General features: G+C 38.7%; 58 protein-coding genes, 5 tRNA genes and 1 pseudogene (1 of these 64 running past the window's edge). 25 read left to right on the forward strand and 39 right to left on the reverse strand.

Annotated elements, in window-relative coordinates; genetic code table 11:
* A pseudogene (locus tag R3X28_RS18480) lies at positions 1-929 on the reverse strand (hypothetical protein); the annotation flags it as partial.
* Positions 930-1,371: 442 nt separating this feature from the next.
* On the opposite strand from R3X28_RS18480, the gene R3X28_RS18485 reads away from it, so the two are divergent.
* The gene (locus R3X28_RS18485; RefSeq protein ID WP_317666334.1) at positions 1,372-2,961 is read left to right on the forward strand and encodes a peptide chain release factor 3; all 1,590 of its coding nucleotides are present in this window, start codon (positions 1,372-1,374) and stop codon (positions 2,959-2,961) included.
* Positions 2,962-3,023: 62 nt separating this feature from the next.
* On the opposite strand, the gene R3X28_RS18490 is transcribed toward R3X28_RS18485, so the two are convergent.
* The 25 genes from R3X28_RS18490 to R3X28_RS18610 all read right to left on the reverse strand — a co-directional run bounded on the left by R3X28_RS18490 (position 3,024) and on the right by R3X28_RS18610 (position 25,243).
* A complete protein-coding gene (locus R3X28_RS18490) occupies positions 3,024-3,335 on the reverse strand; it encodes a DUF3467 domain-containing protein (protein ID WP_154367960.1) in 312 nt (103 codons plus the stop codon).
* 9 nt (positions 3,336-3,344) lie between these two features.
* Positions 3,345-7,643, reverse strand: coding sequence for a DNA-directed RNA polymerase subunit beta' (rpoC, locus tag R3X28_RS18495; protein ID WP_317666335.1), 4,299 nt, complete (start codon positions 7,641-7,643; stop codon positions 3,345-3,347).
* 57 nt (positions 7,644-7,700) lie between these two features.
* Positions 7,701-11,510, reverse strand: a complete 3,810-nt coding sequence (gene rpoB / locus R3X28_RS18500) for a DNA-directed RNA polymerase subunit beta (RefSeq protein WP_154367956.1) — start codon at positions 11,508-11,510, stop codon at positions 7,701-7,703.
* Positions 11,511-11,640: 130 nt separating this feature from the next.
* A complete protein-coding gene (rplL, locus tag R3X28_RS18505) occupies positions 11,641-12,021 on the reverse strand; it encodes a 50S ribosomal protein L7/L12 (RefSeq protein ID WP_154367954.1) in 381 nt (126 codons plus the stop codon).
* Positions 12,022-12,071: 50 nt separating this feature from the next.
* A complete protein-coding gene (gene rplJ, locus R3X28_RS18510; protein WP_154367952.1) occupies positions 12,072-12,590 on the reverse strand; it encodes a 50S ribosomal protein L10 in 519 nt (172 codons plus the stop codon).
* Positions 12,591-12,616: 26 nt separating this feature from the next.
* Positions 12,617-13,306 carry a 50S ribosomal protein L1 gene (gene rplA / locus R3X28_RS18515; protein ID WP_154367949.1) on the reverse strand — a complete coding sequence of 230 codons (690 nt, stop codon included), beginning with the start codon at positions 13,304-13,306 and terminating at the stop codon, positions 12,617-12,619.
* A gap of 19 nt (positions 13,307-13,325) precedes the next feature.
* Positions 13,326-13,763: a 50S ribosomal protein L11 gene (rplK, locus tag R3X28_RS18520; protein WP_154367947.1), complete on the reverse strand. Its 438-nt coding sequence runs from the start codon at positions 13,761-13,763 to the stop codon at positions 13,326-13,328.
* Between the two features lie 68 nt (positions 13,764-13,831).
* Complete coding sequence (nusG, locus tag R3X28_RS18525; protein WP_154367945.1) at positions 13,832-14,383, reverse strand: transcription termination/antitermination protein NusG; 552 nt, start codon at positions 14,381-14,383, stop codon at positions 13,832-13,834.
* A gap of 9 nt (positions 14,384-14,392) precedes the next feature.
* The gene (secE, locus tag R3X28_RS18530; protein ID WP_154367943.1) at positions 14,393-14,581 is read right to left on the reverse strand and encodes a preprotein translocase subunit SecE; all 189 of its coding nucleotides are present in this window, start codon (positions 14,579-14,581) and stop codon (positions 14,393-14,395) included.
* A 69-nt stretch (positions 14,582-14,650) separates the two neighbouring features.
* Positions 14,651-14,723, reverse strand: a tRNA-Trp gene (locus R3X28_RS18535).
* 71 nt (positions 14,724-14,794) lie between these two features.
* Positions 14,795-15,982 carry an elongation factor Tu gene (gene tuf, locus R3X28_RS18540; protein WP_154367941.1) on the reverse strand — a complete coding sequence of 396 codons (1,188 nt, stop codon included), beginning with the start codon at positions 15,980-15,982 and terminating at the stop codon, positions 14,795-14,797.
* 57 nt (positions 15,983-16,039) lie between these two features.
* Positions 16,040-16,111: transfer RNA gene (locus R3X28_RS18545), tRNA-Thr, on the reverse strand.
* A 300-nt stretch (positions 16,112-16,411) separates the two neighbouring features.
* Positions 16,412-16,484: transfer RNA gene (locus R3X28_RS18550), tRNA-Gly, on the reverse strand.
* 130 nt (positions 16,485-16,614) lie between these two features.
* Positions 16,615-16,696 (reverse strand) — tRNA-Tyr (locus tag R3X28_RS18555).
* A 25-nt stretch (positions 16,697-16,721) separates the two neighbouring features.
* A tRNA-Thr gene (locus tag R3X28_RS18560) sits at positions 16,722-16,795 on the reverse strand.
* A 101-nt stretch (positions 16,796-16,896) separates the two neighbouring features.
* Positions 16,897-17,199 carry a ribosome hibernation-promoting factor, HPF/YfiA family gene (gene hpf / locus R3X28_RS18565; RefSeq protein ID WP_154367937.1) on the reverse strand — a complete coding sequence of 101 codons (303 nt, stop codon included), beginning with the start codon at positions 17,197-17,199 and terminating at the stop codon, positions 16,897-16,899.
* A 28-nt stretch (positions 17,200-17,227) separates the two neighbouring features.
* Positions 17,228-18,130, reverse strand: coding sequence for a tyrosine-type recombinase/integrase (locus tag R3X28_RS18570; protein ID WP_317666347.1), 903 nt, complete (start codon positions 18,128-18,130; stop codon positions 17,228-17,230).
* A gap of 101 nt (positions 18,131-18,231) precedes the next feature.
* Positions 18,232-18,426: a 30S ribosomal protein S21 gene (gene rpsU, locus R3X28_RS18575; RefSeq protein ID WP_109654682.1), complete on the reverse strand. Its 195-nt coding sequence runs from the start codon at positions 18,424-18,426 to the stop codon at positions 18,232-18,234.
* 134 nt (positions 18,427-18,560) lie between these two features.
* Positions 18,561-19,730, reverse strand: coding sequence for an acyl-CoA dehydrogenase family protein (locus R3X28_RS18580; RefSeq protein ID WP_317666349.1), 1,170 nt, complete (start codon positions 19,728-19,730; stop codon positions 18,561-18,563).
* 11 nt (positions 19,731-19,741) lie between these two features.
* Positions 19,742-20,530, reverse strand: a complete 789-nt coding sequence (locus R3X28_RS18585) for a ComEA family DNA-binding protein (RefSeq protein ID WP_317666351.1) — start codon at positions 20,528-20,530, stop codon at positions 19,742-19,744.
* 112 nt (positions 20,531-20,642) lie between these two features.
* A complete protein-coding gene (locus R3X28_RS18590; RefSeq protein WP_154367929.1) occupies positions 20,643-22,256 on the reverse strand; it encodes an alanine/glycine:cation symporter family protein in 1,614 nt (537 codons plus the stop codon).
* Between the two features lie 89 nt (positions 22,257-22,345).
* The gene (locus tag R3X28_RS18595) at positions 22,346-23,350 is read right to left on the reverse strand and encodes a potassium channel family protein (protein WP_154367927.1); all 1,005 of its coding nucleotides are present in this window, start codon (positions 23,348-23,350) and stop codon (positions 22,346-22,348) included.
* A 1-nt stretch (position 23,351) separates the two neighbouring features.
* A complete protein-coding gene (locus tag R3X28_RS18600; protein WP_154367925.1) occupies positions 23,352-23,579 on the reverse strand; it encodes a PspC domain-containing protein in 228 nt (75 codons plus the stop codon).
* 9 nt (positions 23,580-23,588) lie between these two features.
* Positions 23,589-24,872: a DUF2851 family protein gene (locus tag R3X28_RS18605; RefSeq protein ID WP_317666353.1), complete on the reverse strand. Its 1,284-nt coding sequence runs from the start codon at positions 24,870-24,872 to the stop codon at positions 23,589-23,591.
* Between the two features lie 59 nt (positions 24,873-24,931).
* Positions 24,932-25,243 carry a rhodanese-like domain-containing protein gene (locus R3X28_RS18610; protein ID WP_154367923.1) on the reverse strand — a complete coding sequence of 104 codons (312 nt, stop codon included), beginning with the start codon at positions 25,241-25,243 and terminating at the stop codon, positions 24,932-24,934.
* A 174-nt stretch (positions 25,244-25,417) separates the two neighbouring features.
* On the opposite strand from R3X28_RS18610, the gene R3X28_RS18615 reads away from it, so the two are divergent.
* From R3X28_RS18615 to R3X28_RS18665, 11 genes are all read left to right on the forward strand, one after another.
* Positions 25,418-25,864: a MarR family transcriptional regulator gene (locus R3X28_RS18615; RefSeq protein WP_317666355.1), complete on the forward strand. Its 447-nt coding sequence runs from the start codon at positions 25,418-25,420 to the stop codon at positions 25,862-25,864.
* A 34-nt stretch (positions 25,865-25,898) separates the two neighbouring features.
* The gene (locus R3X28_RS18620) at positions 25,899-26,477 is read left to right on the forward strand and encodes a YceI family protein (RefSeq protein ID WP_317666356.1); all 579 of its coding nucleotides are present in this window, start codon (positions 25,899-25,901) and stop codon (positions 26,475-26,477) included.
* A 237-nt stretch (positions 26,478-26,714) separates the two neighbouring features.
* Entirely contained in the window at positions 26,715-28,112 is a 1,398-nt protein-coding gene (locus R3X28_RS18625; RefSeq protein WP_282057063.1) for an anthranilate synthase component I family protein, read from the forward strand.
* A 22-nt stretch (positions 28,113-28,134) separates the two neighbouring features.
* Positions 28,135-28,704: an aminodeoxychorismate/anthranilate synthase component II gene (locus tag R3X28_RS18630; protein WP_317666357.1), complete on the forward strand. Its 570-nt coding sequence runs from the start codon at positions 28,135-28,137 to the stop codon at positions 28,702-28,704.
* Between the two features lie 27 nt (positions 28,705-28,731).
* Positions 28,732-29,727: an anthranilate phosphoribosyltransferase gene (gene trpD, locus R3X28_RS18635; protein ID WP_317666359.1), complete on the forward strand. Its 996-nt coding sequence runs from the start codon at positions 28,732-28,734 to the stop codon at positions 29,725-29,727.
* 8 nt (positions 29,728-29,735) lie between these two features.
* Positions 29,736-30,518: an indole-3-glycerol phosphate synthase TrpC gene (gene trpC / locus R3X28_RS18640; RefSeq protein ID WP_317666361.1), complete on the forward strand. Its 783-nt coding sequence runs from the start codon at positions 29,736-29,738 to the stop codon at positions 30,516-30,518.
* A gap of 13 nt (positions 30,519-30,531) precedes the next feature.
* Positions 30,532-31,194, forward strand: a complete 663-nt coding sequence (locus R3X28_RS18645) for a phosphoribosylanthranilate isomerase (protein WP_282057059.1) — start codon at positions 30,532-30,534, stop codon at positions 31,192-31,194.
* Entirely contained in the window at positions 31,191-32,372 is a 1,182-nt protein-coding gene (trpB, locus tag R3X28_RS18650; RefSeq protein ID WP_154367908.1) for a tryptophan synthase subunit beta, read from the forward strand. Before R3X28_RS18645 ends, trpB begins: the two co-directional genes overlap by 4 nt.
* Before the next feature lie 10 nt (positions 32,373-32,382).
* Positions 32,383-33,144 carry a tryptophan synthase subunit alpha gene (gene trpA / locus R3X28_RS18655; RefSeq protein WP_317666363.1) on the forward strand — a complete coding sequence of 254 codons (762 nt, stop codon included), beginning with the start codon at positions 32,383-32,385 and terminating at the stop codon, positions 33,142-33,144.
* Between the two features lie 2 nt (positions 33,145-33,146).
* Entirely contained in the window at positions 33,147-33,371 is a 225-nt protein-coding gene (locus R3X28_RS18660) for a hypothetical protein (RefSeq protein ID WP_246200189.1), read from the forward strand.
* A gap of 36 nt (positions 33,372-33,407) precedes the next feature.
* The gene (locus R3X28_RS18665) at positions 33,408-34,904 is read left to right on the forward strand and encodes a M20/M25/M40 family metallo-hydrolase (RefSeq protein WP_317666365.1); all 1,497 of its coding nucleotides are present in this window, start codon (positions 33,408-33,410) and stop codon (positions 34,902-34,904) included.
* Positions 34,905-34,963: 59 nt separating this feature from the next.
* Here the strand turns inward: R3X28_RS18665 and R3X28_RS18670 are convergent, their stop codons facing one another.
* The 3 genes from R3X28_RS18670 to R3X28_RS18680 all read right to left on the reverse strand — a co-directional run bounded on the left by R3X28_RS18670 (position 34,964) and on the right by R3X28_RS18680 (position 39,152).
* Positions 34,964-35,536, reverse strand: coding sequence for a tetratricopeptide repeat protein (locus R3X28_RS18670; protein ID WP_317666367.1), 573 nt, complete (start codon positions 35,534-35,536; stop codon positions 34,964-34,966).
* 217 nt (positions 35,537-35,753) lie between these two features.
* Entirely contained in the window at positions 35,754-38,297 is a 2,544-nt protein-coding gene (locus tag R3X28_RS18675) for a phosphoenolpyruvate carboxylase (RefSeq protein ID WP_317666369.1), read from the reverse strand.
* 186 nt (positions 38,298-38,483) lie between these two features.
* Positions 38,484-39,152, reverse strand: a complete 669-nt coding sequence (locus R3X28_RS18680; protein WP_317666371.1) for a uracil-DNA glycosylase family protein — start codon at positions 39,150-39,152, stop codon at positions 38,484-38,486.
* Positions 39,153-39,281: 129 nt separating this feature from the next.
* Between R3X28_RS18680 and R3X28_RS18685 the strand changes: the two genes are divergently transcribed.
* Positions 39,282-39,410, forward strand: coding sequence for a 30S ribosomal protein THX (locus R3X28_RS18685; protein ID WP_154367897.1), 129 nt, complete (start codon positions 39,282-39,284; stop codon positions 39,408-39,410).
* Positions 39,411-39,413: 3 nt separating this feature from the next.
* Here R3X28_RS18685 and R3X28_RS18690 read toward each other — a convergent pair whose 3' ends face one another.
* From R3X28_RS18690 to R3X28_RS18705, 4 genes are all read right to left on the reverse strand, one after another.
* Positions 39,414-39,779 carry a hypothetical protein gene (locus R3X28_RS18690; RefSeq protein WP_282057045.1) on the reverse strand — a complete coding sequence of 122 codons (366 nt, stop codon included), beginning with the start codon at positions 39,777-39,779 and terminating at the stop codon, positions 39,414-39,416.
* Positions 39,780-39,830: 51 nt separating this feature from the next.
* The gene (gene yaaA / locus R3X28_RS18695; RefSeq protein WP_317666375.1) at positions 39,831-40,592 is read right to left on the reverse strand and encodes a peroxide stress protein YaaA; all 762 of its coding nucleotides are present in this window, start codon (positions 40,590-40,592) and stop codon (positions 39,831-39,833) included.
* A 95-nt stretch (positions 40,593-40,687) separates the two neighbouring features.
* Positions 40,688-41,713: an RluA family pseudouridine synthase gene (locus R3X28_RS18700; protein ID WP_317666377.1), complete on the reverse strand. Its 1,026-nt coding sequence runs from the start codon at positions 41,711-41,713 to the stop codon at positions 40,688-40,690.
* A gap of 3 nt (positions 41,714-41,716) precedes the next feature.
* Positions 41,717-42,304, reverse strand: a complete 588-nt coding sequence (locus R3X28_RS18705; RefSeq protein ID WP_317666379.1) for a PASTA domain-containing protein — start codon at positions 42,302-42,304, stop codon at positions 41,717-41,719.
* A gap of 188 nt (positions 42,305-42,492) precedes the next feature.
* On the opposite strand from R3X28_RS18705, the gene R3X28_RS18710 reads away from it, so the two are divergent.
* From R3X28_RS18710 to R3X28_RS18725, 4 genes are all read left to right on the forward strand, one after another.
* Complete coding sequence (locus R3X28_RS18710; protein ID WP_317666381.1) at positions 42,493-43,476, forward strand: D-alanine--D-alanine ligase; 984 nt, start codon at positions 42,493-42,495, stop codon at positions 43,474-43,476.
* A gap of 9 nt (positions 43,477-43,485) precedes the next feature.
* Positions 43,486-43,941, forward strand: coding sequence for a pantetheine-phosphate adenylyltransferase (coaD, locus tag R3X28_RS18715; protein ID WP_282057041.1), 456 nt, complete (start codon positions 43,486-43,488; stop codon positions 43,939-43,941).
* 169 nt (positions 43,942-44,110) lie between these two features.
* Positions 44,111-47,149 (forward strand): PAS domain S-box protein, encoded by a 3,039-nt coding sequence (locus R3X28_RS18720; RefSeq protein ID WP_317666383.1) that lies wholly within the window; start codon positions 44,111-44,113, stop codon positions 47,147-47,149.
* Positions 47,136-47,543 carry a response regulator gene (locus R3X28_RS18725; protein WP_154367883.1) on the forward strand — a complete coding sequence of 136 codons (408 nt, stop codon included), beginning with the start codon at positions 47,136-47,138 and terminating at the stop codon, positions 47,541-47,543. Before R3X28_RS18720 ends, R3X28_RS18725 begins: the two co-directional genes overlap by 14 nt.
* A 12-nt stretch (positions 47,544-47,555) precedes the next feature.
* Here R3X28_RS18725 and R3X28_RS18730 read toward each other — a convergent pair whose 3' ends face one another.
* Positions 47,556-48,143, reverse strand: coding sequence for an NUDIX hydrolase (locus R3X28_RS18730; protein ID WP_154367881.1), 588 nt, complete (start codon positions 48,141-48,143; stop codon positions 47,556-47,558).
* Between the two features lie 7 nt (positions 48,144-48,150).
* On the opposite strand from R3X28_RS18730, the gene pyrE reads away from it, so the two are divergent.
* Positions 48,151-48,795 carry an orotate phosphoribosyltransferase gene (gene pyrE, locus R3X28_RS18735; protein WP_154367879.1) on the forward strand — a complete coding sequence of 215 codons (645 nt, stop codon included), beginning with the start codon at positions 48,151-48,153 and terminating at the stop codon, positions 48,793-48,795.
* 10 nt (positions 48,796-48,805) lie between these two features.
* A complete protein-coding gene (locus R3X28_RS18740; protein ID WP_154367877.1) occupies positions 48,806-49,198 on the forward strand; it encodes an SRPBCC family protein in 393 nt (130 codons plus the stop codon).
* Positions 49,199-49,202: 4 nt separating this feature from the next.
* Here the strand turns inward: R3X28_RS18740 and R3X28_RS18745 are convergent, their stop codons facing one another.
* A complete protein-coding gene (locus tag R3X28_RS18745; RefSeq protein WP_154367875.1) occupies positions 49,203-49,934 on the reverse strand; it encodes a biotin--[acetyl-CoA-carboxylase] ligase in 732 nt (243 codons plus the stop codon).
* 95 nt (positions 49,935-50,029) lie between these two features.
* Between R3X28_RS18745 and rsfS the strand changes: the two genes are divergently transcribed.
* The 6 genes from rsfS to R3X28_RS18775 are packed head-to-tail and all read left to right on the forward strand — an operon-like array spanning position 50,030 to position 54,829.
* Entirely contained in the window at positions 50,030-50,407 is a 378-nt protein-coding gene (rsfS, locus tag R3X28_RS18750; RefSeq protein WP_154367873.1) for a ribosome silencing factor, read from the forward strand.
* Positions 50,408-50,416: 9 nt separating this feature from the next.
* Positions 50,417-52,441 carry an ATP-dependent zinc metalloprotease FtsH gene (ftsH, locus tag R3X28_RS18755; protein WP_154367871.1) on the forward strand — a complete coding sequence of 675 codons (2,025 nt, stop codon included), beginning with the start codon at positions 50,417-50,419 and terminating at the stop codon, positions 52,439-52,441.
* 60 nt (positions 52,442-52,501) lie between these two features.
* Positions 52,502-53,113: an LUD domain-containing protein gene (locus R3X28_RS18760; RefSeq protein ID WP_317666388.1), complete on the forward strand. Its 612-nt coding sequence runs from the start codon at positions 52,502-52,504 to the stop codon at positions 53,111-53,113.
* A gap of 1 nt (position 53,114) precedes the next feature.
* Entirely contained in the window at positions 53,115-53,918 is an 804-nt protein-coding gene (locus tag R3X28_RS18765; RefSeq protein ID WP_317666390.1) for a phosphatidate cytidylyltransferase, read from the forward strand.
* Positions 53,908-54,588: a phosphatidylserine decarboxylase family protein gene (locus R3X28_RS18770; RefSeq protein WP_317666392.1), complete on the forward strand. Its 681-nt coding sequence runs from the start codon at positions 53,908-53,910 to the stop codon at positions 54,586-54,588. The genes R3X28_RS18765 and R3X28_RS18770 overlap by 11 nt, the downstream gene beginning before the upstream one ends.
* The gene (locus tag R3X28_RS18775; protein WP_317666394.1) at positions 54,566-54,829 is read left to right on the forward strand and encodes an acyl-CoA-binding protein; all 264 of its coding nucleotides are present in this window, start codon (positions 54,566-54,568) and stop codon (positions 54,827-54,829) included. The genes R3X28_RS18770 and R3X28_RS18775 overlap by 23 nt, the downstream gene beginning before the upstream one ends.
* A gap of 10 nt (positions 54,830-54,839) precedes the next feature.
* Here the strand turns inward: R3X28_RS18775 and R3X28_RS18780 are convergent, their stop codons facing one another.
* The 4 genes in view from R3X28_RS18780 to R3X28_RS18795 are tightly spaced (at most 46 nt apart) and all read right to left on the reverse strand, a layout consistent with a single transcriptional unit that may run on beyond the window.
* Positions 54,840-55,601 carry a creatininase family protein gene (locus R3X28_RS18780; protein ID WP_317666396.1) on the reverse strand — a complete coding sequence of 254 codons (762 nt, stop codon included), beginning with the start codon at positions 55,599-55,601 and terminating at the stop codon, positions 54,840-54,842.
* A gap of 19 nt (positions 55,602-55,620) precedes the next feature.
* The gene (locus R3X28_RS18785) at positions 55,621-56,889 is read right to left on the reverse strand and encodes a sterol desaturase family protein (protein WP_282057029.1); all 1,269 of its coding nucleotides are present in this window, start codon (positions 56,887-56,889) and stop codon (positions 55,621-55,623) included.
* A 46-nt stretch (positions 56,890-56,935) separates the two neighbouring features.
* Positions 56,936-57,643: a response regulator transcription factor gene (locus R3X28_RS18790; RefSeq protein WP_154367859.1), complete on the reverse strand. Its 708-nt coding sequence runs from the start codon at positions 57,641-57,643 to the stop codon at positions 56,936-56,938.
* A protein-coding gene (locus tag R3X28_RS18795; RefSeq protein WP_154367858.1) for a sensor histidine kinase crosses the window boundary here: on the reverse strand, positions 57,627-57,671 show its 3' portion. 1,236 nt of this gene lie beyond the right edge of the window; only the last 45 of its 1,281 coding nucleotides appear in the window; its start codon lies off the right edge, out of view; the stop codon is at positions 57,627-57,629. The genes R3X28_RS18790 and R3X28_RS18795 overlap by 17 nt, the downstream gene beginning before the upstream one ends.

The raw sequence follows: 57,671 nt of genomic DNA on the forward strand, positions 1-57,671 counted from the left end.
TCCGCATAGGTCGCCGCATCGTCATCGTTAGGCGCTATATAACCATCAGTGGTCTGGGCCTCTACATTGTCAGGGATCCCGTCATTATCGGAATCGATGTCCAAATGGTTCGGATAACCGTCACCGTCACTGTCCAATGGATTCGTCAATGGATCATTGTCGTTATCAAGGTTTGGATCTTCTGTGGTATCCAAAATTCCGTCGTTATCGTCATCTAGGTCCGTTACATCAGGTACCCCGTCACCATCGGTGTCTGTGCATAAATAAGGTGCAATGTACAAAGCGATTATACTAGAAGCAGTTGAAGTCGTATAAAACTCTATTTCCTTTACAGGGGATTGAGACAACCAATCAACCTTAATCTCGGGATGATAACTGGAAGGCGTTTCATTCTTAACATAATAATTATCACCATCTACAACAGATACTAAACCTGGACTTAAAGACCCGACAAAATCATAATCAACATTATCCAAGGAAACTATTCCATCCTGAGCGCCAGATTGTATACCAAAAGAATGGTGTGCTTTAACAACCACAGGCGCCGACCCATTTATTTTGAAAACGATAGGAGAGTCCAAGATAGTCCTAAAATACCCATTCGAATCCGTACTTGCACCCTCGACACTAACAATAACACTACCTATTGGCAATCCCCACTTACTGCTCAAATCAACATCAGCAGCGCATAAACTACCATCACTAATATTAGGTTCGAATCCAAAATCACGTGCAGTAATAATATCGAATGGCATCGATGTACATCCATTAATTCCAGAATTATCTGACTCAGTACCCTCAAAATTAACAACACCGATGATATCAGTATTAGTATCTATTAATTTCTCTTTCGTATATGCATGTTTACTACTAAAGGAAGTTAGCCCAACAAATAAGAAAAGTATTAAAACTAAGTTAATACTGTTCAAGACTTGTCTTTTTAAATATAAATAAGTAAAAATTTCCATAAGCGTCAGTAATTGATTACTAATCACCATGGCAAAAAGCTGTTAAGTGTATAAGAGATGGGATTCTATTATAAGCTCTGCAAGATATATTTAAAATTTTGATGGACAAATAGATTATAACACATTAATATCAAAATTCTGTCAACAACTAATATTATCGACCAAGTGCAAATTGGGATATATTCAATTGCCTGTTTATCGATGATTACCAACATTTTATGATTTATTACCACAATAAAACGTTTTGAACATTTAAATAATTAAATAACGGAGTTACAATAATTCAATACTATTTCATCAAGCTAAAAAGAAGAACCGAATGAGTCCAAATATCTAACTGAAAAGAGGCATTCAAAAGAGTCTTATTCCTTAATTTTCCTTTATTTTTGCCGAAAATAAGAACATGGGGTTTATAAATCAAATTGAGCGACGACGCACCTTCGGTATTATTTCGCATCCAGATGCGGGCAAGACTACTTTAACCGAAAAATTGCTTTTATTCGGTGGAGCCATACAAGAAGCCGGAGCTGTCAAGAACAACAAGATCAAAAAAACAGCTACCAGCGACTTCATGGAAATTGAGCGACAAAGAGGTATATCTGTTGCCACATCTGTTTTGGCCTTTATTTATCGCGATAAAAAAATAAATATTCTTGATACCCCAGGTCACAAAGACTTCGCTGAAGATACCTTTAGGACACTGACAGCAGTGGATAGCGTAATTGTAGTGGTCGATGTTGCCAAAGGTGTTGAGGAACAAACGGTTAAACTCGTAGAGGTATGTAGAATGCGAAACATACCTATGATCGTTTTTATCAACAAATTAGACCGGGAAGGTAAAGATGCATTTGACCTATTGGATGATTTGGAACAAAAACTAGGACTATCGGTAACGCCATTAAGCTTTCCTATTGGAATGGGTTATGATTTCAAAGGCATCTACAATATATATGAAAAGAACATCAATCTCTTTAGTGGTGACAGCAAGAAGAATATAGAGGATACTATAGCTTTCGACGATATAAACAATCCGGAATTAGAAACGATCATCGGTGAGAACGCTGCTCAAAATTTAAGGGATAATCTGGAACTGGTACACGGTGTATACGCCCCATTTAATAAAGACAGCTACCTAAATGGGGAACAACAACCCGTTTTTTTCGGCTCGGCCCTAAATAATTTCGGGGTTCGCGAGCTACTTGATTGCTTCATAGAAATTGCACCATCCCCACGCCCGAAAAAAGCGGAAGAACGAATTGTAGAACCAAAGGAAAAGGAACTAACCGGCTTTGTATTTAAAATACATGCCAATATGGACCCTAAGCATCGTGACCGACTAGCATTCATAAAAATCGTTTCGGGAACTTTTGAGCGGAACAAACCTTATCTACACGTACGTCAAGGAAAAAAGCTTAAATTTTCAAGCCCTAACGCATTTTTTGCAGAAAAAAAAGAAATTGTAGACATTTCATATCCTGGTGATATTGTAGGTCTGCATGACACGGGTAATTTTAAGATCGGTGACACCTTAACAGAAGGTGAAGAACTACATTACAAAGGTATCCCCAGTTTTTCTCCTGAACATTTTCGTTACATCAACAATGCAGACCCTATGAAATCCAAACAATTAGGAAAGGGGATCGATCAACTAATGGATGAGGGTGTTGCTCAATTATTTACCCTGGAAATGAACGGAAGAAAAGTTATCGGTACTGTTGGGGCACTTCAATTCGAAGTAATCCAATATCGCCTGGAACATGAGTATGGCGCTAAATGTAGCTATGAAAACTTCCCAGTACACAAGGCCTGTTGGGTTGACCCACAAGACCCAAAAAACAATGAATTCAAGGAATTCAAAAGGGTTAAACAAAAATTCTTGGCAAAAGACAAGCAAGGCCAATTGGTATTCCTTGCCGATTCACAGTTCTCGCTACAAATGACCCAACAAAAATACCCTACGGTAAAATTACATTTCACTTCTGAATTCAAGTAAAAACCAAAATTGTTATTAACAGAAAAAACCCATGAAAAAATTCATGGGTTTTTTTTATTTGATCAAGCTTCTCCCGATGGACCGAAATTAATCGGAATGGGAGGCTGTTCATAATCCTTGATGGTGCCGTGTGCTTTTTCGAACCGACTCACATTCTCTCCTAAAGCCTTCAAAAACTTTTTGGCATGTTGTGGTGTCAATACGATCCTGCTTTTAACCTTGGCTTTAGGAGCCCCAGGCATCATACTGATAAAGTCTACTACAAATTCAGAAACCGAATGATTGATAATCGCTAAATTGGAATACGTTCCATCAGCCATCTTCTCATCCAACTCAATATTGATCTGCTTTTGTTTTTGTTCTTTATCACTCATAGGTCAAGATTAAAATTTCAACGCTTCCTTACGAGCCATGATCTCATCATACTCTTCTTTGGAACCAACAATGATGTTTTCATAGTCACGCATACCGGTACCTGCAGGAATTTTATGTCCTACAATAACATTTTCCTTCAAACCTTCAAGTGTATCCACTTTACCGCTAACAGCAGCTTCGTTCAACACTTTAGTAGTTTCCTGGAATGATGCTGCAGAGATGAATGATTTCGTCTGTAATGAAGCTCTTGTGATACCCTGTAAAATAGGTGTCGCGGTAGCGGCTACGGCATCCCTTGCTTCAACCAACGCTTTATCGGCTCTTTTCAGGATTGAATTTTCATCCCTTAATTCACGTGCCGTAATGATTTGACCCGCTCTTAAGTTTTCAGAATCTCCGGCTTCAGCAACTACTTTTTTACCGAATATTTCATCATTTTCAGTAATAAAGTCAGACTTATGCACCAATTGGTTTTCTAAGAAAATGGTATCTCCTGGATCTTGAATACGCACCTTTCTCATCATTTGGCGAACGACGACTTCAAAATGTTTGTCATTGATCTTCACACCTTGTAATCGATATACCTCTTGTACTTCATTTACCAAATACTGCTGTACAGCTGAAGGGCCTTTTATTGCAAGAATATCTTCCGGCGTAATGGAACCATCTGAAAGTGGCATACCGGCACGTACATAATCGTTTTCCTGAACCAAAATCTGATTGGATAATTTTACCAAATATTTCTTTACTTCACCCAATTTGGATTCAATAATAATCTCCCTATTACCTCGTTTTATCTTACCGAAAGATACTACACCGTCTATCTCTGAAACTACTGCAGGATTAGATGGATTTCTAGCTTCAAAAAGTTCCGTAACCCTAGGAAGACCACCTGTAATATCACCTGCTTTAGCAGATTTACGTGGTATTTTCACCAAGATCTTACCTTCCTTGATCTTATCTCCATCATCTACCATAAGGTGAGAACCGACCGGTAAGTTGTAAGAACGTAATACCTCGTCCTTGTTGTTCATGATCAACAAAGTAGGGATGAGTTTTTTGTTCCTTGATTCAGAAATTACTTTCTCTTGGAAACCGGTCTGCTCATCAATTTCTACTTGATAAGTAACACCTTGCTCAATGTTCTCGTAAGCAATTTTTCCAGGGAATTCCGAAACGATAACACCGTTGTACGGATCCCATTGACAAATAACATCACCACTCTTTATCTTTGCACCGTTCTTAATGAACAATTGAGAACCATAAGGAATGTTATTGGTACTTAAAGTAATGCCTGTCTTAGCATCAACAATCTTGATTTCAGAAGTCCTTGATATTACAATATCTGCAATATTACCTTCTCCATCTTCACCTTTTACGATTCTTAAATCTTCAATTTCAGCAACACCTTCGAACTTAGCTGTTAACTTATTGTCCTCCGAAATGTTACCTGCAATACCCCCAACGTGGAAGGTACGTAATGTCAACTGAGTTCCTGGCTCCCCAATAGATTGTGCAGCAACAACACCTACAGCTTCTCCTTTTTGGACCATTTTATTCGTTGAAAGGTTTCTACCATAACATTTGGCACAAATACCTTTTTCGGCTTCACAAGTCAATGCAGAACGTACTTCAATCTTTTCGATTGGGGATGCTTCTACCTTTTTGACATCTTCTTCCATGATTTGTTGTCCCGCTTCTAAAAGAAGTTCATCATTCAATGGATTATACACATCATGAAGGGAAACCCTACCCAGGATTCTTTCACCTAATGTTTCTACTATTTCCTCATTTTTCTTCAATGGCTCTACTTCAATACCTCGTAGTGTTCCACAATCTTCGGTATTGATAATAACGTCTTGTGAAACATCTACCAAACGACGAGTCAAGTAACCAGCATCCGCAGTTTTCAAAGCTGTATCCGCAAGTCCTTTACGTGCACCGTGCGTAGATATAAAGTATTCCAAAATCGATAAACCTTCCTTAAAGTTGGAAAGAATCGGGTTTTCGATAATTTCACCGCCGCCTGCAGTTGATTTTTTAGGCTTGGCCATAAGACCACGCATACCGGTCAACTGACGAATCTGCTCTTTGGAACCCCTTGCTCCGGAATCCAACATCATATACACCGAGTTGAAACCTTGTTGATCCTCACGGATACGTTTCATGGCCAATTCAGTCAACATTGCATTGGTAGAAGTCCAAACATCGATAACCTGATTATAACGTTCGTTATTGGTAATAAGACCCATATTATAGTTGGCCATAATACCATCTACCTGAACATTGGCCTCACCGATCATCGTATGTTTTTCCGGTGGTATGATAATATCACCCAAACTGAAGGACAATCCTCCTTTAAAGGCGAACTCGTACCCCATCGTTTTAATCTTATCCAAGAAATCCGCTGTTGTAGGAACATCCGTTACAGCAAGGATTCCACCGATAATATCCCTCAATGATTTCTTGTTCAATACTTCATTGATATAACCTGCTTGTTGAGGCACGTTCATATTGAACAATACCCTACCTACGGTCGTCGGGATGATTTGGTAAACCAGCTCTCCTTCTTCATTGAAATCCTTAGCGCGAACTTTAATACCTGCGTTAAGATTAACCATTCCTTCATTAAAGGCTATCTCAACCTCTTCAGCAGAATAGAAAGTCAAACCTTCACCTTTAATTGGCACTTCAGGAGTAGACTTACGTTCTTTGGTCATATAATACAGACCCAAAACCATATCTTGGGAAGGTACTGTTATAGGTGAACCATTAGCCGGGTTCAGGATATTCTGAGATGCCAACATCAATAATTGAGCTTCCAAAATAGCCTCTGGCCCTAATGGTAAGTGAACCGCCATTTGATCCCCATCAAAATCCGCATTAAATGCAGTACATGCCAATGGGTGTAAACGAATAGCCTTACCTTCTATTAGTTTTGGTTGGAATGCTTGAATACCTAAACGGTGTAATGTAGGAGCCCTGTTCAATAAAACTGGGTGACCTTTCAATACATTCTCCAAAATATCCCAAACAACAGGTTCTTTCTTATCTATTATCTTCTTGGCAGATTTAACCGTCTTAACTATTCCCCTTTCAATCAATTTACGGATTACAAAAGGTTTGTAAAGTTCGGCTGCCATATCTTTTGGAAGACCACATTCATATAAATGTAATTCAGGTCCTACAACAATCACGGAACGAGCTGAATAATCAACACGTTTACCCAAAAGGTTTTGACGGAAACGTCCTTGCTTACCTTTTAATGAATCCGATAGGGATTTCAAAGGTCTGTTAGACTCCGTTTTAACCGCAGATGCTTTTCTTGTGTTATCGAATAAAGAATCGACAGCCTCTTGAAGCATACGTTTCTCATTTCTTAGAATCACCTCTGGGGCTTTAATCTCTACCAATCGTTTTAGACGATTGTTCCTTATAATTACCCTTCTATAAAGGTCATTTAAATCGGAAGTAGCAAAACGACCACCATCCAATGGTACCAAAGGACGTAATTCAGGTGGAATTACCGGAATGACCTTCATGATCATCCATTCCGGTCTATTTTCCCTATTCTCTTGAGATTCCCTTAATGCTTCAACAACCTGAAGTCTTTTTAAGGCCTCAGTTTTACGTTGTTTAGAAGTTTCTGTATTGGCCTTATGCCTTAATTCGTATGATAATTCCTTAAGATCTATTCGAGCCAAAAGATCTATAAGACACTCAGCTCCCATTTTAGCTATAAACTTATTGGGGTCAGTATCTTCTAAATATTGGTTTTCTTGTGGAATGGATTCAAGGATGTTCAAATATTCCTCTTCGGTCAAGAAGTCCATTTTATTAACCTCTTCCCCTTCAGGTCCTTTTGCGATACCCGGTTGTATTACTACATAACGTTCGTAGTAAATAATCATATCCAATTTCTTGGAAGGTAACCCTAAAAGGTAACCAATCTTGTTCGGCAAAGAACGGAAGTACCAAATATGGGCGACGGGAACAACTAAATTAATATGTCCTACCCTATCTCTTCGTACTTTTTTCTCGGTAACCTCGACCCCACAACGGTCACAAACAATACCGCGGTAACGGATTCTCTTATATTTCCCGCAAGCACATTCATAATCCTTAACAGGACCGAAAATACGCTCACAGAAAAGACCATCACGTTCCGGTTTATGTGTTCTGTAGTTTATGGTCTCAGGTTTTAAAACTTCACCCCTTGACTCTGCCAAAATAGCTTCTGGAGAGGCCAATCCGATTGAAATCTTATTAAACCTTTTAACTGGGTTATTATCTTTTATTCTAGCCATAATTAATGGTGATACTAAATTAAATGTGTTCTAAAATCCTTTCTAAAATAGATTTATCTATTCCTCCAATCTAATGTCCAAACCTAATCCCTTAAGTTCGTGCATCAATACATTGAAAGATTCTGGTAAACCAGGCTCTGGCATAGTTTCTCCTTTGACAATTGATTCATAGGTTTTGGCCCTACCAATTACATCATCGGATTTAACCGTAAGTATTTCACGCAACGTTGCCGATGCGCCATATGCTTCTAGTGCCCAAACTTCCATTTCTCCAAAACGCTGACCTCCAAATTGTGCTTTACCACCTAATGGCTGTTGTGTAATCAAAGAGTATGGTCCTATTGAACGAGCGTGCATTTTATCATCTACCATATGGCCTAATTTCAACATATAGATTACCCCTACAGTAGCTGGTTGGTCAAATCGTTGACCAGTACCACCATCGTGAAGGTAAGTATGTCCGAATCTAGGTATACCGGCTTCATCTGTATATGCATTGATTTCATCTAAAGTAGCACCATCAAAAATCGGTGTTGCATATTTTCTGCCTAATTTAAGACCTGCCCAACCAAGAACGGTTTCATAGATCTGACCAATATTCATACGCGATGGCACCCCTAATGGGTTCAAAACTATATCAACCGGCGTACCGTCTTCCAAGAAAGGCATATCTTCCTGACGAACGATTCTCGAAACGATACCCTTGTTACCGTGACGACCTGCCATTTTATCACCAACTTTAAGCTTACGCTTTTTGGCTATATAGACCTTGGCCAATTTCATGATACCCGCTGGTAATTCATCACCAACAGAGATTGTGAACTTGTCCCTTCTCAAGTTACCTTGAAGATCATTAAGCTTGATCTTGTAATTATGTAATAAATCGGCTACCAAAACATTCGTATCTGCATCCGTAGTCCATGTACCTGCAACTAAATGCGCAAAATCATCTACGGAGTTCAACATTTTCATGGTGTATTTCTTGCCTTTCGGAAGAACTTCCTCTCCAAGATCATTCAATACACCTTGCGATGTTTTCCCGTTGATCAAAGTGAATAATTTCTCTACAAGAACATCCTTCAGTTGTTGGAATTTTACTTCATATTCCAATTCCAAGTTTGAAATCGCTTCTTTATCCTCAGAGCGCTTGCGCTTGTCCTTAATAGATCTAGAGAATAATTTCTTGTCGATTACAACCCCTCTTAATGATGGGGACGCTTTCAAAGAAGCATCTTTTACATCACCTGCTTTGTCACCGAAAATGGCACGAAGTAATTTTTCTTCCGGAGTTGGATCCGATTCCCCTTTCGGAGTAATCTTACCTATTAGGATATCACCTGGTTTCACTTCAGCACCGATACGGATCATACCGTTTTCATCAAGGTCTTTAGTAGCCTCTTCAGAAACATTAGGAATATCGTGGGTCAATTCCTCAGCCCCTAACTTGGTATCCCTAACTTCCAATGAATATTCATCAACATGAATGGATGTAAAGATATCTTCACGAACAACTTTTTCAGATATTACGATCGCATCCTCAAAGTTATATCCTTTCCAAGGCATAAAGGCTACGGTAAGGTTCCTACCTAATGCCAATTCTCCTTTTTCAGTTGCATATCCTTCACAAAGAACCTGTCCCTTTTTAACCTTATCACCTCTTTGAACAATAGGTTTTAGGTTAATACTGGTACCTTGGTTTGTTTTTCTGAACTTTACCAAGTTATAGGTTTTTTCATCTTCATCGAAACTGATCAACCTCTCGGTATCTGTTCTTTCGTATTTTATAGTGATCTTCTGAGAATCTACATATACGATAGTACCATCACCTTCTGCATTTATCAATACCCTTGAATCGGAAGCAACCTGTCTTTCCAAACCTGTACCTACAATCGGTGATTGTGGTTTCAATAACGGAACTGCCTGACGCATCATGTTCGACCCCATCAAAGCCCTGTTCGCATCATCATGCTCCAAGAAAGGAATCAAAGATGCGGAAATAGAGGCAATCTGGTTCGGCGCAACATCTGTATAATTTATCTCTTTGGGATCTACAACAGGGAAATCACCTTCTTCCCTTGCAATAACCTTTTCAGCATCTATAGCACCGTCTTCTTTTAACGGAATGTTCGCTTGAGCGATTTTCATCCCTTCTTCTTCCTCGGCACTTAGATATCTATATTCATTAATATCAACAGTAGCATCGGTTACTTTTCGATACGGTGTTTCTAAAAAGCCCATTGGATTAACCTTGGCAAAAACCGCCAAAGAAGATATTAGTCCAATATTCGGACCTTCTGGAGTTTCTATAGGACATAATCTTCCGTAGTGTGTATAGTGAACATCACGCACCTCGAAACCTGCCCTTTCCCTAGAAAGACCACCTGGACCTAATGCGGACAATCTTCGCTTATGCGTTATTTCGGCCAATGGATTTGTTTGATCCATGAACTGAGACAACTGGTTCGTTCCAAAGAATGAGTTGATAACGGAAGACAATGTCTTGGCGTTGATCAAATCTATAGGCGTGAACACCTCATTGTCACGAACATTCATTCGCTCACGAATGGTCCTTGCCATACGAGCCAAACCAACACCGAATTGAGAGGACAACTGCTCACCTACCGTACGTACACGACGATTGGAAAGGTGGTCAATATCATCGATCTCAGCTTTAGAATTGATCAACTCTATCAAATATTTGATAATCGTTATGATATCTTCCTTAGTCAAGACCTGCTTGTCCATTCCAATATCCAACTGTAATTTTTTATTCATTCTGTAACGACCAACTTCTCCTAAGTTGTAACGTTGATCAGAAAAGAACAATTTGTCAATTATACCACGAGCCGTCTCCTCATCGGGCGGTTCGGCATTACGTAATTGACGGTATATGTGTTCTACAGCTTCTTTTTCAGAGTTTGTAGGATCCTTTTGCAAGGTATTATGGATTATGGCATAATCAGATTGTGCATTATTCTCTTTATGCAAAAGAATAGTCTTCACATCTGTTTCCAAAATCTCTTCTATATGGTCTTTTTCTAAAACCGTATCACGATCAAGGATGATCTCATTTCTTTCAATAGATACAACTTCACCGGTATCTTCATCCACGAAATCTTCATGCCAAGTATTCAAGACCCTTGCGGCCAACTTACGACCCAAGACCTTTTTAAGTCCGGCTTTTGATACTTTCACCTCTTCGGAAAGATCGAATATTTCAAGAATATCCTTATCACTTTCGAATCCGATGGCCCTGAACAATGTTGTTACAGGTAATTTTTTCTTTCTATCGATATAGGCATACATAACACCATTGATATCGGTAGCAAACTCTATCCAAGATCCTTTAAAAGGAATAACCCTTGCAGAGTATAATTTTGTTCCATTAGCATGGAACGATTGTCCAAAGAATACACCAGGAGAACGGTGCAACTGGGAAACAACCACACGTTCCGCCCCATTGATAACGAAAGTACCACTAGGTGTCATATAAGGAATAGTACCTAGATAAACATCCTGTACGATAGTCTCAAAATCCTCATGTTCGGGATCGGTACAATATAATTTTAACCTAGCCTTTAATGGTACGCTATAAGTTAGCCCACGCTCAATACATTCTTGGATTGAATATCTTGGTGGATCTATGAAATAATCGAGAAATTCCAACACAAACTGATTTCTTGTGTCTGTAATTGGAAAGTTTTCCATGAAGGTATTGTATAATCCTTCATTGCCCCTTTGATCAGATTTAGTTTCAAGTTGAAAGAAATCTTGAAATGATTTAATCTGAATGTCCAAGAAATCCGGATATTCCGGTGTGTTCTTAGCGGATGCAAAATTTATTCTCTCAGTCTGATTTGTGAACATCTATGGACAAAATTTTGATCGTGAATACTAACGGGTCGTATATGACTTCATATACTTAATGCATAAAAAGGGTTAGGTCTAACCACAAAATGCGGTAAGACCTAAACCCAAACTGTTATGGTAGTAGCGACTATTTAAGCTCAACTTCTGCTCCTGCTTCTTCCAATGACTTTTTAATACCTTCAGCTTCGTCTTTAGCAACACCTTCCTTAACGGCTTTTGGCGCGCTATCAACAATATCCTTAGCATCTTTCAAACCTAAACCAGTTAATTCCTTAACCAATTTAACAACTGCTAATTTAGAAGCACCTGCTGCTTTCAAGATAACATCGAATTCTGATTTTTCCTCAGCAGCTTCACCACCTTCAGCGGCTCCACCTCCTGCGGCAACAGCTACTGCAGCAGCTGCTGGCTCAATACCGTATTCTTCTTTTAATATATCAGCCAACTCATTAACCTCTTTTACGGTCAAGTTAACCAATTGTTCTGCGAAATCTTTTAAATCTGCCATTTTTCTATCGTTTAATAAAATTTTTAAAAATATAATTGTTTAAGTGCGTACTATTCCCTTTCTGATAATGTCTTTAAGATACCTGCAAGTTTACCACCACCGGACTTAAGACCAGAAATAACATTCTTGGCTGGTGATTGCAATAAGCCAATAATTTCCCCGATCATCTCCTCTTTGGATTTTAAACTTACCAATGCATCCAATTTGTCATCACCAACAAATATGGCTTCCTCAATGAAAGCACCTTTTAACAAAGGTTTTTCAGACTTTTTCCTAAAAGTCTTTATAACTCTTGCCGGACCATTCCCTACTTCGGAGAACATCAATGAAGTGTTTCCTTTTAGGACCTCAGGAAGTTCCCCGAAATCTTTATCGGAAGCTTCCATCGCTTTGGCAAGAAGTGTATTCTTAACTACTGCAAGTTTAATATTGGATTTAAAACAAGCCCTTCTCAAGTTTGAAGTGGTTGTTGCATCCAATCCTGAAATATCAGCTAAATAAATAGTTGAATTTTCAGCCAACTGAGCAGTTAAATCTTCTATAACGTTTAATTTCTCTTCTCTTGTCATAATTAAAATTTTGAACTACCAGTTAGTTAAACTGTTTTTGGATCTAATTGAACACTTGGGCTCATTGTACTTGACATGAAAATACTTTTCATGTAAACACCCTTAGCTGCAGAAGGTTTCATTTTGTTCAAAGTATCTAACAACTCCTTAGCGTTGCCAGCAATTTTATCCGCTGGAAAGGAAGCCTTTCCTATCGCAGCATGGACAATCCCTGTTTTATCAACTTTGAAATCGATTTTACCAGCCTTTACTTCAGTTACGGCCTTGGCCACATCCATAGTTACTGTACCTGTTTTTGGATTGGGCATTAAACCTCTTGGTCCTAAAACACGTCCTAAAGGTCCTAATTTACCCATTACGCTTGGCATGGTGATGATTACATCAACATCGGTCCAACCGCCTTTGATTTTATCCAAATATTCGTCTAACCCAACATAATCAGCTCCGGCTTCCTGAGCCTCCGCTTCTTTATCCGGGGTTACCAAAGCCAAAACCTTTACATCTTTACCTGTACCATGTGGTAGACTAACTACCCCACGTACCATTTGGTTCGCTTTCCTAGGATCAACTCCCAAACGTACGGCCAAATCTATAGATGCGTCAAATTTTGTGTTGGTTATCTCTTTTACTAAAGCTGAAGCCTCTTCCAAAGAATAAAGTTTATCCTTCTCAATTTTAGCGTGGGCCTCTTTTTGCTTCTTTGTTAACTTTGCCATTTAATTGCTTTTTAAGATTTTAAAAAGGTCTTTTACCTGCTACTTTAAGACCCATTGATCTAGCCGTACCAGCAACCATGCTCATAGCGGACTCGATAGTAAATGCATTTAAATCTACCATTTTGTCTTCTGCTATAGTTTTAACCTGGTCCCAGGTAATACTCCCTGATTTGACTCTGTTAGGTTCGCCAGATCCTTTTTTAATCTTAGCTGCTTCCAAAAGTTGAACTGCCGCTGGCGGTGTCTTTACGATAAAGTCAAATGACTTATCTTTATATACCGTGATAACAACTGGTAAAACCTTACCTGGTTTATCCTGCGTACGAGCATTGAACTGCTTACAGAACTCCATGATGTTAACACCGGCAGCACCTAAGGCGGGTCCAACCGGTGGCGATGGATTCGCTGCACCTCCCCTAACTTGTAGCTTAACTACTTTACCTACTTCTTTTGCCATTGTTTTAAATTAAATTTAAAGTGTGTTTTTAGGAAGCAACACAACTTTGTAAATATGTAACAAAAATTTTATATTTTCTCTACTTGCATGTAACTCAACTCCAATGGTGTTTTTCTTCCAAAAATCTTCACCATTACCTCAAGTTTACGTTTCTCTTCATTGATTTTCTCAACGGTTCCGTTAAAACCATTGAAAGGCCCATCAATAACCTTAACGGTTTCACCATGTACAAAAGGTATGGCCACACTATCGGTGTTAACCGCCAATTCATCTACCTTACCAAGCATACGGTTTACCTCTGACTTCCTTAAAGGAACAGGATCCCCTCCTTTTGTTTCGCCCAAAAACCCTATTACATTGGTTATTGAACGTATAATATGTATCATTTCACCACCTAAATTGGCTTTGATCATGATATATCCAGGGAAATAAACCCGCTCTTTATTTATTTTTTTACCATTTCGAATTTGAACCACTTTTTCAGTAGGCACCAAAACTTCTTCCAAGTAATCGGAAAAACCGAGTCTGGCAACTTCACTCTCAATATAGCCTTTGATTTTATTCTCTTGACCACTGACTGCCCTCACCACATACCATTTCTTTTCCAATACTTCTGACATAAGGCTAGACTAATTTAAAACGTTCGTAAAATAAAGCTTGATCAATTTACTGAAGACAGAATCCACACCCCATGTAGCCAAGGCGAACAAAATAGAGAATACAGCCACTACGACCATAAGATTGGATGATTCTTCCTTAGTAGGCAAAGTAACATTATGCCTTAACTCTTCGATTGATTCCTTTATATACGTCAACATTAGTTTTACTCTTTAAATTATTCCGAAAGAAGTCCTTCAATGTACAAATGAACCTCAATCTAACTTTTGCACGGGAGGAGAGACTCGAACTCCCGACACCTGGTTTTGGAGACCAGTGCTCTACCAACTGAGCTACACCCGTTTATATTTACATTGAAAGGTATCCCGCGCGATAGCGGGACACCTTAAATGCAATATAGTACTTATCTAATATTAATCTATAATCTTGGTTACCTGACCAGCACCAACTGTTCTACCACCTTCACGGATAGCGAAACGCAATCCTTCGCTCAATGCGATAGGTTGGATCAAATCAACAGTAATAGTAAGGTTATCACCAGGCATTACCATTTCAACTCCACTAGGAAGATTAATGTTACCAGTAACATCAGTGGTTCTTACGTAGAATTGTGGACGATAGTTATTATGGAATGGTGTGTGACGACCACCTTCTTCTTTTTTAAGGATATAAACCTCAGCTTCAAATTTAGCATGTGGTTTAACAGAACCTGGCTTACAGATTACCATACCTCTTTTGATGTCTGATTTTTCAATACCTCTCAACAAGATACCTACGTTATCACCAGCTTCACCTCTATCCAAAATCTTACGGAACATTTCAACACCTGTAATGGTAGAAGACAATTTCTCAGCTCCCATACCGATGATATCAACAGCATCACCTGTATTGGCAACACCAGTTTCTATACGACCTGTAGCAACAGTACCACGACCAGTAATAGTAAATACATCTTCAACTGGCATTAAGAAATCTTTATCTACATCCCTTTTTGGCAATTCGATCCAATCATCAACAGCATTCATCAATTCCATTACAGTATCTACCCATTTTTGCTCACCGTTAAGTGCACCTAAGGCAGAACCGGAAATAACAGGTCCGTTATCACCATCATACTCATAAAAAGAAAGCAATTCCCTTACTTCCATTTCAACTAGCTCTAAAAGCTCCTCATCATCAACCATGTCAACTTTGTTCAAGAAAACAACGATTCTAGGAATACCTACCTGACGACCTAAAAGGATGTGCTCACGAGTTTGTGGCATTGGACCATCCGTAGCAGCAACTACCAAGATAGCACCGTCCATTTGGGCAGCACCAGTTACCATGTTCTTCACGTAATCCGCGTGACCTGGACAGTCAACGTGTGCATAGTGACGATTCGCAGTTTGATATTCAACGTGCGATGTGTTAATGGTTATACCTCTTTCTTTTTCTTCAGGAGCGTTATCGATAGAATCGAAACTTCTCAATTCAGAAAGTCCTGCATTAGCCAATACTGTAGTAATAGCTGCAGTCAATGTAGTTTTACCGTGATCTACGTGTCCAATAGTACCTATATTTAAGTGCGGTTTGGAACGATCAAAAGTTTCCTTTGCCATTTTAAATGAATTTTAATCTTAGTTTATATATTAGTGTACAATTATATGCCTTAATTGAGCCAACGACGAGATTTGAACTCGTGACCTCTTCCTTACCAAGGAAACGCTCTACCCCTGAGCTACGTCGGCTTGTTGGGTCCCTGGTTGATGTTATGCGCTCTTTCAAACAAAAACAACATCGAAATTACAACAAACGTTAACCCATGGTTTTTTGAGTGCTAGACCAAGTTCTACCGACCTACAGTATCGAAACAATTACCGACACCTTCACATCCACTACCCAAAGAACATACCAAAAGAACAAGGTTCTCCCGATATTGAGGCGGAAGAACGGGCTGCCTTAGATAAACTCTGGACTGACTTCTCACCCTTACCTCCCAAGAGCAACATATTTGAACAAACGAATATATTTTTCTTGCGAAATATTAGAGCGGGAGACCGGGTTCGAACCGGCGACATTCAGCTTGGAAGGCTGACGCTCTACCAACTGAGCTACTCCCGCATTTTAAACTTCAAAATTTCAATTTACACACCTTAACCAAAGATGTTTTCCAATTCCGGACTTCCCGAACTTGCTTGCCACCCCAACCTCTCAAAACAAGAAGCAAAAGTAAGCTATTTTTAAAATATAGTGGGGAGAGCAGGATTCGAACCTGCGAAGACGTAGTCAGCAGATTTACAGTCTGCCCTCGTTGGCCGCTTGAGTATCTCCCCAATCCCATATTTTAAAGAACTTTTGAGCCGATAGAGGGACTCGAACCCACGACCTGCTGATTACAAATCAGCTGCTCTAGCCAGCTGAGCTACATCGGCTTATCATCACCTTTTTTAGCATAAAAAAGTCCGCTATTTCTAACGGACTGCAAATGTATATATTTATTTGTTTAATCAAAACAATTTTCAATAAATTTTTATCATACTTTTTCGCGTTGTAATTCCTTCATCTTTTTCACCTTCCTTTCCAGGGAGTTACAAGCAGAATCAATTGCCTCTTCAAATGATTTACATTGCTTATTCACAACAAACTTATCTTTAGGTACATTTAGCCTGATATCCACCACTTTATTCTCTTTTGCACTCGTGTTCTCTACTTTTAAATAGACATCCGCACTTATTACCTTGTCATAGAACGTTTCCAATTTATCCAATCTATTTTGAACAAAATCCAACAACTTCCTATCGGCATTGAAGTTTACTGATTGCGCATTTACTTTCATAAGCTTAAATTTAAAATGTTAAACGAATTTATCGTCCTTGCGATTTTTTACCCCTTGGGTGGGCCGATGCATGAATTTTCTTTAGTTCAGCAATACTATTATGGGTATATACCTGTGTTGAAGCCAAACTTGAATGGCCTAGCAACTCTTTTACTGAATTTAAATCTGCCCCTTTATTGAGTAAGTGAGTCGCAAAGGTATGTCTTAAAATATGTGGACTCCTTTTTATTTTGGAGGACACCTTACTAAAATACCCATTTATAATTCTATAAACAAGGGTTTCATATATTTTATTGCCCGCACTGGTAAGAAAAACGAACTCCTTATCCACTTTGTTTTCCAACTCGTTTCTTAAAGGCAAATACATAGCGAACAAATCTATTGTCGACACCAATAATGGAACAATACGTTCCTTATTGCGTTTTCCTAAGACCTTTAAAGATCTTTCCGATAAATCTACATCACCCATTTTAAGATTGACCAACTCCGCCCTTCTTATTCCCGTTGTATACAACAACTCTATGATCAACTTATCCCGACTACCTTCGAAATCATCTGAAAATGGCAACTGGGACAAGACACGGCGCATTTCCTCCTCTGAAAAGGGAACTTCTATCTTTTTGGATGTTTTGAGTGCTTTGTGCTTTGCTAACGGATTAGCCGCTATGAGATCGATTTGTTGAAGAAATTTATAATAAGCCTTTAATGAGGCGATTTTTCTGTTTACCGATCTATTTGAAATGCCAGAGTTTACAAGTTCAACTATCCAACTTCGTATCACCGGATATTCTACCCTTTCAATTTGAACCAAGCTATAATTGTCTTCACAAAAATTTGTAAATGACAGAATATCTTGCTGGTAAGCATTTACAGTATGCCCAGAATATTTTTTTTCTAAGCGCAAATAGGATACGAACTTGGATACCGACATACCACAAAGTTAGTAAAGTAGGCCCAGCTATTTCTGAAAATAAAAAAATCCTATCTTCCGATAGGATTTTTTTCAACAATTGTACACTGCCATATTAGATTTTAGATTTCTTCTTGATCTCTTAAACCTTGTATGTATTGTGCTTTTTGTATTTGAGCTCTTCGCTGTACTGAAGGTTTCGTGAATTGCTGACGTTTACGCAACTGACGCATGGTACCTGTCTTGTCAAACTTTCGCTTGAAGCGCTTTAAAGCTCTGTCTATGTTTTCTCCTTCTTTAATTGGTATTATTAACATGGGCTACAACCTCCTTTCTTTAGTGATTAGGGGTGCAAATATAAAAACTTATTTAGAATGGGCACTACTTATTTTCGAATTATATTCCAATATGTACCAGATCGGCCAATAACACCCCAACAAGCATTTGGAAATCAAGCCTTAGGAACGCGATATTCCTTTTTATCTATAATGATCTTTGCGATAATCTCTTTTAATATTTCCGATGTTCCTCCACCAATGGGTCCCAATCGGCTATCCCTGAACATACGGGCCATGGGATAATCTTCGATATAACCGTACCCGCCCAAAAACTGCAAACAATCATATGCCACCTTATCTGCCATTTCCGTAGACTTCAATTTTGAAATAGTCGCTTCTTTCACCACATATTCCCCTTTGTCCATTTTAAAAACCACACCATAATTATATTGCTTACACAGGTCCATATTGGCATAACCATCTACCAACTTATGCCTTAAAGCTTGATATTGATTTATTGTTTTGCCAAAAGTTTCCCTTTCCGACATATATTGCATGGCATATTCCAAGGCGTATTCTGCCCTAGCATGGGCATTGATACCCATAACCAATCTTTCTAGTGCAAATGCCTCCATTATCAAGGTAAAACCAAGACCTTCACTACCCATTAAATTCGAAGCAGGAACCCTAACGTTATCAAAGGCAAGCTCTGCCGTATCCGAAGCATGCCATCCCAATTTATTCAATTTATTGGCTGAAATACCTTCACTGTCCAAATCAACTATAAACAGACTTATACCCTTATTACCGGACGCCGGATCAGTTTTTGCCGCAAGAATACAATAATCACCGCACACACCGTTCGTAATGAACGTCTTTGACCCATTGATTATATATGTATCACCTTCCTTAGCAGCTGTTGTTCGCATACCGGCAACATCACTACCGCCAAAAGGCTCCGTAACCCCTAAACAACCAATTTTTTCACCGTTTACACTTGGTGTTAGATAGGCTAACTTTTGTTCGTGGGTAGCGTTTTTATTCAGGTGCACCATAGCCAAGTAAGAATGTGCCCACATTGCAGCGGCAAAACCTCCTGAATTCACCCTCTGAAGTTCTTCCAAAAAGATGACAGTATAAAAGAGATCAAGCCCAAGCCCTCCATAAGTTTCATCAATGGCAAGACCAAAATAACCCATTTCCCCGAACTTTTTCCAGATGAAACGTTCTATACTGCCCGCGGCCTCCCATTTATTAATATGGGGAATAACTTCTTTGGCTAAAAAATCCCTGAGACTCTCTCTAAATAACTGATGTTCTTCAGTAAAGTACATGCTCTGCATTGCAATTAAATTTATAACGTCAAATATAGCTTAATTCTATCAATCTTATCTTTCGGGAAATTTTCAATATTCATCAATTCATCAAAAGAAACAATGCTTCCGTTAACGTTTCTGTAATCAATTATGCCGTTGGCTACGTTTCTTTTAATATATACCAATTCCATTAGTTTTTTAGCAGATGCCGTATTAATGTTTATTTTTTCAAAATCGGGTTTTTTCAGTACCTGAAATCGTAATAATGTTCGTTCAACGACCTCTGGCTCCAAACCATAAACATCATACAATTGTTCATTTACCATAAAACCACCCAAACGATTCCTGAATTTTACAATTCTCTGTGACAATTTTTCCCCTATTCCATAAATTGATTTCAGTTCTTCGACGGTTACGGAATTAAGGTCCTTGATCTTGGTAGTTTCCCCATAATCGTACACCTTTCTTTTAGTTGTAACCGAATTTGGGGTTGGAACACTTCCCTCCTTCAGGTTATTTTTGTTTACCCAATCAGGAAATTTAAAATAAGGTGACATGCTTTTCAATAATGAATCGGACACTTTGGTGACTTGTTGGAACTCTTCGGCACTGTTTACGAACAAATTACTTTTTCGATGGGTAAGTAACCGATCTATTTGCTCTGGGGACATACCTAAAGTGTACCCTTTATAATCTGTAATATAATTTGGATTGAAGGGGTAAATGGCCGTTGAAGATTTTCTGCCTGCAACCTTCTTCAAAGAATCTATTTCAATTTGGGCTTCCTTATCCACTGAAAAGTTCCCTCTGGTTGAGGAACCCTTCATTAGAAAAAGGATAACCTGTAAAACCACAATTATCAAAAGCAAAAAGAAAACCCCACTTTTCTCCTGTCTATTAAGAGAAAAATAGGGTTTAAAATCCATCGGTAAATTAAAATTATTTTCTAAACGGTTTAATAGCGCTCATATAATTACCCATTTCTTCTTTAACACGCGGGAACAATATCAATAAACCTATCATATTCGGAAAGACCAAGGCCAAGATCATGGCATCTGAGAAAGCAAAAACAGCTCCCATTGAAGCGGAAGCCCCTATTATAATAAAGGCAATAAAAAGAACCTTATAAATCATATCCGCCAATTTACTTCTACCGAACAAGAATTTCCAAGACTGAAGTCCGTAATAAGACCATGAGATCATGGTGGAAACCGCAAACAGCACAACTGCCAATGTCAACACATAAGGAAACCATGGGATAACGGATTGAAATGCCATAGAAGTTAAATTAACACCTCCTAGTGAAACACCGTCAACCACAACTTTACCTGCCCCATCACCTCCATATTCAAAAATACCACCACTATTATAAAAAATAATTACCAAGGCGGTCATTGTACAAATAACAACTGTGTCTATAAAAGGCTCTAATAAGGCAACAATCCCTTCACTTGCAGGATATTTCGTCTTTACAGCGGAATGCGCAATAGCAGCAGACCCGGCACCGGCTTCATTTGAGAACACGGCCCTTCTAAAACCAACTATCAACACTCCGAATAATCCTCCCAATCCTGCTTCCGGAGTAAAGGCCCCTTTGAAAATCAATACAAACGCATCATCTATATAGGAGAAATTAGCGAAAATTACCACCAAACACGCCAATGCATAGATAATCGCCATAAAAGGAACTACTTTTTCAGTAACCTGGGCAATTCTTTTAATTCCACCGATAATCACAATACCTACAACTATGGCTAAAATTATTCCGATTACAAATCCGGTTGATCCTCCTTGCAAGCCCATCATTGCCGCTAATTGTTCTGCAGCTTGGTTAGACTGCACTGCATTACCGCCACCAAAAGATGCACCGACACATAATATCGCAAAAACTACTGCCAAGGCTTTTCCCAATCCTGTAAAACCTCTTTCTTTCAATCCTCTTGAGAGATAATACATTGGCCCACCGTGTACGGTACCATCAGCATCAACATCCCTATATTTAACCCCTAAGGTACATTCAACAAATTTTGTAGACATACTTAAAAGGCCACATAAAATCATCCAGAAAGTCGCTCCTGGACCACCTATGGCTATTGCCAATGCAACACCGGCAATATTCCCTAGACCCACAGTACCGGAAACAGCTGTCGCAAGTGCTTGAAAATGGCTTACCTCACCATGCTTACTCTCATCACGTATGGTATCTGGTAAATCGCCATCAACTATATTAACCTCAGCTTTTTCGACACCGTGCCCTTCTGGGGCCTCCACTTCATCATATTTACCGCGTACAACATTAATCGCCAACGGAAATCTGGTAATATTAACGAAACCAAAATACAAAGTGAAAAAGGTAGCCCCTAAAACCAAGACTATTACAACCAGAGGTATACCTGTCCCAGGAACCTGCCAAAAAACTATCCCCTCCCAAACTGCCGTTATCGGTTCAAACCAAGCATTTATTCGTTCATCTATCCCCATTTCCGCTGTTTCTTGGGAAAAGGTTAAAAAAGGTAGCAAAAAGGTTAAAAAGGAAAGCAGTTTATACTTCATATGAGGTAATTTGGTTGGTTAAAAATTGAATTTGGCAATATCTAAAAAAAAACACTTCAATCAAAGATTATTAGACAAAAAGAAACTCCTTAAAGATTGAACATTTCATTTAATTTACGAATCTGCTCAGGTCTTCCAAGAACAATAACCTTACTTTTAGGCTGTAATTGCATATTTGCTTCCGGATTTATAGTATACTTGCCATCTGGGGCAATATAACCTATAATAGTGCATCCCGTTTTTCGTCTTAAATCCAAATCCCTTAAGGATTTGTGCTCGCCGTGACCTGAAAAATCCTCAATGGCAACTTCCTCTAGATTGGTTGTGTGCTCACCTTCCAACGACAATTCATCCATAAAAGAAATAAGATCGGGCATTACGACCAAAGAGGCCATATGGTCACCACCTATCTTATCTGGCATGATTACTTGATCAGCCCCGGCCAACATCAGTTTTTTCTGGGAAGAAATCAAAGAAGCCCTACTTATGATCTTCAATCCTTTGTTCAACTGCCTTGCGGACAGTACCAAGAAAAGATTGGCCGCGTCATCAGGCAACGTGGTAATAATAAATTTAGCACGGTCTATACCAGCCTGTAATAATATTTCGTCATCACTGGCATCACCTTCGACAAACAAATAACCATTCCCGAACTTTTCGATTACCTCTTTATCATTCTCAATGACCACAAAAGGTCTATTATATGCACTCAAACGAACGGCGGCCTGGTTTCCATTACGACCAAATCCGCATATAATCACATGGTCGGACAGTTTATTTATCATGTTCTTCACTTTTTTCTTTTTTAGAACCTCCAAGGAATTCCTACTTAAAATATACTCGGTAATTACAGAAATGGCAAATGCAAATATGAAAACACTTGAGATTATTAAAAAAACCGTAAAAACCTTTGCCTCGGCACTTAAAGGACCAACTTCGGAAAAACCTACGGTAGTAACCGTGATTACGGTCATATAAAAAGCATCTAACCACGAAAGATTGGACAATAACCTATAGCCAATGATACCCGTTGCCAAAACAACCACTATTAAAATAATGGCCAAATAAATTTTGGAACGAAAAAGTCGTATCATATTAAAGGTCAAAAACCGAGGTTCTTTTTGTATACACCAAATCTTTGATCTTTAACCAAAAAGCCAAAAACAGATATAGCGCAAAACCGAACCCCAAGGTTACGAAAGTAAGGTAAATGAACGATGTTCTAACCACCCTGGCACGGATTCCCATACGTTCTGCAATACGCCGACACACCTCGAAACCCCTTTTCTGGAAATAATACAAAAGTTGATATAAAACATTCATGGAATAAATTTAAATATTTCCATGTAATAAATTACTACCTATCGCACATTGCAGGCATTTATTTTTTGTGCAATACTCATTATACAACTGTAAGGCTGCCTGACTTTCGCCGGAAGACCTAACCCCCAATCCCAACTTAATGAATTTATCGACAACCCTGTTTTCTTCCTTTTTGATTTTTTCTACGATGGAAAAAACGACATCAACACCATCTTTACCTTGATTTTGGGCATAACAGAACCTTAATGGTAAAACGGTATTTATGATCAAGAGATCTGTAAATGATTTAGTCAACTTCTTTTTGCTTTTTTTTGATAGCTTCCCGAAAGTAAAATGATCATCCCAATAAGAACTTGCCGAAATTTCGAAAATAACATATAAATCGTCCAGACTTTCGGTTGAAATCAATTTATGAAAAAGGTTTTGATGCCTTTCATACAAGTTGGCAAGTTGTGAAAGACGAATTGTAGGGAAATTAGCAGGCCTAAGTTTAAAGAATTCCGGCTTTTGGACACCTTGTGGATTAAACCCAAATTTCTTGGATAAATATCCGTACTCTTTCTGCAACGTAATATAATATGGATCGATAACTTCATCGTTTACCAATAGTCCTGCCAAACCTAGCAAGGCACTTTCCAGTTGCATAGGATTCCGTAGCAACTTCCTGACCACTGAAAAGTCCAATGTTTGGGCAATACTTAAAAAAGAAGTAGCGTTTACATTAAGTCCGAAATTCTTTAAAAGTAGGCAGAACAATACTTTCTCCCAGTCGTTTTTGGAACTTTCCAACAGGGAGTGGATCAAAACTGATTTTTGCTCCAAACGCTCAATATAAAGTCGCTCTAACCAGTTGGCTTTCGTAAATTCATCAACCTTGGAAATCCCATTTTCACAATTGACGAACTTTGCCCTTCTTTTATCAAATAAATCGCTATAGCTTTTTAAAATATCCTCGGAGACATATCTGTTCAGTTCCAAAGTCGGAATCAAGGTATTGTCCCGTCTATGGACCTCCAAATCATGGTTCCAAACCACATGAAGTATTACATTTTCGTAATTAACGTCCTTTTCATGATGATGGGCGTACCAATCCGAAGAATTAATATGTATTTCAACGTTTCCGGCCCATAATTGTCCATTGATCTTCAGTTTTGCATTAAAGAAATCCGGGCCCGATTTTTGGTTATGGGTTCCTATGTCCAGGATTTCGATAGTTTCGTTTTGGCTTGTGGCCAAGTACTGTAATTGTAGTTTTTTATATTTCCATATAAAGTGGAGTAAATCTTCACGCATTCCCCTAAAATAAAAAAATCCCACAAATTGCGGGATTTTCTTTCTTTAAAGCGTAGTATTTACTGTACTACCTCACCCTGCCAGGCCATAATACCGCCTTGAAGGTTATATGCTTTTTCAATACCAAGGCTATTCATAATATTACATGCCTGTCCACTTCTGGCCCCTGACCTGCAATAGACATAATAATTTTTGGTTTTGTCCAATTTCTCAACTTCCTCAACAAATTTTTGACCTAGATAAATGTCGATATTTGTGGCTTCCGGAATAAAACCTTGTTGAAATTCTGCTGGAGTTCGAACATCCAAAATAAATGCATTGTCATCAGCTTTCAACTGCTCTACCCATTCTTTCTGAGATAAATCTGCCATTTTGTATAATTTTTAAGGTGCAAAAATAATGCATTTAAATAAAATAAAAATAGAATTGCCCTGAATACACCGGCCTTGGACAATCATTCAGACTTTTTAACACAAATTTAGCCTTTGTATTATATTTTGCTTCCGCTAAACCCATACATTTGTATATACAATTATTGTAAATACATGAATGTAGAGGAGCGAATTAAAACAGAAGGGGAAATTCCCTTGGAGCGAAGGACGATCATACATCTTATGCTAGTGGCAAATTCTATTAACGATAAAATGTCGCTCGCACTTAAACCTTTTGATATATCGATCCAACAATTCAATGTGTTACGTATTTTAAGAGGTCAAAAGGGTAAACCTGCCAATTTAAGCACATTGAATGAAAGAATGGTGACCAAGATGAGCAATACGACGAGATTAGTTGATAAATTGATTCTAAAGGAATTTGTAGAAAGGCATATTTGCCCATCAAACAGAAGAAAGGTAGAAATATCAATAACCGATAAAGGATTGGAACAACTTAGCAAGTTGGATGTCTTGATAACAGAAACCGAATCAAGATTATTAAATGAATTCAACGTTGATGAATTAAAACAATTGAACATATTATTACATAAATTTTAATCTTAAATAGTAACAACCCTAAAAAGCAAAACAAATGAAAAAGAATTTATTCGCATTGGCATTGGCCGTTGTTTTCGGTTTCTCAGCGACAGCAACCGAACCCATTGAAAAAGAAAAGAAAGAAGTTAATACCGATGAAAGCTCCGTTGCTTGGAAAGCTTACAAAGTTACAGGTTCCCATAATGGTACCGTGGCCTTGGAAAGTGGCACATTGATATTCGATGACGGTAAACTTACCGGAGGGGAATTCAAAGTTGATATGTCATCATTGATTTGCACCGATCTAGAGGGTGAGTACAAAGGTAAATTGGAAGGACACTTGAAATCAGACGATTTCTTTGGAGTGGCCACCCACCCTTCTTCTTCATTGGTCTTTACCAAAGTGGAAGCTTCAGGTAAAAACTCTTATGAAGTAACCGGGGATTTAACGATCAAAGGCATAACCAAACCCGTCACTTTCGACGTTTCGATTTATGGCAGTAAAGCAACCGCAACAATGAAAATAGACCGTACGGCCTATGACGTTAAATATGGTTCCGGTAGCTTTTTCGATAATTTAGGGGACAAAACGATATATGATGAATTCGACTTGGTCGTAGATTTGGTGTTCTAACAAAACAGCTCCCATATGGTTAGATCTGGTGGTTTATATCCTCCAGAGTTTTTTTTACAAAAAACGTATTTGTTGTTTTAAAAATCATTTCTATATTTGATGCAATGAAAATCAACGGATCAAATACTTGGTGGTGGAGTAACTTACGAACAACGTCGTGAGCGAAGCATCATTGTAGTAAAACTATACAAAAGGCTTGTCTATCACGACAAGCCTTTTTTAATTTTATATTTTAATATGGATTACAAATTTAAATCGCACCATAAGAAAATACTTGCAGATACGATCACTCCCGTAAGTGTCTATTTAAAGATCAGGGACAGGTTTCCTAACAGTATACTTTTAGAGAGTAGTGACTATCATGCCAATGATAATAGCTTTTCCTATATATGCTGCAATCCCATAGCTTCAATCAAAATTGAGGATGAAACGATTTTGGAGCAATTTCCCGATGGTAAAATCGTAACAAGCGAAATAGGGCCTGAAACGGATGTTGTACAGACCATAAATGATTTCAGTCAAAAATTCGAGGCTGATGAAAATTCATTTAAATTCATTAACAACGGTCTTTTCGGCTATATGGCCTATGATGCGGTACGTTATTTTGAAGACATTGAAATAGGGAAAAAAGACAAAAACCTGAATATTCCCGACATTTATTATGCGGTTTACCAAAATATCATCGCCATAAACCATTTTAAGAACGAGGCGTACATCTTTGCCCATTGCTATGAAAAAGACAGTAATATCAATGAGATTGAGCGTGTTCTAAATGTAAAGAATTTTGCATCATACAATTTTAATAAAGAAGGGGCACCAACATCCAACCTAAAGGATGAGGAATATAAAGAGCATGTAGAGTTGGCCAAAAAGCATTGCCAAAGAGGCGATGTTTTTCAACTGGTACTTTCAAGAAGGTTTTCCCAAGGGTTCAAAGGGGATGAATTCAATGTTTACAGGGCCTTACGTTCTGTAAACCCATCACCTTATCTCTTTTACTTTGATTACGGCGATTTTAAGATTTTCGGGAGCTCCCCAGAGGCCCAATTGATCGTTAGCGAGGGTAAAGCGGAAATACATCCTATCGCCGGTACTTTCAAAAGAACGGGCAATGATGAGAAAGACGCAGAGCTTGCCAAGAAATTGACCCTTGATGATAAGGAAAACAGTGAACATGTAATGTTGGTAGACCTAGCCCGGAACGATTTAAGCAGAAATGGCAATATGGTCAGCGTTGATAATTATAGGGAAGTACAGTTCTTCTCACATGTGATTCACCTAGTTTCAAAAGTAACGGGACAAAAGAAAAAGGACATAAGCACCATGAAGGTCGTTGCCGACACTTTCCCAGCCGGTACTTTGAGTGGCGCGCCCAAACATATGGCCATGCAACTTATAGAAAAATACGAAAAGACCAACAGGGCATATTACGGTGGTGCTATCGGGTTTATGGACTTTAAAGGTAATTTTAACCATGCTATCATGATCCGTACCTTTTTAAGCAAGAACCATCAATTGCATTATCAGGCAGGGGCAGGATTGGTAGCAGCTTCAAACCCTGAAAATGAATTACAAGAAACATATAACAAATTGGGAGCATTGACCAAGGCTTTGGAAATTGCGGAAACCATCTAAAATTTCCAAAATCAAGACGATTATGAAAAAAATATTGGTAATAGACAACTATGACAGTTTCACCTATAATCTAGTCCATTATTTGGAAGATTTGGATTGCGAGGTCATCGTTAAAAGAAACGACCAGCTCACCCTTGAAGAAGTTGGTGCTTTCGAAAGAATTGTACTGTCTCCCGGCCCGGGCATTCCAGATGAAGCCGGACTTTTAAAACAAATCATTGCGGAATATGCCCCTACCAAAAGCATATTCGGGGTATGCTTGGGACAGCAGGCCATAGCCGAGGTATTCGGTGGTTCTTTGATCAATCTTGATAAAGTATACCATGGTATAGCAACAAAGATATCGGTGACCAAAGACGATATCCTTTTTGATGGATTGCCTAAGGAAATAGAAGTTGGCCGTTATCATTCTTGGGTGGTTGACCCCAACTTGCCAGATGTTCTGGAAGCTACTTCAATTGATGAAAACGGTCAGATCATGTCTATTCGACACAAAGATTATGATGTGTGTGCGGTACAATTCCACCCTGAGTCGGTTTTGACCCCACAAGGCAGGACCATGTTAAAAAATTGGTTACAGGATAAAGAATAAATAAGCCCTGAAATAAATTCAGCATTTATGAAAGACATTTTAAACAGATTGATCAACCACGATTTCCTAACTAAGGAAGACGCCAAACAAGTTTTGGTAAACATAGCCAAAGGAGAATACAATACGAGTCAGATTGCAGCTTTTCTAACGGTTTATATGATGCGTAGCATTACCATTGAAGAGTTGGAAGGTTTTCGGGATGCGTTGTTAGATCTATGTTTGGCCATTGATCTATCAGAATACAATCCTATTGATCTATGTGGTACGGGTGGTGATGGCAAGGATACCTTCAATATATCAACACTGGCCTCTTTTGTTACCGCTGGTGCGGGTGTAAAAGTGACAAAGCATGGCAATTATGGGGTATCCTCGAAATGCGGTAGTAGCAATGTCATGGAATTTTTAGGGATAAAATTCAGCAACGAAGCCGACTTTCTTGAAAAGTCGATCGATGAAGCCGGAATTTGTGTATTGCATGCCCCCCTCTTTCACCCTGCCATGAAAAATGTTGCGCCGATCAGAAGGGAATTGGCCGTAAAGACCTTTTTCAACATGTTGGGCCCAATGGTAAACCCCGCTTTTCCAAAGAACCAAATGGTGGGGGTGTTTAATTTGGAATTGGCACGTATGTATGGGTATCTCTACCAAAAAACCGATAAAAACTTTACGGTTTTACATGCGTTGGATGGGTATGATGAAATATCTTTGACAGGGGCCACCAAAACCATATCGAACAAATCGGAAGGTATGTTGCATCCTGAGGATTTTGGAATAAAAAGTGTGGAACAATCACAAATTGTAGGAGGGGACAGTATAGAAGAATCCGCACAAATATTCTTGAATGTTTTACAAGGAAAAGGTACCGATGCCCAAAACAATGTGGTCTGTGCCAATGCCGGAATCGCAATAGCTACCGTAAATGGAGTTACACCAAAAGAAGGTTTTGAAAGCGCCAAAGAATCATTATTATCCGGTAAAGGATTAAAAGCTTTAAAGAAATTACAAGCATTAAGCGTCAAATAAAGTATCAAATGAACATCCTAGATAAAATAGTCAAAGACAAAAGGGTCGAAGTTGATCTTCGAAAAGGATTGATTCCCATATCCCAACTCGAGACTTCCGTCCTTTTTGATAGGCATTCCGATTCTTTGGCACATACACTCCGTACAAGTAGCACAGGAATTATTGCGGAGCACAAAAGACGTTCCCCTTCCAAATCAGTTATTAACCATGATTTGAACGTACAAGATGTAGCCAAAGGATATGACCAAGCCGGTGTTTGCGGCATGTCGGTTTTAACCGATGGCAAATACTTCGGAGGCTCCCTTGATGACCTTCTCTTGGCAAGGGCTTCGGTAAAAATGCCGTTGTTGCGAAAAGAATTCATCATAGATGAATATCAGATATTAGAAGCTAAGGCATATGGTGCCGACGTAATTTTGTTGATTGCGGCAATATTGACTACATCGGAAATAAAGACGTTTTCCGAATTGGCCAAAAGTTTACGTTTAGATGTTTTATTAGAAGTGCACAATGAGGAAGAACTTCAAAAATCGATTATGCCGAGTTTAGACATGTTGGGCGTTAACAATCGTAACCTAAAGACTTTCGAGGTAAGCTTGGAGACCAGTAAAAAACTATCAAAGATCATTCCCGATGAATTCGTAAAAGTATCCGAAAGTGGCATCAGCAATATTGAGGCTATCAAAGAGCTAAGGCCTTTCGGGTATCAAGGATTCCTAATCGGTGAAAATTTCATGAAAACAGAGGATCCAGGAGCAAGTGCAACCACTTTTATTAATGCTTTGAACTGACACAAGAAAACCCATGAGCCAATATCATAAAAACACAGATACTTCCGAAAAGGAACCATTAAGGATCAAGGTCTGTGGTATGAACAAAAATACGGCTGAAGTAGGTGCCCTAAAACCCGATTACCTAGGTTTTATTTTTTGGGAACCTTCGAAAAGGAATTATGACGGGCAACCTGTAAGCTTACCACATAGTATTAAAAAGGTGGGTGTTTTCGTTGATGCCTATATGGAAGAAATCGTTGAGAAGGTTAAAGCCCACCAATTGTTGGCAGTACAATTGCACGGGAAAGAATCCCCCGGTTTCTGTCGTATGCTAAAAGCCGAACTGAAAGGAGTAGATATCATCAAGGTATTTTCAGTAAAAGAAGAATTTGATTTTAAAGATCTTGACCCATTTGAATCGGTTTGTGATTTTTACCTGTTCGACACCAAAGGAAAACTACCCGGAGGCAATGGCTACAAATTCAACTGGCGAATCTTAAAAGACTATCCATCCAAAAAACCTTATTTCCTGAGTGGTGGCATCGGTCCTGAGGACTTGGATTCAATTAAGGAATTCATGAATCTACCGGAATCGAACCATTGCCATGCCATTGATGTGAACAGTAAGTTTGAAATTGGGCCAGGTCTTAAGGACATTGGTAAACTAAAAGATTTTATAAAAGAATTGAGATGAGTTATAACGCAGACGAAAAAGGCTATTATGGAGAATTTGGAGGGGCATTTATCCCAGAAATGCTTTACCCCAATACTGAGGAATTACGCCAAAATTACATCCAGATCATGGAGGAACCTTCGTTCAAAAAGGAATTCGACCATTTGCTCCAGGATTATGTGGGCCGACCGACTCCATTATACTTTGCAAAAAGATTATCGGAAAAATACAACACAAAAATATACCTAAAAAGGGAAGATCTCTGCCATACGGGTGCCCATAAGGTCAACAATACCATTGGGCAGATACTCATGGCCAAGAAATTGGGCAAAAATAGGATCATTGCCGAAACGGGTGCCGGCCAACACGGTGTTGCCACGGCCACGGTTTGCGCTTTAATGGGGATAGAATGTGTGGTTTATATGGGTGAGATAGACATTGCCCGACAAGCGCCTAATGTAGCTCGGATGAAAATGTTGGGTGCCGAAGTGCGTCCGGCATTATCGGGAAGCAGAACATTAAAAGACGCAACCAATGAGGCTATACGTGATTGGATCAACAATCCGGTCGATACACATTATATCATAGGCTCGGTGGTTGGGCCACACCCCTACCCCGATATGGTAGCTCGGTTCCAATCCGTTATTTCACAAGAAATAAAATCGCAATTAAAAGAAAAAGAAGGTGTAGAAAACCCTGATTATGTAATTGCCTGTGTAGGTGGTGGCAGTAACGCTGCAGGTGCCTTTTATCATTATTTGGACAATCCCGATGTTGGGATCATAGCTGTCGAAGCCGCAGGAAAAGGAATTGATTCCGGTGAAAGCGCTGCAACTTCCGCTTTAGGTAAGGTCGGAATCATTCATGGTAGTAAAACCCTATTGATGCAGACTCCCGACGGACAAATAACGGAACCGTATTCGATATCGGCCGGACTAGATTATCCCGGTGTAGGCCCCATGCATGCCCATCTCTTTAGATCGGGCCGCGGTGAGTTCATTTCGATAACCGATGCCGAAGCTATGAAAGCCGGCTTGTTATTATCTAAACTAGAAGGTATCATTCCCGCCATCGAAAGCTCACACGCCTTTGCCATTTTAGAACAAAAGACATTTAAACCAGATGATATAGTGGTCATAAATCTTTCCGGTCGCGGGGATAAGGACCTTGACACATACATTGATTATTTCAAGTTATAATTCATTTTTGATGAACAGAATAAACCAAAAACTCAAAGAGGATAAAAAAATACTTTCTATTTATTTTACTGCTGGATACCCTAAAATAAATGATACCGTAAAGATCATTGAAGATCTTGAAAAAAACGGGGTTGATCTTATAGAGATCGGATTACCTTTTTCGGATCCATTGGCAGACGGCCCTACCATTCAAGAAAGTTCAACGGCCGCATTGAAAAATGGGATGCACACCGAATTACTTTTTGAACAATTGAAGGATATTCGTAAATCGGTCTCCATTCCCTTGATCATTATGGGCTATTTTAATCCAGTGTTTCAATATGGCGTTGAAGCCTTTTGCAAACGTTGCCAGGAAATTGGGATAGACGGTCTCATTTTACCCGATCTTCCATTAGATGTGTATCTTCAGGATTATGAAGCCACATTTAAAAAATATGGCCTGATCAATGTATTCCTTATTACACCCCAAACCAGTGACAAACGTATTAGGGAAATCGATGCGGCATCCAACGGATTCATTTATATGGTTAGTTCTGCAAGTACCACAGGTGCCACGACAGGTTTCGGGCACGAACAACAAGCTTATTTTGAGCGCATTGCAGCACTGAACCTCAAAAACCCACAAATCGTAGGGTTTGGAATCAACAATCCTGAAACCTTTGATCAAGCGACCCGAACCACAGCAGGGGCGATTATCGGCTCAGCCTTTATTAAACATTTGAACCGATTCGGAATCGATAGCATTCCAGATTTTATCAAAACAATTCGATAACCATGGAAATCATCAACAATTGGAAACTCGTTATTTTACTATGTTTGACCCTCGGTTTAGCCCCTTTTTTCCCTGAACCCCACATATGGGGCAAATTACGCTGGATAGCTGGTGGGGCAAATGGTATGGGCCCGATGGACTGGTTCGATGTTCTTTTGCACGGATCCCCGTTCATCCTTTTGCTTCGATTGATTATTTTAAAGGTAATTGCCTTGCTAAAAAAGTAGAATTGCCTACTTTTAAAACTTATTCCAGCAAAGAAAATGAAAAAGATTATTGTCCTATTTCTAGTGATTGCATCATCTTATACTTTTGCCCAAGATAATGATGCCATCAACACCTATGTTAGCCACACAATCAATGAATTAAGGGAATTCGTTGCCATACCCAATGATGCCCTTGATCATGCCGACATTAACAGGAACCTAACTTGGCTCACCAAGAAATTCAATGAAAGGGGCTTTAACTCATCTATATTACCTACAAAAGGGGAATCATTGTTTTTTGCGGCCTTGCCGATAGAAGACAATAAACCCACCATCCTTTTTTACATGCATCTCGATGGCCAATCCGTTGACCCATCTAAGTGGGATCAACCCGACCCGTACAAAGTAGTTTTAAAATCTAAGGATGGTGACCAATGGAAGACCCAACCGTTTGATAGCCTTACCAATAACCTTAATTCTGATTGGCGCCTTTTCGGTCGTTCAACTTCAGATGACAAAGGCCCAATCGTTATGCTGTTGAACGCTATTGACTTATTGAAAAAAGACAATGCGGAACTCCCTTTCAATGTAAAGGTGATTTTAGATAGCGAAGAAGAAAAAAGTAGTAAGCCATTACCGGAAGCCGTAAAGGAATACCGCGATTTGTTAAAAGCCGATTTTCTGGTAATCAATGACGGTCCCGTTCATGTTTCGGGCAAACCCACGGTGGTTTACGGATGCAGGGGAATAACCACCATGTCTTTAACTACATACGGCCCTATTAAACCCCAGCATAGCGGGCATTATGGTAATTATGCGCCAAACCCGGGATTTCAACTGGCCCAAATATTGGCAAGTATGAAAGACGATAATGGCAAAGTAGTGATCAAAGGATATTACGATGGCATTACCTTGGATGACGCTACAATGGAAATTTTGAGAAAAGTACCTGAAGATGCTGAAACCATTAATAGTAATCTGGCCATAAAAAAACCTGAACAGGTAGGTAGCTTTTATCAGGAATCTCTGCAATACCCTTCATTGAACGTACGTGGTCTAGAATCTGGGTGGGTCGGTAAAAAGGCAAGGACCATTGTTCCGGAAAGTGCCACCGCCGAAATAGATATGCGCTTAGTACCCGAATCTGACGGAAATAGATTGAAAAACCTCGTGAAAAAACATATAACCAATCTAGGATTCCATGTTATGGAAGGCATTCCGACCAAAGAGGAGCGCATGGCCTATGATAAGATCATTACCATTACCGAAGGTTCAGTGACCAATGCTTTTAGAACAGACCTGAACAATACTTATGGAAATTTTCTGGTTAAGGTCTTAAACGATTCATTTGGTGACGATGTAGTTCAGATTCGGATTATGGGAGGTACCGTGCCCATTGCGCCGTTTATCAATGAATTGAAAATACCGGCTTTTATTGTACCCATGGTCAATGCCGACAACAATCAGCATAGCCCGAACGAAAACCTCAAAATAAGCCAGATCGCCTACGGTATCAAAGCTTTTTATGGTATTTTAAGTACTCCTATGGAGTAACTTTCGCTATCGGTTATTGATTCCAAAATTAGGATAGTTTCTTGAAGGTTTTTATTAAATCACAAACCGGAAGCCAACATTTCCTTAGCTTCGAGGATAAATCCTTTATTAAGTTTATAGCTTGATTTGGACATACCTTGTGATTCTGTCACGATATCATTAAGGATTTCCCGAGCCTTATCGGTTTTCGCATTACGGATATTGAATTTGGCCAATTCCAACCTTTCCGCATATCTACTATACGGGGCATTGAATTGGTTCAAATACTCTTCGGCCAAATCCACATCTCCCGTTTTTTCCAACGTAAGTGCATACAAGAACATCGCCTTCGATTTCTTGAACCGTGGAGAATCTTGTATAACCTTAATGCGGTCAACCACTTCAGCATACTGTTCGGAACAATAAAAAGCCTCGATCAGATTGGCATTCCCATAATAATCCTTCTCGAATGTACCGGTCAGGGCAGACTTATATAAATCAATTGCCTTTTGATATTGTCTGGCACCTAAATAGGCATCTGCCAAAGAAACTTTATTTTCGAACGTATCGGCAAAATTCAATTTCTTCTCTAAGTCGTTGATTTTCTTTGTCGGATTAATCACCGTTATAATGCCATCCTGTACTTTATCCATTTCACGCTTTTGAAGAACGTTCACAAATAGGTACAACAGGGAACCCACAACGGGAAGGAACAAAATTGCGAAATACCAATAGAAATGGTTTTTATTTATGTAGCAATGATAAAGACAGTAAGCTTGTAACGCTATGGTTAAATAATACAACATTTAGTACTGATTAGTTTAAATAGCCCCAAGATCCCACTCTAGTCATTTAAATTCCACAAATTATTTAGGCCGAATTTCGACTTGCATTAATGTTACCGTAAAGGGATCTGGTCACTATCTTCTCATAGATTTCCTTAAAATCGGTTTCTTGCCCTATTTTCTGAAGGGCATACTGTTGTATCACTAAAAGTGGAAGAACAATGTTCTCCCTAATCTGAATAGACTCCCGTGAAATCGCTTCATTTTCCATTAAAACATCATATCCCGAAATAAGTAGTAACATTTCTTTGGACAACAGGTACTCCTCATAAAGAATGTTCCAAAACTCACCGTACTTCTCGTCTTCCTTCATGTAGCTTGTCAACTCAAAATAACATTTGGTGAGCGACATCATACTATTATGCATCAATGCCTTGAAAAAAGGAACTTCCTTGTACATTTTTTTCAACTCCCTTAACCTCCCTGATTCGCGAATGGCTTTTATGGCCGTACCAATACCAAAATAACCTGGCACATTCTGCTTTAATTGGCTCCATGAACCAACAAAAGAAATAGCCCTAAGATCACTCAATGTAAGTTTCTCCTTATTACCACGTTTCCCTGGCCTACTACCTATATTGGCCTTTTGATAGTACTTAAGGGTACTTCTGTTTTCAAGATATGAAATGAACATTTCATGGTTTTTCAACGCATCGTACTTGGCAAAACTCAGCTCGGAAAGTTCTTCCAAAAGTTTTCTATGTTCTTTCGAAATCACGTTTTCCTTACCAAAAAGGTTATTGGATAAACCAGCCGTCAATAATTGCTCACTATTGTGTTTAAACTGTTCTTTGGTACCATACGTACTAGTAATAGTCTGACCTTGAATAGTAAGCTGTATTTCATTATTGGCAATATCCTTGGTTTGGGCGGCATAAAAACGATGGGTTCTACCACCACCCCTAGCTGGTGGGCCTCCCCTACCATCAAAGAACATGGCCTTGATGTTGTTCTTTTTACATACTTTGGAGAGTTGTTCTTTCGTTTTCAGGATAGACCAGTTGGCTTTTACATAACCACCATCTTTGGTGCCATCTGAAAACCCGAGCATCATGGTCTGTCTATCCCTTCGTTGTTCCAAATGTTTTCTATATTCTGGTAGATCAAACAAGAATTGCATAACACCTTCTGCTTCCGACATACCCTTCATGGTTTCAAAAAGGGGAATTATATCAAAAGTGATGGCATCTTCATCCCAACCGGACCATCTAAACAATCCATAAACAAATAATACGGAGAAAATATCTTCCGAATTGCTAATGATATACCTATTACAACCTTCTTCCCCATTTTTTGACTGAATTTCTTTCAATTGCCTAATGTTCAACAAGGTATCTTTTACAATATCTTCATAGGATTCAGGATCGGCATTGATTTTTTTCCTTACCAATAGTTCTATCAGTTCGGAATCTGACAACTCGGCCAGACTTTCCTTGATAAATCCCTTTTCCTTTAAAATTGTTTCCACCGCTAGGAAATGTTTACTATGGTCTTGGCGAATATCCAAAGTGGCAAAGTGGGTTTTGAATATCTTGACCTTATCAATGAAGTGGTCCAATTCTCCCAAAAACAACCCGTGGTAATCATTGACCAGCATTTCCCGCATTGCCATTAAAGGATCTAAGATCTCGTTATAACCAACTATCTTCTTAGAATCGAACATGGCGGAGTAAATCTTATTTCGAAGCTGTTTTAAAGGATCTTGCACCTTATTGAAGGTCAGCTTTTTCTGCAGTACCTTAAGATCGTTATAATAGCATTTTAATAAGGTTACCCTTAATTCATCGGCCACGTTTTTGGTTATTTCAGCTGTAACAAAGGGATTGCCGTCACGGTCACCTCCCGGCCAAAATCCAAGCTTCATGATGTTGTGGTTCTCAAAATCATCATTGTCTATATTCTCCTTAATATAGGCATACAAATCGCCCATGGCATCATAATAGACGTGTCTTAAAATATAAATGATATTCTTCGCCTCATCGAAAGGTGTTGGTTTTTCCCTGTTCATTAACGAGGTAAGTCCCAATTGCTGTAAGGTAACATCAATATCATCTATCTTATTATCTACAATAAGACAACGAAGATCGTTCATGATATCCAAAACGGCTGGGGTATAAAATTGTGTTGGATGTGCCGTTAGCACGATCCTAGCACTGAAATTCGAAAGTTTTTCGGCTACTTTGTCCCAACTTTTGGTCTTGTTCACCAATTGAAAGTAATCCTTTATTGACAACGAATCACTATGTTCTTGAAGTTTCGGAAAAGCGGCATCTTCTACACTATCATATAGGACCACTTGTCTTTCAACATATTGGATGATACGGAACATAAAATCTATTTGGTCCTTTTCATCCTCTATATTCACATAATTTTTAAAAAAAGATTCCAGAATATCCTGTGGATTAAGACCTTCTTTCAACCCATTTAAGGATTGATGGTGCAAAAGTGGCACTACCATACCCACATTTTCGATATTCCGATATGGTAAATTCAAGAACAGACTATTATAAACATTGAACTTGTTCTGTACCGATTTTTTAAATTCCTGTAATCTTTCTATTTGATGCATAGTTTTTACTGAATGTATCCTTAGTAAGTAAGGGACACGGATTTACACGCCCCCATTTATAAAACAAATATCGACATATTACACATACCAATATCGCTTAATTTTTCAATTAACAAAATAAGGTGTTGATGGCATAAAACCAACATAAAATCGATTAAAATATTTAAATGTTTCCCCTTGATTTGTTCAAAAAAACGGGCGGTACTGCAACACTCTATAATCCAACGTATTGAAGTTTGGGTTTTTGGCCTTCAATTCTTTATAATCGGCAAGGCTACCGACTGCCCTATTGGCCGCCCCTGATGGTGCGGTTAATGAAACCGTACGGACCTTCCTCTCCAATGGTTGATTCGAGGGGAGCGTAAATTGATGGATTCTGGGCACTTGAGCATTCACCACCTTTAGATCAATACCATATTCCTTCAGGTGTCTTCGGAAGAAATATTCAGGTCCGTTTTTACTGTTTCCACCGGTAAACAACAACGTATCAACTTTCTTGTATTCGTTTAAATAACCTATCAGGTTCCTAAGTTCTATATTGGCCATTCCCAAATCCGAAGCATCTATTTTTGAACGTTCGGCACTTTGCACAATATCACAAATGCCGATTTTACGCTCGATCAGAAACCGCTTTCGTTGTTCAATAGCTTCCGGTGTAGTCTCAAACTTCAGGTCGAGTTCGAATATGCGGTCGAGAATCGGCCATAGTTGCCCGTCCTTACTACCGTAGCAAAAATCCACATCTCCTTCTTTCAACATACCCATAGTAAATCTTGGAGGCGGCAAAGTACCAACGATCAATTTGGTGGCTTCTTTAAAAAGAAAGGGTTCGTATGGGTGATAGTGGAAAAACATAAGGTAAATATCCGATTATTTCGAAAAAGTATAGATTTAAAACCAAAAATACATTTTGAATGCGCTCTGATTAATATTGACAAATCCTTATAAAATGATTACATTTAAAGGTAACTAAAAAATCAAATCATGGGAAAAGGGGACAAAAAATCGAAAAGGGGAAAAATAGCCAATAATTCATATGGGGCAAGAAGACCCAGAAAAATAAAAAAGAGGATTAGCGTAGAAGATAAAATAGATATTAAGAAGAAGAAATAACGTTTAGTCCACTACAAACACCAATGTAACGTTACCTTCATCATCAATTCCGACCTCATAGGTATAGAACCCAAAAGGTAATGGCGTCTCCCCAACATAATCGATGGGTTGCAGAACATAGGTTTCCTCACCTGCCGAAATATTAATATAATTGTAGGTATAGGCAGTTTCGTATTCCAAATAATCCGAAAACGAATCGGGTGAAAGGTTTTCATGAACCATCTCTTCACCTCCTACTTGAATGGTATCGTATACTAAGGAACTTACATTCTTTACCCTAATCTGCACCCCTTCCAATTCATCATCACGATCGGTACAACCGATAAGGAATACAAATACACTGATTGTTAACATTAGGAACCGTTTCATCTTCTTTGATTTAGAACTGTATGATAACAACGAATGAAGTACGGAAATATTCTATCGAACAAAAACGGGCTCGTTTTCTTTTAAGGTATGTTCCTTACTATACACATATCCATCACCGTTAAAAGCTCGGATATCGTCTAAGGTCCTTACATCTGAATCAACGATATACCTAACCATTGAACCACGTGCTTTTTTAGCGAAAAAGCTGATGATCTTTAATTTATCATTCTTCCAATCTTTGAAAATAGGCGTTATCACAGGTACTTTAAGTTTCTTTTGATCAATGGCACCGAAATACTCCTTACTGGCCAAGTTTACGAACAATTCATCATCACCCAACTCGGAATTCAAATAATCGGTCAACTCTTCCTTCCAAAATTCATATAAGTTTTTTTTACGGCCGATCTTTATCGTGGTACCCATTTCCAAACGATAGGGTTGCATAAGATCTAAAGGTTTAAGAACCCCATATAATCCAGAAAGTATACGTAAAGTATCTTGAAGTTTATCCAATTTTTCCTCTGGAATGGTATACGCATCCAACCCTTGGTACACATCTCCACTGAAAGCATAAACGGCGGGTCTGGCATTAGACGGATCAAAAGGAACGGAAAAACTTTGGTTACGCTCCCAATTCAATTCTGCCAGCTTATTCGAAATACCCATTAATTTTGATAAAGCGGCAGGTTTCTTCTTTACCAATACCTTATTTAAGGTTTGGGCCTTATCTAAAAACACAGGTTGTGAAAACCTATCAACAGGTATTTTACTTTCAAAATCCAACGATTTTGCCGGAGAAACAACAATCTTCATATTCTTCTAATTTACCAAATAAAAATAAAAAGGATTATGGTACAAACCTACCGTATTGGGGTAGTAGTTTTCAATACCGATATAAACGGAATTTATTATTGCTTGCTGTGTTTGGAATAATCTTGCCATTTTGCGATGCAATTGGCCATATCTTCAGGGATTTCCGAATCAAAACGCATATGCTTTCCTGTAACCGGATGCACAAAACCCAAGGTTTTGGCATGCAATGCCTGTCGCGGCAAAATTTTAAAAGCATTATCAACAAATTGTTTGTACTTGGTGAACGTAGTACCCTTCAATACTTTATCTCCACCATAGCGTTCATCATTAAATAGAGTATGCCCAATATATTTCATATGCACACGTATTTGATGGGTTCGCCCGGTTTCCAACTTACAGGATAATAGGGTGACATAACCCAAACGCTCTAACACTTTATAATGCGTTACGGCTTCCTTTCCCTCATCGCCTAAGGGAAAGACCTGCATTTGTAATCTATTTTTGGGATTGCGGGCAATATTGCCCTCGACCGTACCTTCATCATCCTCTACATTACCCCACACCAAGGCAATATACTCTCTTTCAGAGGTTTTGTCGAAAAACTGTTTGGCCAAATGAGTCATTGCAGCTTCAGTCTTGGCGACCACTAAAAGTCCGGAAGTGTCCTTATCGATTCGATGCACCAATCCTGGACGTTCATTATCATTAGTTGGCAAATCCTTCGTATGGAACAATAAGGCATTGATCAAAGTGCCTGAATAATTCCCATGCCCGGGATGCACGACCATACCGGCAGGTTTATTGACTACCAATAGCACATCATCTTCATAAACGATATCTAACGGAATATCTTCTGGAGTGAGCAATAGTTCATGCGGAGGATGTTCAAATAAAACCTTCACTTCATCACCTGCCTTTACCTTGTAATTCTGTTTTACGATCTTATCGTTTACCCAAATATGACCATCCTTTGCTGCCTGTTGAATTTTATTGCGCGTAGCGTTTTCAATGAAATTCATCAAAAACTTATCAACCCGTAAAGGTTCCTGTCCTTTTGAGGCTACGAATTTATGATGTTCATAAAGCTCTTCCTCATTGGGTTCTTGTAGATGTGGGCCCATAGATTATTCTGAATCGGCTTTAACTTGGGCACGTTCGGTAATACTCCCGTTTCCGCATACCAACTCTATTTTAGAAGTCTTGGGAAGTTTATCCCCAGGTTTAATATACTTGCCCTTAAATTTTATTTGGTACACCATATCTTTCCCTAGTTCATCGATATAGGTGACCCGTTGCACATCTAAACCAACCGCCTTGAGCATTGATGAGGCATTACGTTGCGTCACTTGGATAATATTGGGTACGGTTACTTTTTTATATCCCGAAGGGTTTACCGTAAAATAGATCTTACGGTCTTCTTTCACCTTTGTTCCCGCTTTTGGATCTTGTTCAATAATTGAAAACCTAGGGTAATTGGGATTATAATTGGCCGAATCCAAAACCTCATAACGCAGTCCAGCATCTTCTATAGCCGAACGCATATCCATGACCGACATCTTTGCGAAATCGGGTACCTCAACAAACTCCCCATGATTGGTAGAACTGTTCAACCAGCGCAAAGTCACCAGGACCAATACCACAGTGACCACAAAGGCCAAAACCAATTGTATTAAAAATGTACGACTGCGTAAAAAGTTAAAAAAATGTCTCATTGAATTTTATTGATCCCACAAATATAGGAAATGAGCCAAAACTTTAAGCGACCATGCTCCCAAATGTTGGTTAAAGAACAATGCTATTATGTAAACTCCAAAAAAAAACATTCTCAGGTTTAAAAGAAACCCATGGCTTTTTCTTTACTTTGAACCTTGAAAATCGCTTCTAAATTAATTGAATCGGCATGAAGAAAAAAGTAGCCATTATCATGGGTGGATATTCGAGTGAATATGAAATATCATTGAATAGCGGCAATGTAGTACATACGTATCTGGATAAAAATGAATTTGAAAGTTACCGCATTCATATTTTTAAGGATAAATGGGTCTATGTTGATGAGAATGACAAGGAATTCCCTGTAAACAAAGATGATTTCTCGATTAGAACCAATGGCAAGACCATTACTTTTGACTGCGTTTTCAATGCGATTCATGGCACACCGGGCGAAGACGGATTAATGCAGGCTTATTTTGAATTGCTCAACATACCTCAAACGTCCTGTGATTACTACCAAGCCGCCTTGACCTTCAGCAAGAGGGATCTTTTGAGTGTTTTAAAACCTTACGGAATTAAATCGGCACCTTCTTATTATCTTAATATGGGTGATAGCATTGACTTGGATGCCATAGTAGAAAAAGTAGGACTACCCTGCTTTGTAAAGGCCAACAAGGCCGGAAGCAGTTTTGGTATTTCCAAGGTATATAAAAAAGAAGATTTACAATCCGCCATTGAACTAGCCTACAAGGAAGACAATGAAATAATCATCGAGGCCTTTTTAGAAGGCACGGAGGTTTCTGTTGGAGTTATTAAATTTAAAGGGGAAACGAAGGTTTTGCCCATTACCGAAATAGTAACAGAAAACGACTTTTTTGATTATGAGGCCAAGTACGAAGGCAAATCCCAAGAAATCACTCCTGCAAGAATAACCCCTGAACAAGAAAAGAAAGTTAGCGAAATGGCCAAACATGCTTATGAAGTGCTAAAGATGAAAGGGTTCTCCCGTAGTGAGTTCATTTTCGTGAACAATGAACCTTACATGCTCGAAATGAATACCACCCCTGGGCTAACAACAGAAAGTATATTGCCACAACAAGCAAAAATCGCGGGAATATCGCTTGCAGAACTTTTTGGAAATGCAATAAAGGAAGTATTACCTAAAAACTCCTAACTTTACCACATGAGACGCGCTATTTTTCCTGGTTCATTTGATCCTTTGACCCTAGGCCACCATGATATTATCATGAGGGGCATTACCCTTTTTGACGAACTTATCATCGCCGTTGGTGTCAATGCGGATAAAAAATACATGTTTACCCTTGAGCAAAGACTAGAGTTCATCACCAAGGAATTCAGCCATGAACCAAAAATAAAAATCCTGACCTATGAAGGACTTACGGTAGATTTTTGTGAGAAAGTAAATGCAGGATTCATATTACGTGGTTTAAGGAACCCTGCGGATTTTGAATTCGAAAAAGCGATTGCCCATACAAATAGAAAACTCTCTGACATAGAAACGGTATTTTTATTGACTTCTTCAGGTAAATCGTTCATTAGTTCTTCAATCGTTAGGGATGTAATACGAAATGGTGGAAATTACTCCATTTTAGTTCCCGACACCGTAAAGGTCAGATAATTCGTTATCCCCTGTTATTATTAATGAGGAGATTGCTTTACACAGACGAGCATTTTTTTATTTCTGTAGTCTTTTTCTTTCTTTTTTTATAATTCCAGAAGCACTTGATACTGTCAAAATAGTATATCACAACTAGTATTGCCCTATTCACAACAAAGCTTTAGGTGTAATGAATAATACCTATACATTCGTAAGAAATTACATCATTATGATAAAGGGAACACAGACTAATTGCAATAATTATTTAATAAAACAGCTACCCAATGCAACTGTTTTTTTGAATAATAATTTAGAGGTCGTACATGTTTCCGACAAATTCGTAGATGATTACGATTTGGTATTCGACACTATTATAGGTAAGCCCATAGAGCTGATATTCAAAACAATAACCCAAGATTGCATCAAGAGCTTAAAAAGTAATCTTAAGGGAGAAAAAAGTCAAACACATTGCGAATTTTTCGTCACCAAGAACAAGGAGGAAAAAAGATTTAAATGGAAAAACGTTCCTTGGTATGATGAACACGAAAACATTATCGGGGTAATAATACAAACAGAGGATATTACCAAAAGAGTCTTGGATGAATTGAAGTTGGAAAAATTGGAATCTGTCTTAAACGGTAAATCAGAAATCGCCAAAATCGGAACATGGGAATATGATATTGAAAAAAACAGTCTGCATTGGTGCAATATCACCAAAAGCATCCATGAAGTTCCTATGGATTTTGTTCCTGTTATTGAAGATGCCATAGATTTTTACAAGATCGGTTTTAGCAGAAACACTATTTCCATGGCGGTCAACAACACTTTGAAAAATGGGACCCCTTGGAGTGAAAAACTACAGATAGTTACAGCTAAAGGTAAAGAACTCTGGGTTACAGCATCAGGAAAACCCGTATACAACAATGATAAAATCGTAGGTATCATAGGAACTTTCCAAGACATCAATGACAGCGTACTGTCACAAATAAAAATAAAGGAAAGTGAACATCTATTAAAAACATTGATTGATAACCTTCCGATCAATGTTTACATAAAAGACATAGAATCGCGAAAAGTTCTGGTGAACAAGGCCGAATGTGATTTTGCCGGTGTTTCCAATCCTGAAGAAATCCTAGGAAAAAACGATTTTCAACTTTATAATAGAAAAACGGCTCAAGAATTTAGGGATGAAGACCTAGAGGTCATAAAAACAGGAAAACCCATTTTAGGAAAGGAAACCATATGTAAGGCCAAAGATGGATCCACTACATCAATCTTGGTATACAAACTCCCTTTAGTCAATTCCAAAAATGAAATTGAGGGTATTATAGGAATGTCCTTAGACATTACCGAAACGAGAAAAGCACAACAAAAGCTAGAGGAAAAAGAACGTAATTTTAAAAGTATATTCAACTCTTCATACCAATTTACAGGTATTTTGGATTTAGATGGCACTCTTATCGAACTCAATGACACTGCTTTGAAATTTGCCGCCGAGAGGTTCGAGGACGTAATCGGCAAAAAATTCTGGGACCAATCTTGGTGGCCCAAGGAAACTGCCACACAAAAACTACTTAAGCAAACCATTAAAACCGCATTAAAAGGAGAAACCATAAGGGAAGAAATAAAAATTTACGACCCAAACAAAAAATTGATTCCCATAGATTTTTCCTTAAAACCCATTTACAACGATAAAAACAAAGTGGTTTCATTATTGGCAGAAGGCCGTATGATAGCTGAAATGGTAGCCGCTAGGGAAAAAATAAAAGAGAGTGAACTTAAGTTCAGGACATTATACGAATTGTCTCCAGTGAGTTTTGTCCTATACGATTTCAATACAGGCAAAATCATAGATTTCAACACCTCCTTTAAAAACACATTTGGGTACAATGAAGAAAGCCTATCTAAATTAAAATTCTGGGATCTTTTCAAGGAAAGGAACGACAACCACAGAAAACAAGCCCACGAAGAATTAAATTCAAAAGGCACCTTTGGGCCTTTTGGCGAAAAATTGAACCATAGAAAAGGAGCTGAACTTACGGTAATCATCAATAAGTCAATGATCGTCAACAAAAAAGGTGAAAAACTTGTTTGGACAATAATTCAGGACATCACAGAAACCGAAGAAAAAGAGAGGCAAATCAGGGAAGAACGTAAACTCCTTAAAACAGTTGTGGATAACTTACCCTTGAATGTTTATATCAAGGATAGGCAATCAAGGAAAATCCTTGTCAATAAAGCGGAATGTGATTATATGAACGTTGAAAATGCGGATGAGATTCTTGGTAAAAACGACTTTGAACTATATGACGAAGAAACGGCCCAATTGTCCCGTAATGAGGATTTACAGGTTTTCAAAACCCTGAAACCCATCCTAGGAGCTGAGAAAATAAATAAATGTAGGAATGGAGAAAACACGACCTTTCTAACCTCAAAAATACCACTAAAGGGAGAAAACGGTAAGGCTTACGGATTGGTGGGCATTAGCCTAGATATTTCCGAGTTAAAACAGAAAGAAGAAGAACTCAGAAGCCTGATCAACGTTACCTCTTTACAAAACAAAAAACTGATTAACTTTGCCCACATCGTGTCCCATAACCTAAGGTCCCATTCGGCTAATTTTTCGATGCTTTTAGAATTCATGATCAACGAAAACAATGAAGAAGAGAAGAGAACCTTGACAAAAATGCTGGTAGAAGCGTCAGATAATTTACTGGAAACCTTGGATAACCTTAATGAGGTGCTTGCCATTAATTCAAATGTAAATTTGAAAAAGTCCTCATTGAATCTAAATCATAATTTAAACAAGATAAAGCAGAACCTTGCGGTATTCCTCAAGGACAAGAATGTAAAAATCATCAACAATATCCCAGACCACACCAACATACAGGCCATACCGGCTTACGCAGAAAGTATCCTCATGAATTTCATTACTAATGCCGTGAAATACAAATCCCCCGATCGCGACCCCGTAATCAAGTTAGGGGTAACGCAAAAAAGTGGCTATACTATTTTAAGTATCGAGGATAATGGCATGGGCATTGATTTGAAAAAATACGGTGAAAAATTATTCGGATTGTACAAAACATTCCATGATAATCCAGATGCGAAAGGAATTGGGCTATATATGTCCAAAAACCAGATTGAGGCCATGAACGGGAAGATTACCGTAACCAGTAAAGTTGGCATAGGATCCACTTTTAATATTTATTTTAATGAAAAAAATTAATTCGATATACATAGTGGATGATGATCCCATTACCGTTTTCGGAATACGGAAAATGCTGGATACCTCAATCGAGTTCAATTCATCCAGTACATATGTCAATGGTCAATTGGCCATTGATGCCATTAAGCACACTTTAATATCCGATGAAAGAACACCTGAAGTTATTTTCTTGGATATTAACATGCCAATTATGGACGGTTGGCAGTTTTTGGAGGAATTTATAGAACTACCCATAAAAGAAAAGATAATCATCAATATCGTTACCTCTTCAATAGACCCGGCAGATATTGAAAACTGGGAATTTTATAGAAAGAAAACCCATCATATTATCCGGTTTAACAATAAACCGATCACTAAGGCGAAAATCATAGAAATAACGCAGCCAGTCGAATAACGGACTAATAACCTATTCCCCGAACAACATCTTAATATTAGTATAGGAGTTCATAAGTGCCTTTTTTATTTTCTTTGGCCCTTTCCATTTCACTTTATGGATCCCTTCGCTCTCCTGCCCCACTAGTTCACCTTCATAAGAGGTTTTCATGGCAAACCAATGAACTTCCTTTAACTTGTACTTTCCGTTACGCTTAAAGATATGGTAAGTGGTTCTCAGAAAATTTTCGATTTTTAGTTTCTTTACCCCTGTTTCTTCCATTACCTCCCTAATGGCACATTCCTCAATGGTTTCCCCCTTATCCAATTTACCCTTTGGCAAATCCCATTTGTCGTTCCTATAGATAAAGAGCACTTTGCCCTTATCATTGGTCACTACACCACCTGCAGCAACTTCTTTGGGAATGGTCTTACAGAATTTTTTTAGTATCTCTTCATGGTTTGGGTGATAAATATATGCTTGGCTCAATTTTTTCTTGGCTAACGCATCTATCGCTTCCTTGACAGCATCACTATTCAATAAAAAATATTTACTATTTGCAATATCCGACAATTCATTTGTCAAAATCAGGGGTAGTTCTTTAACAAAAACTTTATACATTTGCGAAATGGTTTTAGATAAAAACACGGCAAAAAAAACTGCAGAGCTCCTACTGCAAATTAATGCAATTAAGTTGAAACCCGAAAATCCTTTTACATGGGCTTCGGGATGGAAATCTCCGATTTATTGCGACAACAGGATTATATTGTCATACCCGACCATTAGAAATTATATACGGGAAGAAATGGCCAAACAGGTTGAAACCCTTTACGGCAAGCCCGATGTGATTGCAGGCGTGGCCACAGGAGCTATCGGCATTGGTGCCTTGGTAGCGGATTATTTGGGGCTACCTTTCGTATATGTGCGTCCGGAACCAAAATCCCATGGACGCCAAAACCAAATTGAAGGTTTACTGGAACATGGCCAGAGTGTGGTTATCATTGAAGATTTAATAAGCACGGGCAAAAGCAGCTTAAATGCGGCTAATGCATTGAAAGAGGCCGGTGCCAATATCAAAGGTATGTTGGCCATATTTACCTATGGCTTTGATGTAGCCGCAACAAATTTCAAGGAAAAAGAACTGGAACTTCATACACTTTCGGACTATGCCCATTTAACAGAACAGGCATCAGAGACAGGATATATAAAAGAAGATCAGTTGAACACCCTTATGGAATGGCGTAAAGCACCATCCCAATGGAAAAACCAATAATACAATTGCCATGCATATAGAAACTCCCAAAAATACAATAGATAAAAGTGCAAAAGAAGTTTACGAATTTCTTACCGACCTTAAGAATTTCGAAAAACTTATGCCAGAAAACATTGATAAATTCGAGGTAATCAATGAGGACAGGTTTCTTTTTGCATTAAAAGGAATGCCACAGATAGTTCTTGAACGTCAAGAACAGAACCCACACGACAAGATCGTATTGGGAGCAGCCAGCGACAAACTACCCTTTACATTAACGGCCGATATCAACGAGCTGAACGAAACTACATGTGAAGTAGTCTTGAGTTTTAGCGGCGAATTCAATGCTATGATGGCCATGATGATCAAAAAGCCGATAACGAATTTCATGGGTACGTTGTCAGATAACCTTGTGACCATTTAACCATTTAATACAACAGGCTGATTTCTTTCATGTTAAATTCCTTTAGGACACCATCCTCTAGGGTAACCATTAATTTACCTATATCGGAAACCCCGGTTATAAACCCCATGAACATATTGCCCTCTACATCTTTAAAAGTGGAAGGTTTGTCTTTTCTGAACAGAAGAGTTTCATAATTTTGTTTCATAAATTCGGCACCCTTTACCCCGAACTCTAAAAAAGTATTTTTCAATTCGTCCTGAATCAAGAACAGTAGTTCATCCAGATCATAAATCTTTCCGGTCAACAATGAAAGTGACGAAACATTGGGCAAGTCTTTGAACGTTTTTTGGTTCACGTTCAACCCAATACCGATGACCGAGGAAAGCATTCGACTTCCCGATAAAATATTTTCAATCAAAATTCCACAAATTTTAGAACGCCCTGACAGAATGTCGTTTGGCCATTTCACCTTTAAATTAGGTATCCCCAACTTTGACAGCGCATTATAAATCGCCAAGGAAATACAAATATTCAACTCAAAAGGGTTAGCCATACGCACGGAAGTCAAATCTTTTAAAATACTGAATGTCAAGTTTTTAAAAGGTTCGGATACCCAAACCGTTCCCATTTGTCCCCTACCAAGGGTTTGGGCTTCGGTAACCACAATGGTAAAATCTTCCAAGGAAGTTTTGCTCATTAAATCCTTTAAGTATAAGTTTGTTGAGTGCGTGGCATCAAGTTTGATTATCTTCATATTCTACCTTAGAAAAGCTTATAACATCTATTGTTAAAATTTTTAAGGATAAAAGAACAAAAAAATAATAACTTTGTAGAAATTAAAATTTTTGAATGCAAAAAAGGAAAGCTAGTGCAGATGAGTTAATTGCATTAATTTTACAGGGAATCGAAGAAGTAAAAGGACAGAATATATCTTTACTTGACCTAAGGGAAATTGAAAACACCGTATGCGACTACTTTATTATTTGCGATGGTACTTCGAACACTCACGTGAACGCCATTGTAGGATCAATCCAAAAAACAGTTAGTAAAGCCATTAAGGACAAACCTTGGCACGTTGAAGGTGAAGACAATGGCGAATGGGTTTTAATGGATTATGTTAATGTAGTAGTACACGTCTTCCAAAAACATATTAGAGAATACTACGATATAGAAGGACTTTGGGGCGACGCAAAGTTCACCACAGTAGAAAGTAGTATTAATCAGTAAAAAAAAATAATGGCAAAAGACAATAATACAACACCCAAAAAACCGAAATTCAGTTCATGGTGGATCTATGGACTAATTGCGATATTCCTTATTGGGTTTCAATTTATAGGTAGCGGCAATTTAAACAATACCAAAAAAACGACCACTTCTGAACTTCAGGAGTACCTTAGAAATGGGGATATCAGTAAAATACTGATAATCACCAATACAAACCAGGCCAAGGTTTTCCTAACGGATGAAGCTCTGAAGAAAGAGGTACACAAAGATGTGGCCGAGAAACCTTTATTACCCACTACAGGAGCCGTACCCCAATACATATTGGATTATGGGGACCTACAGATATTCCAGAATGAAATTACCGAAATTAAAAAAGAGGCTAATCTGGACACCATTGTAGAGTTCGATAAAGAATCTAACTTAATTGGTGACCTATTGTTGGGCATACTTCCTTTTGTGTTGATCATAGGAATTTGGATCTACCTTATGCGTCGTATGTCAGGCGGTGGAGGCGGCGGTGCCGGAGGTCAGATATTCAATATCGGAAAATCCAAGGCCAAATTGTTCGATGAAAAAACGGACACCCGTACTTCATTTAAAGATGTCGCAGGTTTGGAAGGCGCCAAAGAAGAAGTAGAGGAAATCGTGGAATTCTTAAGAAACCCGGATAAATATACATCCCTTGGAGGTAAAATTCCGAAAGGAGCCTTATTGGTAGGCCCTCCAGGAACAGGTAAGACCTTATTGGCCAAAGCCGTTGCCGGTGAAGCCAAAGTTCCTTTTTTCTCATTATCAGGGTCTGACTTTGTAGAGATGTTCGTAGGTGTAGGTGCTTCTAGGGTGCGTGATCTTTTTAAACAGGCCAAAGATAAATCACCAGCTATAATCTTCATCGATGAAATCGATGCCATAGGTAGGGCAAGGGGAAAAAACAATTTCACTGGATCAAACGACGAACGTGAAAATACCTTGAACCAGCTATTGACCGAAATGGATGGTTTCGGAACCAACACGAATGTTATCGTACTTGCTGCCACAAACCGTGCAGACGTACTTGATAAAGCTTTGATGAGGGCCGGTCGTTTTGACAGGCAGATTTATGTGGACCTACCCGATATTCGCGAAAGAAAAGAAATTTTCGAAGTGCATCTAAGACCAATCAAAACAGCGGAAACTTTGGATTTGGATTTCTTGGCCAGACAAACCCCTGGATTCTCAGGTGCCGATATTGCCAATGTCTGTAATGAGGCCGCATTGATTGCAGCCCGTAAAGAGAAAAAAGCCGTTAACAAACAAGATTTCCTTGATGCCGTTGACCGTATTGTCGGAGGTCTTGAGAAAAAGAATAAAATAATAACAGCCGGCGAGAAAAAGACAATCGCTTACCATGAAGCTGGTCATGCCACAGTAAGTTGGATGTTGGAACATGCCGCACCTTTGGTAAAGGTAACTATTGTACCTAGGGGACAGTCCTTGGGTGCTGCTTGGTACCTGCCAGAAGAAAGGCTTATCGTTAGACCCGAACAAATGAAAGATGAAATGTGTGCCACCTTAGGAGGAAGGGCCGCAGAGAAAGTAATCTTCGATAAAATATCAACTGGGGCCTTGAGCGATTTGGAAAAAGTCACAAAACAAGCAAGGGCCATGGTAACCGTATATGGCTTAAACGACAAAATAGGAAACCTTACGTATTATGATTCCTCAGGTCAAAATGAATACGGATTCACCAAACCTTATAGTGAGGAAACCGCTCAAAAAATCGATACTGAAATTTCAGCGATCATCGAGGAACAATACACCAGAGCCATACAAGTCCTGACCGATAATAAGGACAAACTCATTGAACTGGCCGAGCGCCTTTTGGAAAAAGAGGTTATTTTCAAAGAAGATTTAGAAAAGATTTTCGGCAAAAGACCTTTTGATAAGCATTTCGACGGCAAAGGACAAGAAGTGACAAAGGAAGAAGCTGAAACAAAAGAAAAAGAAGCTAGTAGCGAAGAGGAAGAAAAAGAAACAGACAACAAGGAAAATAAATAAACCCGGTTTACAGCATTCTTTAAATATAAAAGAATGCTGTAAAACACTTTAATTACTTTAATGGGGCTATTTGACAAACTATTCGGAGGCGGCAAAAAAAAGGTTACCAAAGAAACCGTGGAAACACGCGGGGTTCATATGCCCGATTTAAACATTCCTGTTGATGAAAAATTTACCATCTATTTTAAAAAGAACGGTGGTAAATTCATTTATTGTGATTCTTTTCAAGAGATATCCGAAGCCCTGAACAATATTGTGCAAGAGAATAACTGGGACAACCATCCTTTCTTTGCCATGAACCCCATGCTTCAGAAAAGGTTCGCCAAAGACAACATTAAGTTCACGAACAACACCAACGAAAGTGAAGTCTTTTTTACCACCTGTGAGCACCTTATTGCGCAAAACGGTTCAATACTGGTCTGCTCCAATCAATTAATGGAAAAGAAACTTCATGAGTTACCCGATAATATCATTGTTTTCGCGACAACTAGTCAATTAGTCGAATCTATTGGTGAGGGACTCAAAAAAATAAAGAAAAAACACGGCCATAGTATTCCGGCCAATATCACCACCCTGAAACACTTTCGGGCCACAAACGAAAATTCAGATGACTTTCTAACATACGGTAGTAGTTCCAAAAATCTGTATCTTTTACTTTTGGAAGATCTATAATATGAAAGAAGTATTAAGAAGGGCACTCTCCGGGGCAGTTTATATTATTCTCTTGCTATCAGCGGTATTTCTAAGCTCTGATGCTTTTGATTTCTTATTCATGGCCTTTGGCCTTGTGTGCCTATACGAATACAAAAGGCTCGTACATCTTAAAGGATACCATATTTTCATTGCCTATTTGGCACTTTGGTGGGCGTTTATCTACTTGGTACATGATAAATGGTTGATCAATATTTTAATGTTCCTGACCATATCAACGAACATAGCACTGCTCTTTTTCCTGTTCTCAAAGAAGAAAAGACCTTTTAAATTTCATCATAAATTCATCATAGGCCTGTTCTATATCGGTGGCGGTTGCATCTTTCTCACCATGATACCTTACAAGAACAATGATTTTGCCAAATTATTGATAATGGGTATTTTTATATTGATTTGGGTAAATGATTCTTTTGCTTATGTAGTGGGCAGTACAATAGGGCGTACTAAATTGTTCCCGGCAGTATCACCGAAAAAAACCATTGAAGGCACTTTGGGCGGATTGGTGTTCACGTTGATCGCTGCTTATTTCCTTGGCCGCTACGAACCGATAATCGACCCTGTTCAATGGATGATATTAGCGGCAATAATCGTAATTTTCGGAACCTTGGGCGACTTAATAGAATCTAAATTCAAAAGAAATGCTGGGGTAAAAGACAGTGGAGCCATAATACCCGGCCATGGCGGCCTTCTAGATCGCCTTGACAGCATGGTTTTTGCTGCTCCTTTCGCCTATTTAACGTTAAATATTTTCTCTTATGTTTCATAAAGAAGGCCAAACAATAATCCTAACGACCTTTATTATCGTTGTTGGCATTGTTTTACTGTCAGAGTTCTACATCGTTAACGATTGGCTACGCTGGGGACTACAGGCCATATCAGTACTTGTATTGATCATAATACTTCAATTCTTCAGAAACCCTAAAAGAAGTGCCAACAATCTATTCGACGAAATATTGGCCCCTGTCGACGGTAAGGTTGTTGTCATTGAAGAAGTTCTTGAAACCGAATATTTTAATGACAAAAGGCTTCAGGTATCCATTTTCATGTCGCCTTTCAACGTACATGTAACCCGTTACCCGATCAGTGGTACGATTAAATATTCCAAATACCATCCGGGAAAATACTTGGTTGCCTGGCATCCAAAATCGAGTACGGACAACGAACGTACGACCGTAGTAATCAATACCCCTAAATTTGGTAAAATCCTATATCGCCAAATCGCAGGTGCCATGGCCAGAAGAATAGTGAATTACGCAGAAGAAGGGGAAAGCGTACAACAGGGGGATGATTCAGGTTTTATAAAATTTGGTTCTAGGGTAGACTTATTGTTACCTTTGGATTGTGGTATTGCCGTAAAACTTAACCAAAAGGTTGTCGGTGCCAAAACGTGTATCGCTACCTATGTTGATAAGCATGAAGAAAGAGACTTTACGTAAAAAATTTGATGAAGCAGTGGCTGTTGTCAATAATTACACCGAACCATTGCCTGCCGATCTCTTGCTAAAATTATATGCATATTATAAAATAGCCAATAAAAACTTTGATAATCCAGGAAGCAAAACACCTCTAATCAATGCTTTTAAGGCCAATGCCTTGTTTCAAGCACAGAATATTAGCCGGGAGGAAGCCATGAAGTCTTATATTAAATTAGTAAAAAAGGAATTTAAAGGAGGATAGGGTTTATAACCTATTCATAAAGTTCATTTGTATCGGCCCCACATAGTTCAAAAATAAAATTTCCGACTTTTTGGGTAACATCTTTAAAATAGCGCTCACCTTTTTCTTTGGATGAACTCTTGGGGTTGCCAACACCCGTATCCTCACTAATCTGCGACCATTTGCGCTCTGCCCAAACCCATCCTTCAGAAAACGATTTAATTTTATATTCTTTCGAAGCCCCTGTTCCCCAATGTTCTTTAGGGAGTACCAGTTCCGGTTTCAAATAAAGCATAAGGCTGGTCTCCATTTCATCTGCATGATCACCTTCATGTTCAAAATACTTGGTCTTATCCAAAGATTGGAACCAATTGGAAAAACAAATGAACATTTCAGGGTACCTTAAACCCAATTCCCTTACTAAAGGCTTAAAATTATTACCGCCATGGCTATTGAACAAAAGTAATTTATTTATGCCCTGACGGTTCAGTACCTCAACCACATCACTTAAGATTGCCAATTGGGTACTTGGGTTCAGGTTTATATCCAAATAAATATCACTCTGTCCGGTATTGACCCCGAATGGAACGGTAGGCAAAACAATCACCTTTCCTCCTCTGTCCCAAGCAATTTTGGCCGATTCGGCCGCTAAAGCATCACTTTCAAAAACATCTGTGCCATATGGCAAGTGATAATTATGGGCCTCGGTCGCACCCCAAGGCAAGATGGCCAAATCAAACTTGGCGTTCTTCAACGCCTTCCAATTGGTCTCTGCCAATATATAAGGTCTCATAATAAATGTGGATTAAAAATTAAACAACAATTTTGGCCTGGGATCTATCTTTTTCCAAATAACCAAAATATATTCCGGCCAATATGGTAATTAAAAAATAAACAACGACCATTAAACTACCATACCCAAAATAAGAATCGATACCAAACCAATCTCCTGTAACCCAAATTACCGTTATCCCTACAACCCCACGAAACACTTCTATCCATACCGCATAGTCGACACGATCCATCAAAGAGGTGTAACCGTAAATACCTATAAATACGAAGGCCCCGAACCACAATAAACCATCAAACCCTATAGAAGTGTAGTTATAGAACATGAACAACATTAAAAAAGTGGTGCAAAGCACTTGAAATATGGCGTAACCTTTTAAAAAAGGGGAAGCCTCGGTATCGTACTTTTTAAATTGATAAACATCTTCAATTATCGAAATAGGATAGTTTTCCTTAACATCGTCGGGGCGCCAACCAGTAGGCATAAACCAAATGCGAATTTTGTCCCAATAATTTCGGGTACGCCAAGCGTCTTTTATCAAACGCCATAAATGCTGGAAATTTATAACAATGGGGTTCCATGTCGAGGCAGGCTTTAAAACGCCATATTGCGGTGGAACGTCCTCCAATTCCTCTTGAAAGGTACCGAACCAACGATCCCATACACAAAGAATCTGACCAAGGTTCTTATCAATATACTCAGGATTTATTGCATGGTGCACCCGATGTTGGGAAGGGGTAACAATAATATATTCCAACCAACCCATTTTACCAATATGTTGTGTATGGTACCAAAATTGGGCGAATAAATGAATAGGGGCAAGAATAGCGATTACATTGTTAGGCACACCCGCTATGGCCGCAGGAATCAATAATAAGGGAAAATATCCCAATAAATTGGATATGGATTGCCTAAGGGCACACGCAAGGTTAAATTCTTCACTACTATGGTGTATGACATGCTGATTCCAGAAAAAATTTATTTTATGGCTCAATCGGTGATTCCAATACCCAGCAAAATCAATAACCAAAAAGGCCACCAGCCATACCAACCAGGTCGATTCAAGTGAAAACATAGCCAAATGCTCCAACAAAAAGGGGTAAGTGACGATTATAACACCTATTCCCAAAGAATCCTTGACTATATTGGTTAATCCAGAACTTATACTGGAAACCGAATCGAGTACCTTGTGTTTTTGATTTTTTACAAAATAGCCATATACCATTTCTACCCCCAATAACACCATAAAAAAAGGGATGGCATATAAAAGTGCCTTAGCATAAGTTTCCATTATTGACAATTTAGCAACGAAATATACCAATAATTAAGGAAATCATTTATTTTTCACCTAAATTGGTCTTAAGTATAAATCCCCGACCGTGCACATTTTCAATTTTGATTGTAGGATCTTGTGCTAAATACTTTCGTAAATGGGTCACAAACACATTTAAACTCTTTCTATTGAAATAATCATTGTTCCCCCAAAGGGTTTCCAATATCCCTTTATGTTCACAAAGTTCATTCGGATGGGAAGCCAAATATTTAAGTAACTCACTTTCACGTGAAGTCAGATGGACAACCTTCGATTCAAAAAACAATTCCTGGGTTGAACTGTTCAACCGATACATTCCGATATTGAATATTGAATTTTCATCTATGTGTCCCGAGGATCTTTTTAATCTATCTAGAAGTGACAAAATACGCACTACCAATTCCTCCTCGTCTATGGGCTTTTTAAGGTAATCCAAAGCACCGAGTGAAAATCCTTTTAAAACATCGACTTTCAGCGATCTTGCCGTTAGAAAGATAAAAGGAAGTGAAGGATACTCTTTTGAAATATTCGCAGCAAGGGTAAAACCATCCACCCGAACCATCATCACATCCAAAATAGCCAAATCGAACCTATTGTTTTGAATAAGATCAATAACCTTGGCAGGCTCTTTTTCCCATATAATATCGAAATCCTTCATCCTTAGGTATTCGGTAAGCAAATACCCTAAAGAGGCATCATCCTCAACCAATAAAATACTATATTTTTTTCCCATGTTTATACAATGGTATTTTTAGGATTAT

The sequence above is a fragment of the Maribacter sp. TH_r10 genome (assembly GCF_033101095.1).
GTDB lineage: Bacteria > Bacteroidota > Bacteroidia > Flavobacteriales > Flavobacteriaceae > Maribacter_A > Maribacter_A luteus.

Bases quoted from the DNA above. Each gene is read 5' to 3' on its own strand.
- R3X28_RS18485 (WP_317666334.1), top strand. From the start codon at position 1,372: ATGGGGTTTATAAATCAAATTGAGCGACGACGCACCTTCGGTATTATT.
- R3X28_RS18490 (WP_154367960.1), bottom strand. From the start codon at position 3,335: ATGAGTGATAAAGAACAAAAACAAAAGCAGATCAATATTGAGTTGGAT.
- rpoC (WP_317666335.1), bottom strand. From the start codon at position 7,643: ATGGCTAGAATAAAAGATAATAACCCAGTTAAAAGGTTTAATAAGATT.
- rpoB (WP_154367956.1), bottom strand. From the start codon at position 11,510: ATGTTCACAAATCAGACTGAGAGAATAAATTTTGCATCCGCTAAGAAC.
- rplL (WP_154367954.1), bottom strand. From the start codon at position 12,021: ATGGCAGATTTAAAAGATTTCGCAGAACAATTGGTTAACTTGACCGTA.
- rplJ (WP_154367952.1), bottom strand. From the start codon at position 12,590: ATGACAAGAGAAGAGAAATTAAACGTTATAGAAGATTTAACTGCTCAG.
- rplA (WP_154367949.1), bottom strand. From the start codon at position 13,306: ATGGCAAAGTTAACAAAGAAGCAAAAAGAGGCCCACGCTAAAATTGAG.
- rplK (WP_154367947.1), bottom strand. From the start codon at position 13,763: ATGGCAAAAGAAGTAGGTAAAGTAGTTAAGCTACAAGTTAGGGGAGGT.
- nusG (WP_154367945.1), bottom strand. From the start codon at position 14,383: ATGTCAGAAGTATTGGAAAAGAAATGGTATGTGGTGAGGGCAGTCAGT.
- secE (WP_154367943.1), bottom strand. From the start codon at position 14,581: ATGTTGACGTATATAAAGGAATCAATCGAAGAGTTAAGGCATAATGTT.
- tuf (WP_154367941.1), bottom strand. From the start codon at position 15,982: ATGGCAAAGGAAACTTTTGATCGTTCCAAACCGCACTTAAATATAGGT.
- hpf (WP_154367937.1), bottom strand. From the start codon at position 17,199: ATGAAAGTAAATGCGCAATCAGTAAACTTCAATGCCGATAGGAAGTTG.
- R3X28_RS18570 (WP_317666347.1), bottom strand. From the start codon at position 18,130: ATGTCGGTATCCAAGTTCGTATCCTATTTGCGCTTAGAAAAAAAATAT.
- rpsU (WP_109654682.1), bottom strand. From the start codon at position 18,426: ATGTTAATAATACCAATTAAAGAAGGAGAAAACATAGACAGAGCTTTA.
- R3X28_RS18580 (WP_317666349.1), bottom strand. From the start codon at position 19,730: ATGCAGAGCATGTACTTTACTGAAGAACATCAGTTATTTAGAGAGAGT.
- R3X28_RS18585 (WP_317666351.1), bottom strand. From the start codon at position 20,530: ATGAAGGGTTCCTCAACCAGAGGGAACTTTTCAGTGGATAAGGAAGCC.
- R3X28_RS18590 (WP_154367929.1), bottom strand. From the start codon at position 22,256: ATGAAGTATAAACTGCTTTCCTTTTTAACCTTTTTGCTACCTTTTTTA.
- R3X28_RS18595 (WP_154367927.1), bottom strand. From the start codon at position 23,350: ATGATACGACTTTTTCGTTCCAAAATTTATTTGGCCATTATTTTAATA.
- R3X28_RS18600 (WP_154367925.1), bottom strand. From the start codon at position 23,579: ATGAATGTTTTATATCAACTTTTGTATTATTTCCAGAAAAGGGGTTTC.
- R3X28_RS18605 (WP_317666353.1), bottom strand. From the start codon at position 24,872: ATGCGTGAAGATTTACTCCACTTTATATGGAAATATAAAAAACTACAA.
- R3X28_RS18610 (WP_154367923.1), bottom strand. From the start codon at position 25,243: ATGGCAGATTTATCTCAGAAAGAATGGGTAGAGCAGTTGAAAGCTGAT.
- R3X28_RS18615 (WP_317666355.1), top strand. From the start codon at position 25,418: ATGAATGTAGAGGAGCGAATTAAAACAGAAGGGGAAATTCCCTTGGAG.
- R3X28_RS18620 (WP_317666356.1), top strand. From the start codon at position 25,899: ATGAAAAAGAATTTATTCGCATTGGCATTGGCCGTTGTTTTCGGTTTC.
- R3X28_RS18625 (WP_282057063.1), top strand. From the start codon at position 26,715: ATGGATTACAAATTTAAATCGCACCATAAGAAAATACTTGCAGATACG.
- R3X28_RS18630 (WP_317666357.1), top strand. From the start codon at position 28,135: ATGAAAAAAATATTGGTAATAGACAACTATGACAGTTTCACCTATAAT.
- trpD (WP_317666359.1), top strand. From the start codon at position 28,732: ATGAAAGACATTTTAAACAGATTGATCAACCACGATTTCCTAACTAAG.
- trpC (WP_317666361.1), top strand. From the start codon at position 29,736: ATGAACATCCTAGATAAAATAGTCAAAGACAAAAGGGTCGAAGTTGAT.
- R3X28_RS18645 (WP_282057059.1), top strand. From the start codon at position 30,532: ATGAGCCAATATCATAAAAACACAGATACTTCCGAAAAGGAACCATTA.
- trpB (WP_154367908.1), top strand. From the start codon at position 31,191: ATGAGTTATAACGCAGACGAAAAAGGCTATTATGGAGAATTTGGAGGG.
- trpA (WP_317666363.1), top strand. From the start codon at position 32,383: ATGAACAGAATAAACCAAAAACTCAAAGAGGATAAAAAAATACTTTCT.
- R3X28_RS18660 (WP_246200189.1), top strand. From the start codon at position 33,147: ATGGAAATCATCAACAATTGGAAACTCGTTATTTTACTATGTTTGACC.
- R3X28_RS18665 (WP_317666365.1), top strand. From the start codon at position 33,408: ATGAAAAAGATTATTGTCCTATTTCTAGTGATTGCATCATCTTATACT.
- R3X28_RS18670 (WP_317666367.1), bottom strand. From the start codon at position 35,536: ATGGATAAAGTACAGGATGGCATTATAACGGTGATTAATCCGACAAAG.
- R3X28_RS18675 (WP_317666369.1), bottom strand. From the start codon at position 38,297: ATGCATCAAATAGAAAGATTACAGGAATTTAAAAAATCGGTACAGAAC.
- R3X28_RS18680 (WP_317666371.1), bottom strand. From the start codon at position 39,152: ATGTTTTTCCACTATCACCCATACGAACCCTTTCTTTTTAAAGAAGCC.
- R3X28_RS18685 (WP_154367897.1), top strand. From the start codon at position 39,282: ATGGGAAAAGGGGACAAAAAATCGAAAAGGGGAAAAATAGCCAATAAT.
- R3X28_RS18690 (WP_282057045.1), bottom strand. From the start codon at position 39,779: ATGAAACGGTTCCTAATGTTAACAATCAGTGTATTTGTATTCCTTATC.
- yaaA (WP_317666375.1), bottom strand. From the start codon at position 40,592: ATGAAGATTGTTGTTTCTCCGGCAAAATCGTTGGATTTTGAAAGTAAA.
- R3X28_RS18700 (WP_317666377.1), bottom strand. From the start codon at position 41,713: ATGGGCCCACATCTACAAGAACCCAATGAGGAAGAGCTTTATGAACAT.
- R3X28_RS18705 (WP_317666379.1), bottom strand. From the start codon at position 42,304: ATGAGACATTTTTTTAACTTTTTACGCAGTCGTACATTTTTAATACAA.
- R3X28_RS18710 (WP_317666381.1), top strand. From the start codon at position 42,493: ATGAAGAAAAAAGTAGCCATTATCATGGGTGGATATTCGAGTGAATAT.
- coaD (WP_282057041.1), top strand. From the start codon at position 43,486: ATGAGACGCGCTATTTTTCCTGGTTCATTTGATCCTTTGACCCTAGGC.
- R3X28_RS18720 (WP_317666383.1), top strand. From the start codon at position 44,111: ATGAATAATACCTATACATTCGTAAGAAATTACATCATTATGATAAAG.
- R3X28_RS18725 (WP_154367883.1), top strand. From the start codon at position 47,136: ATGAAAAAAATTAATTCGATATACATAGTGGATGATGATCCCATTACC.
- R3X28_RS18730 (WP_154367881.1), bottom strand. From the start codon at position 48,143: ATGTATAAAGTTTTTGTTAAAGAACTACCCCTGATTTTGACAAATGAA.
- pyrE (WP_154367879.1), top strand. From the start codon at position 48,151: ATGGTTTTAGATAAAAACACGGCAAAAAAAACTGCAGAGCTCCTACTG.
- R3X28_RS18740 (WP_154367877.1), top strand. From the start codon at position 48,806: ATGCATATAGAAACTCCCAAAAATACAATAGATAAAAGTGCAAAAGAA.
- R3X28_RS18745 (WP_154367875.1), bottom strand. From the start codon at position 49,934: ATGAAGATAATCAAACTTGATGCCACGCACTCAACAAACTTATACTTA.
- rsfS (WP_154367873.1), top strand. From the start codon at position 50,030: ATGCAAAAAAGGAAAGCTAGTGCAGATGAGTTAATTGCATTAATTTTA.
- ftsH (WP_154367871.1), top strand. From the start codon at position 50,417: ATGGCAAAAGACAATAATACAACACCCAAAAAACCGAAATTCAGTTCA.
- R3X28_RS18760 (WP_317666388.1), top strand. From the start codon at position 52,502: ATGGGGCTATTTGACAAACTATTCGGAGGCGGCAAAAAAAAGGTTACC.
- R3X28_RS18765 (WP_317666390.1), top strand. From the start codon at position 53,115: ATGAAAGAAGTATTAAGAAGGGCACTCTCCGGGGCAGTTTATATTATT.
- R3X28_RS18770 (WP_317666392.1), top strand. From the start codon at position 53,908: ATGTTTCATAAAGAAGGCCAAACAATAATCCTAACGACCTTTATTATC.
- R3X28_RS18775 (WP_317666394.1), top strand. From the start codon at position 54,566: ATGAAGAAAGAGACTTTACGTAAAAAATTTGATGAAGCAGTGGCTGTT.
- R3X28_RS18780 (WP_317666396.1), bottom strand. From the start codon at position 55,601: ATGAGACCTTATATATTGGCAGAGACCAATTGGAAGGCGTTGAAGAAC.
- R3X28_RS18785 (WP_282057029.1), bottom strand. From the start codon at position 56,889: ATGGAAACTTATGCTAAGGCACTTTTATATGCCATCCCTTTTTTTATG.
- R3X28_RS18790 (WP_154367859.1), bottom strand. From the start codon at position 57,643: ATGGGAAAAAAATATAGTATTTTATTGGTTGAGGATGATGCCTCTTTA.